This is a genomic window from Streptococcus sp. HMSC062D07 (assembly GCF_001814215.1).
In the GTDB taxonomy this organism is placed as follows: domain Bacteria; phylum Bacillota; class Bacilli; order Lactobacillales; family Streptococcaceae; genus Streptococcus; species Streptococcus infantis_I.
In genome coordinates, this window is the sequence record NZ_KV815334.1 from 297585 (window position 1) to 350653 (window position 53069).

62 protein-coding genes and 4 pseudogenes are annotated in these 53069 nt (G+C 33.8%); 50 read left to right on the forward strand and 16 right to left on the reverse strand.

Annotated elements, in window-relative coordinates; all coding sequences use genetic code 11:
• Positions 1-25 precede the first annotated feature (25 nt).
• From HMPREF2957_RS08260 to HMPREF2957_RS08275, 4 genes are all read left to right on the forward strand, one after another.
• Complete coding sequence (locus HMPREF2957_RS08260) at positions 26-2023, forward strand: ABC transporter permease (RefSeq protein ID WP_070678904.1); 1998 nt, start codon at positions 26-28, stop codon at positions 2021-2023.
• Between the two features lie 205 nt (positions 2024-2228).
• Positions 2229-4202 carry an ABC transporter permease gene (locus HMPREF2957_RS08265; protein ID WP_070678906.1) on the forward strand — a complete coding sequence of 658 codons (1974 nt, stop codon included), beginning with the start codon at positions 2229-2231 and terminating at the stop codon, positions 4200-4202.
• The gene (locus HMPREF2957_RS08270) at positions 4199-4822 is read left to right on the forward strand and encodes an ATP-binding cassette domain-containing protein (RefSeq protein ID WP_070678908.1); all 624 of its coding nucleotides are present in this window, start codon (positions 4199-4201) and stop codon (positions 4820-4822) included. Before HMPREF2957_RS08265 ends, HMPREF2957_RS08270 begins: the two co-directional genes overlap by 4 nt.
• Entirely contained in the window at positions 4819-5319 is a 501-nt protein-coding gene (locus HMPREF2957_RS08275) for a hypothetical protein (protein ID WP_070678910.1), read from the forward strand. Before HMPREF2957_RS08270 ends, HMPREF2957_RS08275 begins: the two co-directional genes overlap by 4 nt.
• A gap of 591 nt (positions 5320-5910) precedes the next feature.
• On the opposite strand, the gene HMPREF2957_RS08280 is transcribed toward HMPREF2957_RS08275, so the two are convergent.
• Positions 5911-6606: a VIT1/CCC1 transporter family protein gene (locus HMPREF2957_RS08280; RefSeq protein ID WP_016465853.1), complete on the reverse strand. Its 696-nt coding sequence runs from the start codon at positions 6604-6606 to the stop codon at positions 5911-5913.
• 191 nt (positions 6607-6797) lie between these two features.
• On the opposite strand from HMPREF2957_RS08280, the gene HMPREF2957_RS08285 reads away from it, so the two are divergent.
• Together HMPREF2957_RS08285 and radC are read left to right on the forward strand one after the other, a co-directional pair.
• Positions 6798-8078: an O-acetylhomoserine aminocarboxypropyltransferase/cysteine synthase family protein gene (locus HMPREF2957_RS08285; RefSeq protein ID WP_025170182.1), complete on the forward strand. Its 1281-nt coding sequence runs from the start codon at positions 6798-6800 to the stop codon at positions 8076-8078.
• A gap of 63 nt (positions 8079-8141) precedes the next feature.
• A complete protein-coding gene (radC, locus tag HMPREF2957_RS08290) occupies positions 8142-8822 on the forward strand; it encodes a RadC family protein (RefSeq protein ID WP_070678912.1) in 681 nt (226 codons plus the stop codon).
• A 2-nt stretch (positions 8823-8824) separates the two neighbouring features.
• Here the strand turns inward: radC and HMPREF2957_RS08295 are convergent, their stop codons facing one another.
• The 8 genes from HMPREF2957_RS08295 to HMPREF2957_RS08330 all read right to left on the reverse strand — a co-directional run bounded on the left by HMPREF2957_RS08295 (position 8825) and on the right by HMPREF2957_RS08330 (position 14145).
• Positions 8825-9337 (reverse strand): hypothetical protein, encoded by a 513-nt coding sequence (locus HMPREF2957_RS08295; protein WP_070678914.1) that lies wholly within the window; start codon positions 9335-9337, stop codon positions 8825-8827.
• Positions 9338-9361: 24 nt separating this feature from the next.
• Positions 9362-10051 (reverse strand): gamma-glutamyl-gamma-aminobutyrate hydrolase family protein, encoded by a 690-nt coding sequence (locus tag HMPREF2957_RS08300; protein WP_070678916.1) that lies wholly within the window; start codon positions 10049-10051, stop codon positions 9362-9364.
• 15 nt (positions 10052-10066) lie between these two features.
• Positions 10067-10708 carry a redox-sensing transcriptional repressor Rex gene (locus tag HMPREF2957_RS08305; protein ID WP_070678918.1) on the reverse strand — a complete coding sequence of 214 codons (642 nt, stop codon included), beginning with the start codon at positions 10706-10708 and terminating at the stop codon, positions 10067-10069.
• Between the two features lie 82 nt (positions 10709-10790).
• Positions 10791-11006 carry a DUF4649 family protein gene (locus HMPREF2957_RS08310; RefSeq protein ID WP_004252933.1) on the reverse strand — a complete coding sequence of 72 codons (216 nt, stop codon included), beginning with the start codon at positions 11004-11006 and terminating at the stop codon, positions 10791-10793.
• Positions 11007-11015: 9 nt separating this feature from the next.
• Positions 11016-11363, reverse strand: a complete 348-nt coding sequence (locus HMPREF2957_RS08315; RefSeq protein ID WP_004252935.1) for a DUF1831 domain-containing protein — start codon at positions 11361-11363, stop codon at positions 11016-11018.
• A 5-nt stretch (positions 11364-11368) separates the two neighbouring features.
• The gene (locus HMPREF2957_RS08320; protein ID WP_070678920.1) at positions 11369-12487 is read right to left on the reverse strand and encodes a cysteine desulfurase family protein; all 1119 of its coding nucleotides are present in this window, start codon (positions 12485-12487) and stop codon (positions 11369-11371) included.
• A gap of 15 nt (positions 12488-12502) precedes the next feature.
• The gene (locus tag HMPREF2957_RS08325) at positions 12503-13453 is read right to left on the reverse strand and encodes a ribose-phosphate diphosphokinase (RefSeq protein WP_006148522.1); all 951 of its coding nucleotides are present in this window, start codon (positions 13451-13453) and stop codon (positions 12503-12505) included.
• 122 nt (positions 13454-13575) lie between these two features.
• A complete protein-coding gene (locus HMPREF2957_RS08330) occupies positions 13576-14145 on the reverse strand; it encodes a CYTH domain-containing protein (RefSeq protein ID WP_070678922.1) in 570 nt (189 codons plus the stop codon).
• 133 nt (positions 14146-14278) lie between these two features.
• Here HMPREF2957_RS08330 and HMPREF2957_RS08335 point away from each other — a divergent pair, with 133 nt between their 5' ends.
• The 8 genes from HMPREF2957_RS08335 (at position 14279) to HMPREF2957_RS08370 (ending at position 21836) form a co-directional block, all read left to right on the forward strand.
• Complete coding sequence (locus HMPREF2957_RS08335; RefSeq protein ID WP_004252944.1) at positions 14279-14950, forward strand: GTP diphosphokinase; 672 nt, start codon at positions 14279-14281, stop codon at positions 14948-14950.
• Complete coding sequence (locus HMPREF2957_RS08340) at positions 14934-15752, forward strand: NAD kinase (protein ID WP_004252947.1); 819 nt, start codon at positions 14934-14936, stop codon at positions 15750-15752. The genes HMPREF2957_RS08335 and HMPREF2957_RS08340 overlap by 17 nt, the downstream gene beginning before the upstream one ends.
• Entirely contained in the window at positions 15749-16648 is a 900-nt protein-coding gene (locus HMPREF2957_RS08345) for an RluA family pseudouridine synthase (protein WP_049496227.1), read from the forward strand. The genes HMPREF2957_RS08340 and HMPREF2957_RS08345 overlap by 4 nt, the downstream gene beginning before the upstream one ends.
• 15 nt (positions 16649-16663) lie before the next feature.
• Entirely contained in the window at positions 16664-17638 is a 975-nt protein-coding gene (pta, locus tag HMPREF2957_RS08350; RefSeq protein ID WP_070678924.1) for a phosphate acetyltransferase, read from the forward strand.
• A 148-nt stretch (positions 17639-17786) separates the two neighbouring features.
• Positions 17787-18638, forward strand: a complete 852-nt coding sequence (gene ylqF / locus HMPREF2957_RS08355; protein WP_036754008.1) for a ribosome biogenesis GTPase YlqF — start codon at positions 17787-17789, stop codon at positions 18636-18638.
• Positions 18625-19404, forward strand: a complete 780-nt coding sequence (locus tag HMPREF2957_RS08360; RefSeq protein WP_070678926.1) for a ribonuclease HII — start codon at positions 18625-18627, stop codon at positions 19402-19404. The genes ylqF and HMPREF2957_RS08360 overlap by 14 nt, the downstream gene beginning before the upstream one ends.
• A gap of 15 nt (positions 19405-19419) precedes the next feature.
• Positions 19420-20970, forward strand: coding sequence for a ClC family H(+)/Cl(-) exchange transporter (locus HMPREF2957_RS08365; RefSeq protein WP_070678928.1), 1551 nt, complete (start codon positions 19420-19422; stop codon positions 20968-20970).
• Positions 20971-21092: 122 nt separating this feature from the next.
• Positions 21093-21836, forward strand: a complete 744-nt coding sequence (locus tag HMPREF2957_RS08370) for a CPBP family intramembrane glutamic endopeptidase (protein WP_070678929.1) — start codon at positions 21093-21095, stop codon at positions 21834-21836.
• 559 nt (positions 21837-22395) lie between these two features.
• Here HMPREF2957_RS08370 and HMPREF2957_RS08970 read toward each other — a convergent pair.
• Both HMPREF2957_RS08970 and HMPREF2957_RS08380 read right to left on the reverse strand, forming a co-directional pair.
• Positions 22396-22663: pseudogene (locus tag HMPREF2957_RS08970) on the reverse strand (transposase); the annotation flags it as partial.
• Positions 22664-23168: 505 nt separating this feature from the next.
• Positions 23169-24191 (reverse strand): hypothetical protein, encoded by a 1023-nt coding sequence (locus HMPREF2957_RS08380; protein WP_004252970.1) that lies wholly within the window; start codon positions 24189-24191, stop codon positions 23169-23171.
• Between the two features lie 852 nt (positions 24192-25043).
• On the opposite strand from HMPREF2957_RS08380, the gene HMPREF2957_RS08385 reads away from it, so the two are divergent.
• From HMPREF2957_RS08385 to HMPREF2957_RS08425, 11 genes and pseudogenes are all read left to right on the forward strand, one after another.
• Positions 25044-26066: a hypothetical protein gene (locus HMPREF2957_RS08385; RefSeq protein WP_036757376.1), complete on the forward strand. Its 1023-nt coding sequence runs from the start codon at positions 25044-25046 to the stop codon at positions 26064-26066.
• Positions 26053-27543: an LA2681 family HEPN domain-containing protein gene (locus HMPREF2957_RS08390; protein WP_009664121.1), complete on the forward strand. Its 1491-nt coding sequence runs from the start codon at positions 26053-26055 to the stop codon at positions 27541-27543. Before HMPREF2957_RS08385 ends, HMPREF2957_RS08390 begins: the two co-directional genes overlap by 14 nt.
• A gap of 541 nt (positions 27544-28084) precedes the next feature.
• Complete coding sequence (locus tag HMPREF2957_RS08395; protein ID WP_070678933.1) at positions 28085-28684, forward strand: hypothetical protein; 600 nt, start codon at positions 28085-28087, stop codon at positions 28682-28684.
• A gap of 239 nt (positions 28685-28923) precedes the next feature.
• Positions 28924-29052 carry a hypothetical protein gene (locus HMPREF2957_RS09435; protein WP_261674151.1) on the forward strand — a complete coding sequence of 43 codons (129 nt, stop codon included), beginning with the start codon at positions 28924-28926 and terminating at the stop codon, positions 29050-29052.
• 17 nt (positions 29053-29069) lie between these two features.
• Positions 29070-29837, forward strand: coding sequence for a hypothetical protein (locus tag HMPREF2957_RS08400; protein ID WP_070678935.1), 768 nt, complete (start codon positions 29070-29072; stop codon positions 29835-29837).
• An 18-nt stretch (positions 29838-29855) separates the two neighbouring features.
• Positions 29856-29978: pseudogene (locus tag HMPREF2957_RS08980) on the forward strand (RHS repeat-associated core domain-containing protein); the annotation flags it as partial.
• Between the two features lie 108 nt (positions 29979-30086).
• Complete coding sequence (locus HMPREF2957_RS08405; protein WP_049512706.1) at positions 30087-30290, forward strand: hypothetical protein; 204 nt, start codon at positions 30087-30089, stop codon at positions 30288-30290.
• Positions 30287-30619, forward strand: coding sequence for a hypothetical protein (locus tag HMPREF2957_RS08410; protein WP_049512709.1), 333 nt, complete (start codon positions 30287-30289; stop codon positions 30617-30619). The genes HMPREF2957_RS08405 and HMPREF2957_RS08410 overlap by 4 nt, the downstream gene beginning before the upstream one ends.
• Positions 30620-30650: 31 nt before the next feature.
• The gene (locus HMPREF2957_RS08985) at positions 30651-30914 is read left to right on the forward strand and encodes an RHS repeat-associated core domain-containing protein (RefSeq protein ID WP_261674158.1); all 264 of its coding nucleotides are present in this window, start codon (positions 30651-30653) and stop codon (positions 30912-30914) included.
• A gap of 328 nt (positions 30915-31242) precedes the next feature.
• Positions 31243-31818: a hypothetical protein gene (locus tag HMPREF2957_RS08420; protein WP_049512711.1), complete on the forward strand. Its 576-nt coding sequence runs from the start codon at positions 31243-31245 to the stop codon at positions 31816-31818.
• Positions 31819-32211: 393 nt separating this feature from the next.
• Positions 32212-32841 (forward strand): Imm43 family immunity protein, encoded by a 630-nt coding sequence (locus HMPREF2957_RS08425; protein ID WP_070678940.1) that lies wholly within the window; start codon positions 32212-32214, stop codon positions 32839-32841.
• 199 nt (positions 32842-33040) lie between these two features.
• On the opposite strand, the gene HMPREF2957_RS09290 is transcribed toward HMPREF2957_RS08425, so the two are convergent.
• Positions 33041-33235, reverse strand: coding sequence for a hypothetical protein (locus HMPREF2957_RS09290; protein ID WP_049512624.1), 195 nt, complete (start codon positions 33233-33235; stop codon positions 33041-33043).
• A gap of 130 nt (positions 33236-33365) precedes the next feature.
• Here HMPREF2957_RS09290 and HMPREF2957_RS08435 point away from each other — a divergent pair, with 130 nt between their 5' ends.
• The 24 genes and pseudogenes from HMPREF2957_RS08435 (at position 33366) to HMPREF2957_RS08535 (ending at position 46620) form a co-directional block, all read left to right on the forward strand.
• Positions 33366-33698: a hypothetical protein gene (locus tag HMPREF2957_RS08435; RefSeq protein ID WP_049512626.1), complete on the forward strand. Its 333-nt coding sequence runs from the start codon at positions 33366-33368 to the stop codon at positions 33696-33698.
• Between the two features lie 372 nt (positions 33699-34070).
• Positions 34071-34526 (forward strand): hypothetical protein, encoded by a 456-nt coding sequence (locus tag HMPREF2957_RS08440; RefSeq protein WP_049512627.1) that lies wholly within the window; start codon positions 34071-34073, stop codon positions 34524-34526.
• 141 nt (positions 34527-34667) lie between these two features.
• Positions 34668-35063 carry an SMI1/KNR4 family protein gene (locus HMPREF2957_RS08445; RefSeq protein ID WP_049512628.1) on the forward strand — a complete coding sequence of 132 codons (396 nt, stop codon included), beginning with the start codon at positions 34668-34670 and terminating at the stop codon, positions 35061-35063.
• An 81-nt stretch (positions 35064-35144) separates the two neighbouring features.
• Positions 35145-35477: pseudogene (locus tag HMPREF2957_RS09440) on the forward strand (hypothetical protein); the annotation flags it as partial.
• 71 nt (positions 35478-35548) lie between these two features.
• Positions 35549-35926, forward strand: a complete 378-nt coding sequence (locus tag HMPREF2957_RS08455) for an SEL1-like repeat protein (protein WP_070678945.1) — start codon at positions 35549-35551, stop codon at positions 35924-35926.
• A gap of 97 nt (positions 35927-36023) precedes the next feature.
• The gene (locus tag HMPREF2957_RS08460) at positions 36024-36608 is read left to right on the forward strand and encodes a hypothetical protein (protein WP_070678947.1); all 585 of its coding nucleotides are present in this window, start codon (positions 36024-36026) and stop codon (positions 36606-36608) included.
• Between the two features lie 25 nt (positions 36609-36633).
• Positions 36634-37038, forward strand: a complete 405-nt coding sequence (locus HMPREF2957_RS08465) for an NTF2 fold immunity protein (RefSeq protein WP_070678949.1) — start codon at positions 36634-36636, stop codon at positions 37036-37038.
• A gap of 145 nt (positions 37039-37183) precedes the next feature.
• Positions 37184-37765, forward strand: coding sequence for an Imm26 family immunity protein (locus tag HMPREF2957_RS08470; RefSeq protein ID WP_070678951.1), 582 nt, complete (start codon positions 37184-37186; stop codon positions 37763-37765).
• Positions 37766-38062: 297 nt separating this feature from the next.
• Positions 38063-38527, forward strand: a complete 465-nt coding sequence (locus HMPREF2957_RS08475; protein ID WP_261674152.1) for a hypothetical protein — start codon at positions 38063-38065, stop codon at positions 38525-38527.
• A 63-nt stretch (positions 38528-38590) separates the two neighbouring features.
• Entirely contained in the window at positions 38591-39127 is a 537-nt protein-coding gene (locus HMPREF2957_RS09445; protein WP_261674153.1) for an SEL1-like repeat protein, read from the forward strand.
• Positions 39124-39261, forward strand: a complete 138-nt coding sequence (locus HMPREF2957_RS09295; RefSeq protein ID WP_186822915.1) for a hypothetical protein — start codon at positions 39124-39126, stop codon at positions 39259-39261. Before HMPREF2957_RS09445 ends, HMPREF2957_RS09295 begins: the two co-directional genes overlap by 4 nt.
• A complete protein-coding gene (locus HMPREF2957_RS09325) occupies positions 39258-39956 on the forward strand; it encodes a hypothetical protein (protein ID WP_222563412.1) in 699 nt (232 codons plus the stop codon). The genes HMPREF2957_RS09295 and HMPREF2957_RS09325 overlap by 4 nt, the downstream gene beginning before the upstream one ends.
• A 207-nt stretch (positions 39957-40163) precedes the next feature.
• Positions 40164-40724 carry a DUF4303 domain-containing protein gene (locus tag HMPREF2957_RS08490; RefSeq protein ID WP_070678954.1) on the forward strand — a complete coding sequence of 187 codons (561 nt, stop codon included), beginning with the start codon at positions 40164-40166 and terminating at the stop codon, positions 40722-40724.
• A gap of 32 nt (positions 40725-40756) precedes the next feature.
• The gene (locus HMPREF2957_RS09015; protein ID WP_074324743.1) at positions 40757-40954 is read left to right on the forward strand and encodes an RHS domain-containing protein; all 198 of its coding nucleotides are present in this window, start codon (positions 40757-40759) and stop codon (positions 40952-40954) included.
• A gap of 150 nt (positions 40955-41104) precedes the next feature.
• A complete protein-coding gene (locus HMPREF2957_RS08495; protein ID WP_070678955.1) occupies positions 41105-41533 on the forward strand; it encodes an SMI1/KNR4 family protein in 429 nt (142 codons plus the stop codon).
• Between the two features lie 86 nt (positions 41534-41619).
• Positions 41620-41733, forward strand: coding sequence for an RHS repeat-associated core domain-containing protein (locus HMPREF2957_RS09300; RefSeq protein WP_222563414.1), 114 nt, complete (start codon positions 41620-41622; stop codon positions 41731-41733).
• A 21-nt stretch (positions 41734-41754) separates the two neighbouring features.
• Entirely contained in the window at positions 41755-42135 is a 381-nt protein-coding gene (locus tag HMPREF2957_RS09255; RefSeq protein ID WP_186822916.1) for a hypothetical protein, read from the forward strand.
• A 5-nt stretch (positions 42136-42140) separates the two neighbouring features.
• Positions 42141-42386 carry a hypothetical protein gene (locus HMPREF2957_RS08505; protein ID WP_004694811.1) on the forward strand — a complete coding sequence of 82 codons (246 nt, stop codon included), beginning with the start codon at positions 42141-42143 and terminating at the stop codon, positions 42384-42386.
• Between the two features lie 123 nt (positions 42387-42509).
• Positions 42510-42970, forward strand: a pseudogene (locus HMPREF2957_RS09525) (glycohydrolase toxin TNT-related protein).
• Positions 42971-42974: 4 nt separating this feature from the next.
• The gene (locus tag HMPREF2957_RS08515) at positions 42975-43214 is read left to right on the forward strand and encodes a hypothetical protein (protein WP_049512646.1); all 240 of its coding nucleotides are present in this window, start codon (positions 42975-42977) and stop codon (positions 43212-43214) included.
• 94 nt (positions 43215-43308) lie between these two features.
• Positions 43309-43722 (forward strand): hypothetical protein, encoded by a 414-nt coding sequence (locus tag HMPREF2957_RS08520; RefSeq protein WP_070678957.1) that lies wholly within the window; start codon positions 43309-43311, stop codon positions 43720-43722.
• 46 nt (positions 43723-43768) lie between these two features.
• Positions 43769-44197: a hypothetical protein gene (locus tag HMPREF2957_RS08525; RefSeq protein WP_049512650.1), complete on the forward strand. Its 429-nt coding sequence runs from the start codon at positions 43769-43771 to the stop codon at positions 44195-44197.
• A gap of 358 nt (positions 44198-44555) precedes the next feature.
• Positions 44556-45008 (forward strand): hypothetical protein, encoded by a 453-nt coding sequence (locus HMPREF2957_RS08530; protein ID WP_070678959.1) that lies wholly within the window; start codon positions 44556-44558, stop codon positions 45006-45008.
• 841 nt (positions 45009-45849) lie between these two features.
• Positions 45850-46620 carry a hypothetical protein gene (locus HMPREF2957_RS08535; RefSeq protein ID WP_261674154.1) on the forward strand — a complete coding sequence of 257 codons (771 nt, stop codon included), beginning with the start codon at positions 45850-45852 and terminating at the stop codon, positions 46618-46620.
• A gap of 432 nt (positions 46621-47052) precedes the next feature.
• Here HMPREF2957_RS08535 and HMPREF2957_RS08540 read toward each other — a convergent pair whose 3' ends face one another.
• From HMPREF2957_RS08540 to HMPREF2957_RS08555, 4 genes are all read right to left on the reverse strand, one after another.
• Entirely contained in the window at positions 47053-48270 is a 1218-nt protein-coding gene (locus tag HMPREF2957_RS08540) for a site-specific integrase (RefSeq protein ID WP_070678963.1), read from the reverse strand.
• A gap of 67 nt (positions 48271-48337) precedes the next feature.
• Entirely contained in the window at positions 48338-48598 is a 261-nt protein-coding gene (locus HMPREF2957_RS08545; protein WP_070678964.1) for a helix-turn-helix domain-containing protein, read from the reverse strand.
• A gap of 144 nt (positions 48599-48742) precedes the next feature.
• Positions 48743-50092, reverse strand: coding sequence for a hypothetical protein (locus HMPREF2957_RS08550; RefSeq protein WP_070678966.1), 1350 nt, complete (start codon positions 50090-50092; stop codon positions 48743-48745).
• A gap of 545 nt (positions 50093-50637) precedes the next feature.
• Positions 50638-51648, reverse strand: coding sequence for a site-specific integrase (locus tag HMPREF2957_RS08555; protein ID WP_070678968.1), 1011 nt, complete (start codon positions 51646-51648; stop codon positions 50638-50640).
• 1134 nt (positions 51649-52782) lie between these two features.
• Between HMPREF2957_RS08555 and HMPREF2957_RS09450 the strand changes: the two genes are divergently transcribed.
• Positions 52783-53007, forward strand: a complete 225-nt coding sequence (locus HMPREF2957_RS09450; protein ID WP_261674155.1) for a hypothetical protein — start codon at positions 52783-52785, stop codon at positions 53005-53007.
• The last annotated feature ends 62 nt before the right edge of the window (positions 53008-53069 follow it).

The following is a 53069-nucleotide window of genomic DNA, read 5'->3' on the forward strand; positions in this document are numbered from 1 at the left end:
GTTATGGCAAGTGAGGTGAACTAGTATGTTTCGATTAACCAATAAGTTGGCCATATCCAACTTAATTAAAAACCGCAAACTCTATTATCCGTTTGCTTTGGCTGTCATTTTGGCAGTCACTATCAGCTATCTCTTTTACTCTCTAACCTTCAATCCCAAGATTGCGGAAATCCGTGGAGGATCCACCATTCAAGCTACTCTAGGATTTGGAATGTTTGTCGTCACCCTTGCGTCAGCCATTATCGTCCTTTATGCCAATAGTTTTGTTATGAAAAACCGCTCCAAGGAGTTGGGGATTTATGGTATGTTGGGCTTGGAAAAGCGTCATCTGATCAGTATGACCTTTAAAGAGTTGGTGCTATTTGGAATTCTAACTGTTGGAGCAGGTATCGGTATTGGAGCCTTGTTTGACAAGTTGATTTTCGCCTTCTTACTTAAACTGATGAAATTGAAGGTTGAGTTGGTCGCTACCTTCCAGATGAAAGTTGTCATTACAGTACTTGTTGTCTTTGGTTTGATTTTCCTAGGCCTCATGTTTCTGAATGCCCTTCGAATCGCCCGTATGGATGCTCTGCAACTATCTCGTGAAAAAGTAAAAGGGGAGAAGAAGGGACGTTTCTTAGTCCTTCAAACTTTACTAGGGCTAATTGCACTAGGTAGTGGCTACTATCTAGCACAAAGCGTAAAAGATCCAGTTTCAGCGACTGTTACTTTCTTTATAGCCGTCCTGTTGGTAATTGTTGCGACCTACCTCTTATTCAATGCGGGTATTACAGTTTTCTTACACTTACTCAAGAAAAACAAGCGTTATTACTACCAACCAAATAACCTCATCTCTGTTTCTAACCTTATCTTCCGTATGAAGAAAAACGCTGTCGGTTTAGCAACCATTACCATCCTTTCCACCATGGTTTTGGTTACTATGTCAGCAGCAACCAGTATCTACAACGGTTCTGAAAATATAAAAAATATCATGTATCCTCATGATTTCGATGTTAAGGCTAAGGGAAATAATATTGAAGTTGAGAATTTAGACCAACTATTGACTCAATATGCCAGTGAAAAGAACTTGACGATTAGCAATAAAGACGTTCTTAGCTATGCTAGCTTTGGCCTTTCTAGTCAAGATGGAACTAAATTAACCATCATGACTAAAGAACAAATCACGGAATTACCTAAGACAGTTTTTCTAGTATTTGATCAAAAAGACTATGAAAAAATGACTGGACAAAAGCTAAATCTTACTGGTAATGAAGTAGGTCTTTGGGCTAAAAATAACCAACTAAAAGGTCAGAAATCATTTAGTCTTAACAGTCAGGAGTATAGTATCAAGCAAGAAATCCAGCAAGATTTTTTAGCTAACCATGTTTCCAATCTCTATATCCTTTTAGTTTCAGATTTTAACTACCTAGTTGTACCAGATCTTCAAAGCTTTTTGGATCAGTACCAAGATTCTGCTGTCTACCCTCAGTTTTATGGTGGTATGGATGTCACCGCAAGTCTAGAGGAACAGTTAAAACTAGCTGATGATTTTGATGCGTATGTAAATAATTTTAGCCATAATCTCAAGAATGAAGATGCTATGGTTTACGGTGGTAATGGTTCAAGTGATGCAATTGCCCAAATGAATGTTCTCTATGGAGGTGTCCTCTTTATTGGTATTTTCCTCTCTATCATCTTTATGATAGGTACTGTACTGGTTATCTACTATAAACAAATCTCAGAAGGTTATGAAGACCGTGAACGCTTTGTCATCCTGCAAAAGGTTGGTTTGGATCAAAAACAAATCAAGCAAACCATTAACAAGCAGGTTTTGACTGTCTTCTTCCTCCCTGTAATCTTTGCCTTCCTACACCTTGCTTTTGCCTATCACATGTTGAGTTTGATTCTCAAGGCTATTGGTGGTGTGGATACAGCTATGATGTTAAGTGTAACACTTTCCATTTGTAGTATCTTTGCCCTCATCTACGTACTTATCTTTATGATTACTTCAAGAAGTTATCGCAAGATTGTTCAAATATAATAAGAAGTGTTTGTCAAGGAATCATAGTATTAACCCCAACGAATATTTTGGGAACGTTAAAGTTCACGATAAAAAAGATTATAGATAGACATTTCAAGAAAAAATCTTGAAACGATGTTCGCTTAAATGCATATTGGGATTATTATGGATTCTAAAAATAATTTATGAAAACAAGAGTCCCAATGAAAAGATATGGTAAGTGCTTATGAAATTAAAATTATGTATCATTGGATTCTTCTTTTGTTTGATTGCTGCAATTGGTCTGGTCACTATTAGCGATACCGAAACGCCCATACCTTTACCAATTGATGGTGCTTTTTCTATTCAAGGGAAAAGCAATCTTTCTAATAACGAAATTTACGAAATGATTCGTGACCTATCAAAAACGGAAAAAGTTACCATTTACAAGCCGATTGTTCAGAGTTCGGGTCAGTTGAAGTATGTAAATTTCGATGATGCAAACAATGAACAGTTAAAGTCAGTACCGATAATAGGGATGTATTACACCCTTGGGGAAATGGATGTAGACAGTTTGAAACCACTTACGATGACAGGACTACAAACAGTCTATATGGCTTATCCTTGGTATATAGGAGGAATCTTACAATTTACTGGAACTTTAAGAATACTGTTAATGGGTTCCATTTACTTAACTTTATTAGTTGTTTTATTTGTTGTTAGGACGAGGCAGATCAAAGAAGGAGTGATACGACGTTCTTTGGGCTTGCCTGTATACGACCTTAGAAGAGAGTATGGCATTTCTCTTATTTTTGAACTGATTATGATGGCTTTATTGATGATTTCTTACAGTTCTTTTTTGGGAAATGGTTTCTTAACCTATAGTTCTAAGTTATTTTTCTCTCTGCTTATAACGAATTTTATACTATTTCAAATCATTGATCTCATCACCTTTGTTTTATTTTGGTTGACGATTCAGATTGAAAAGCCCATTGAAATTATCAAAAACAAGGCGAAAAACAAGCTTATTTTTGTCGTATGGCTTGCCATTATTTCGATTATTATCGTTGTATCAGGAATTTTTTTACAAGAAACAAAGAGTAGCCAATCCAGTATTAACATACAGATACAGAATTTAGTACCATGGGACACAGTAAAAGACTGGAGAAGGATTGAGTTCCTTGGAATTGAAAATAACTCTGCTAAAAATGGAGAAGTAAGTGATTCGGATGGTCAGTATCTACAGATAGCTGCTTCCTTAAAAAACTTAGATTATTTATATATAGAACGATCCTCGGCCTATGTTCCAGATACATCTCATGCTTTAGAAGACTTTTCTAAACAATTAGAAAATGACGGAATAACGAATCCAGAAATAAATAAAGAGTTGATTTATATCAATCAAGCAGGTGCTAACCTACAAAATAAAGTGAATGGAACAAACTATCATCTTTTAGATATTAAGATAGCAACCATCTATATTCCTGAAAAATGGAAAGAAAACCAGAAATCCATTGAGAATACAGTTGTAGCAGAACAATTTATTGGAACAAACTATACAAAAGAAGAGCTTGCAGTACAAATAATTCCTGATGGTAATAAAATTTTTTATTTCAATGAGGATGCTGATATCGATCATAAAAATAAAGATATTTTACCAATGGCAAGTCTAGCAGATAGTAAAGATAACATTGTTGTTGTGTTAGATACAGACAAAATGATCGAAAACAACAAGTTTACTTTGGCTAGTAATATAACTAATAAGTCTCTTTTTAGTCCTGAGGCGGTAAAGAAAATAAATGAGATGGCTACCCAGTTGAATGTTTCAATGAATCCAGTAGATGTTTATCAAATTGTGAAATTAAAGATCCTGTCCTTAGAGCACCAAATTCTACTTTCACAAATCTTGCAGAAGATAATTTACAGTATTGTCTTTATACTCATTTATCAATATGTCCAACTTTATATTGCCCTAAAACAGAATGAATATGTGAAAAAAATCATTTTGGGTCTGTCAAAAACATATATAGCAATTTCAAGTCTCAAGTATTTTATGATTATTATTACAATGGTTATCCTATTTACATTTCTTATGACAGGTCAAATAGAGTTGCTGTATATTGGTCTTGCTTCTATACTAGTTTTGATGTTGTCAATCATAATGAGTTTTAGAAAATTATCTGAAAGCTACACTAAAATTTTAAAAGGAGATGAAACATGACAATTGACCTTTTGAACGTTTCAAAAAGTTTTGGATCAAAAAAGATTTTTACAGACTTAAATTTAAAATTTGAATCTGGAAAAAGCTATGCATTGATTGGAGGTTCTGGCTCTGGTAAGAGTACTCTTCTTAATATTATAGGAAGATTAGAAAAAATTGATAGTGGGAACGTTTTAGTTGATAAACAGGATATTTGGAAGATAAAAGAAAGAACCTTCTTTAAAAATACTGTTGGATATGTATTTCAGAATTATTCTTTAATCGAAAACAAAACAGTATATGATAATCTGAAACTTATCACTAAAGACAAAAAAATAATAACTGATGTACTTGAAAAAGTAGGACTGTCAAGCGACTATTTACATCAAAAAATATATGAATTGTCTGGAGGGCAGGCTCAACGTGTAGCTATTGCTAGAATGTTAATGAAACCACGTAAAATTATCTTAGCAGATGAACCCACAGGAGCTTTAGATGGTGAGATTGGAAAAGAAATTATTCGTTTATTATTAAATGAAAGAGATGAAGACAAATATGTTATTATAGCGACGCATGATCCAGCTGTCTATAATAAAGTTGATGTGATCATTGATATGAAAGATATAGGGGATAATGTATGAAAAAGATAATTTATATTGCTTTGATCTTTGTAGCTGGGTTACTTGCCTTCTTCTTTTTTAGAAAACAAATGATCTCAAAAGAGAATACCAATAAACCAACGTTGGAGTTAACAGTTTTTACGGTTTCTTCTAGTGATACAGAAAAATGGAATAAAGTGAAACAAGTAGAAACGGAAGAAGCTACATACATCATAACTGTGAAAGAAGTAGCGTCTTCAGAAGAAGTATTTTCAAACATCATTGCAAATGGTGCTGCTTCTGGGTTCGGAGTTCGTGAAGAAGAAGTGAAGCAATTTAATAATAATTTAGGAGACACTATTGAGGACTCTAAGCATAATAAACTCATTGGAATAGAATTTTTTACTTTTTCTAATGCTGACGAGGGATTTGTAGTAGCAAATTTTGACTACGGTAATGAAGAGTTGAATTCTCAGAAAAAAGATATAAAAGTGGTATATAAAAAAATATATGAATCTTTTAAAGAAAAAAGTAAGTGATTGCGATTTATTTGCCTGTTTTGATAGAAAAAAAGTCAATTTATAATCCTAGTATTTTATCTTAATACTCGCGCTTTTTAGTTGATAAAACTTACAAATAGTCCTGAAGAAAACAATGACATTCAGTTTACTTATATGTATCATGTGCATACAAAGTTAGGTCCATCGCATCATCAATTTATGTTTATCAATAATTGAGCAGTTGTTGCATCATTTAATATTTCAGAGGTTCAGTACCAGTATTTTATGAAAGAATCACTTTCTCATGTCATGGTTTATAATTAATACTCTTCGAAAATCAAATTCAAACTGCTTTAGCGTCGCCTTGATGTACTCAAGTACAGCATGTGGCTAGTTTCCTAGTTTGCTATTTGATTTTCATTGAGTATTAGAGGCAAATAAGCCATTTAAACAGAGTTAGGATTCACCTTCACGACTATAAATCTAGCAAAATTGGCCAGTAGTTTAGACTCTAAAAGGTCTACTATTCAAAAACCACACAGTATTTCTTTCGGCTTGATGCTATTCAAGCTTGAAATCACTGTGTGGTTTTATTTTTAATCTAGTTTTTGCTCAGCATCAATTTTTACCTTAAATACTAAACAACTGACCCAATAGATAGGTCACTCCCATGGTTAAAAGACCGATACAAAGGTTACGAATCATAGCTGTTTTAGTTGGGGCTTTCCCAAGTTTGGCACTGGTATAACCTGTAATCAATAGAGAAATCGCAACGATAAAAACAGTAGCAGGGATTCGATAGTCACTTGGAAAGATGGTAATGGAAAGCATTGGTGGTAGACTTCCAAGAACAAAAGCGATGAAGCTAGATGCTGCAGCATGCCAAGGATTGGTAAACTCTTCATACTCAATTCCGTATTTTTCTTCAACTAAAGCTTTAAGTGGATTTTTAAGAAAAGCTTTATTGACTAAAAGTTGAGCAGAAGTTTCACACTCACCATTTTGAAGATAAGCAGCATAAAGAGATTTCTTTGCAGCCTCGATATCCTTATCCAAAAGTAATTGCTCACGAGCTACTGCGGCTTCTTCGGTGTCTTTTTGAGTAGATACTGAAACATATTCACCTCCAGCCATAGAGAAGGCACCCGCTAAGATGGCAGCCAAACCTGAAAGAAAGATTATCCAAATATTACTGGTTGCACTGGCAACGCCGATAACAACTCCAGCGATAGAGATGATTCCATCATTTGCTCCCAGTACACCAGCACGTAAAATGTTTAAACGACCAGCGAAGTTTGAATCAATTTCATGTGTAATTTCTGACATAGTCTTCTCCTTTTTATCCATTATAAAGTATAGGAGAAGTAAAAACAAACTTTTTAAACTTTCTGAAAAAAGTTCTACAATTTTAATAATAGCCATAGCTATTACTTATGCCAATATATAACAAAGTTGTATTTGTAACTGACTGCCATAGATGATACAATTAAACTAATGAAATCTTTGGAGGTCTGATGATGACTCGTGAATTTAAATTTGAAACCCTACAATTGCATGCAGGACAAGTGGTAGATGCTACTACCAAGTCTCGTGCTGTACCAATTTACCAAACAACATCTTTTGTATTTGAAGATACACAGGAGGGTGCAGATCTTTTTGCCCTTCAAAAAGCTGGAAATATCTATACTCGTATTACCAATCCAACAACTTCAGCATTTGAAGAGCGTATTGCAGCACTAGAAGGCGGAGTAGGTGCACTTGCCACAGCTTCTGGGATGGCAGCTCTTACTTATACTATCCTCGGACTTGCTCATGCTGGTGATCATGTGGTTGCAGCTTCAACTATCTACGGTGGGACCTTTAACCTTTTGAAAGAAACCCTTCCTCGTTACGGAATCACCACAACTTTTGTTGATATTGATAATCTAGAAGAAGTAGAGGCAGCGATTAAAGATAATACAAAACTTGTTTTGATTGAAACTTTGGGTAATCCAGTTATCAACATTCCTGATATTGAAAAAATAGCTGAAATTGCTCATAAACATCAGATTCCTTTGGTTTCAGACAATACCTTTGCAACGCCTTATCTTATCAATGTCTTTTCACACGGTGTAGATATCTCGGTTCACTCGGCGACTAAATTTATCGGTGGACACGGTACAACTATTGGCGGTGTCATTGTTGATAGCGGTAAGTTTGACTGGGCTGCTTCAGGGAAATTCCCTCAATTAGTCGATGAAGATCCAAGCTACCACAATATCAGCTATACTCGTGATGTTGGTGCTGCAGCCTTTATCGTTGCTGCTCGCGTGCAATTGCTTCGCGATATGGGAGCTGCCCTTTCACCATTTAACTCATTCTTGCTCCTACAAGGTCTTGAGACACTATCTCTCCGTGTTGAACGTCATGTTCAAAATGCTGAGAAAATCGTTGATTTCCTTGTGAACCATCCAAAAGTTGAAAAAGTCAATTATCCAAAATTAGCTGATAGCCCTTACCATGCCTTGGCGGAGAAATATTTACCAAAAGGTGTTGGTTCAATCTTTACCTTCCACGTTAAAGGCGGAGAAGCAGAAGCTCGTAAGGTGATTGATAGCTTAGAAATCTTTTCAAACCTTGCAAACGTAGCAGATGCCAAATCATTGGTCGTTCATCCAGCAACTACAACTCATTCTCAATTGTCTGACTCTGACTTAGAAGCAGCAGGAGTAACTAAAAATCAAATCCGTCTATCAATTGGACTAGAAAATGTCGATGATTTGATTGAAGATTTACGACTAGCACTTGAAAAAATCTAAAAATAACTAGTTTTTATGAAATTAAGCATCCTTCTCACGAATAATAAAGTGAGGAGGATTTTTATGTATAGTATTTCATTTCAAGAAGATTCGCTTTTACCAAGAGAGAGACTAGTTAGAGAAGGAGTAGAAGCACTCAGCAACCAAGAATTACTGGCAATATTACTAAGGACAGGCATAAAACAGGCCAATGTTTTTGAAATAGCACAGAAGATCTTAAATCAGCTGACATGTTTAACTGACCTAAAAAAAATGAGTCTACAGGAATTGCAGACTCTATCGGGTATTGGACGTGTTAAGGCTATCGAACTACAAGCCGTTATTGAATTAGGCTACCGTATCCATAAAAGGGAAACAGTGGAAATGGAGAGTATTCTCAGTAGTCGAAAGTTAGCTAAAAAGATGCAGTCTGAGCTTGGAGATAAAAAACAAGAGCACCTAGTGGCGCTCTATCTGAATACTCAAAATCAAATTATTCACCAACAGACTATTTTTATCGGGTCTGCCACGAGAAGCATTGCTGAACCGAGAGAAATTCTCCACTACGCTTTGAAGCATATGGCAACATCTGTGATTCTTGTTCATAATCATCCATCAGGAGCAGTAGTTCCTAGCCCCAATGATGACCATGTTACGAAGCTTGTTAAAGAAGCCTGTGAATTAATGGGATTGGTGTTATTGGACCATTTAATTGTCTCTCATTCTGATTATTTTAGTTACCGCGAGAAGACGGACCTAATATAAGATTATTTTTTGAAGTTTAGAGGCCCCTGCTCAAACGCTTGTAAAGCATAGGACTCAACTTCGTTCATATCAATTTTAGGAAGAGGATCAATTGTAGGGACTAGCAACTTTTCTTGCACGATAAAGTCAATAATAGCATTGAAGTCTTCAATTTTATAATACTTTTTTGAGTGGATTAAGATATCTCTGTAAAAGACAAGCGAAGAACGAAATCTGCCTTTAAATTTAGCATCTGCCTTTTTACAAAATGGTTTTGCCTTTTTAGACATTTCTTTCAGTTCTTTTTGTTTGTCTTTTAGTGAGAGTTTGTCGAGATACTCTTTATTCTTAGAAAATGATTGGTAACTTTCTGCCGTTAAAAGACTATATAGATTAGAAAGTTGAAAATAAACTTCTATTTTCTTTTCCTTATAGGTTGAGAAATGGTCAATTTCCTTGCTCTTAACAGATGAGAAAACATTAACTTCTAAATCTCTCAAAAGCTCGTGAGTAGAAGGTAGATTAAGTTCATTCATAATTAATTAGCTAATTTATCAAAATTATAATTCATTGATGACATAGTCGAAAAGTGTTTTATCTTTGGGGCGATTTTCAAAGAGAAATTCAGGATGCCATTGAACACCAAGATAAGGGAAACCGTCCGTAGTTGTAACAGCTTCGATAATACCATCTTTAGGATCATGTGCTACAACCTTAAGATTAGGAGCTAAATCTTTGATGCTCTGATGGTGGAAAGAATTGATATGAGAGATTTCTCCATAGATTTCTCTTAGAATAGTATCTGGTTCGGTGACAAGCCGCTGAGTGGTGTATTCAGCGGAAGTATCTTGCCAATGATCTTCGATATCTTGATAAAGAGACCCGCCCATGGCTACGTTAAAAAGTTGAGTACCACGACAGACAGAAAAAATTGGTTTCTTTTGCTTGATTGCTTCTTTAATGAGGGCTAACTCAAAAATATCACGTTGAAGGTGGTAATCGTCGCTATCAATAGCTTTTGGCTCACCATAGTATTTAGGGTCAACATTTTGTCCACCAGTTAAAATAAGTTTATCAATTAAACTAATGTAGTAACCGGCCATTTCTTCATCACCAATTGGTAGGATAATGGGGATACCTCCAGCTTCCTTAACTCCTTCAACAAAGCCTTGGGCAGCATAACTCATCATAAGCTCATCGTCTGGATGGGCTTTTTCGTTTCCTGTAATCCCAATAACTGGTTTTTTCATAAATCAATTCGCTTTCTAATCCTCTTTTCGCATGAAATAGAGGAGGGTTTGAAGTTCGCTAGTAAGATCGACATACTGAACAACTACGTCTTTAGGAAGATGTAGGTGAACAGGAGAAAAACTGAGGATACCTTTGATACCAGCATCAACCAAAAGTTCCGCAACTTCTTGAGATTTAACACTAGGAACAGTAAGAATAGCAGTTTTAACATCACTATCCTTAACTTTATCCTTTATTTGAGAGATTCCATAGATTGGGACACCGTCGGGTGTCTTGGTACCAACCTCAGGATGATCATCTAGGTCAAAAGCCATGATGATTTTCATTTTATTACGCTCATGAAAGCGGTAGTGGAGGAGGGCATGTCCCATATTTCCAATACCCACAAGCATAACATTGGTAATAGAATTATCATTTAAAAGATCAGCGAAAAAGTTCATGAGCTTTTTGACATCATAGCCAAATCCACGACGTCCAAGTTCACCAAAGTAAGAGAAGTCACGACGAACAGTGGCAGAATCAATTCCAATCGCTTCTGCAATTTGTTTGGAATTAGCTCTTTCAATTTTCTCGGCATTAAATCTTTTAAAAATACGGTAATAGAGAGAAAGTCTCTTTGCTGTTGCTTTAGGAATAGCAGACTGTTTTTCTTTCACAAAATCACAACCTTTCTATCTACTATTTTATAGAAAGCTTGTGAAAATTGCAACAATAACGAAAAAAAACTAAGAAAAAATCTTAGTTTATCTTAGTTTCGTGGTAAGTTCTTAAAAAGCGGTAGAGGTTACCAAGAAGTCCTTGATAGATTTCAACTCCATCATGTGTTAATGAAGTAATATGAGTAGTATCAGGGAGAGTTACACAACCTGATAGAGAGAGCATAAGAGCTTCATAGTCTTCGTATTCTTGCACACGCTCTACTTGATAGGAGTCCTTGTAAGTTAATCGAAACATAATGACCTTCTATCTTTCGCTTTTTGTAAATACGCCACGTTCAACCAGGCTATCCATCAAAAAGTAGAATTTCTCTTGGTGGATATGAGTTTCTTCTGATTTGAAGATATCAACTAAACGTAGACCAAATTTATCAGTGATATTGATTTTTACACCAGTTAAGTCTTTGTTGATGATAATCTTAAGTTGGAATCCTTCTCCGCTATTTGGAACTTTTTCAAGTAGTCGCGTTAATTCATAGTTACCAACTTTAGTTTCAAAAAAAGTATTATCTTTAAGCGTAAATTTTTTAACAGTTGGACTAAGTGTGTATTCGTAACGACAATTTTTAAGTTTAATCGTTTGTTCAAATGCCATTAAGTTTATCCTCCGATGATATTTTTAAGAGTTTTAGCAAGAGTTATCATTTCTTGTTCTGTATTTAAAGGTGAAATGCTGACGCGTACAGACTCGTTTAAGCGAGGGGATTCTTCTCCGTAGAAGGCTTGAAGAACATGACTGACCTGAACAACACCAGCTGTACAAGCAGAACCTGTTGAAATAGAAATACCTTCAAGGTCTAAACGAAGTAGTAGTAGATCGTTGCGTTGTCCCGGAAATCCGATATTTAGGACATAAGGGAGTTGCTCTTTACCTTGATTGAGATAATAGGTTGAGCCAGCCATCTCAGTTAGAAAAACTTTCTTTAGTTTTTGAACTTTATTAAAGTTAGCCTCTAGATGATCTATATCGTCCTTAAGAGCTGCAACCATACCTATAATTGCGGGAAGGTTTTCTGTCCCTGCTCTTTTTTTCTGTTCTTGATCTCCACCATGTAGATAAGGATCAAAATCTGTAGAAGCAGCGTATAGGAAACCGATACCCTTTGGACCGTGAAATTTATGAGCAGAAGCACTGAGGAAATCTATTCCTAGTTCTTCAGGAAGAATCTCTAGCTTCCCGACAGCTTGAACAGCATCTACATGATAAGCAGCTGAATGGACTTTTAAAATCTGACCAATTTCAGCGATTGGTAAAAGAGTACCTGTTTCATTGTTAACATACATAGTTGAAACGAGAATAGTATCTTCACGCAGTGCATTTTTGACTTGATCTGCAGTGATTTCATGATTGTCGTCGGGTTTTAAAATAGTCACTTCAAACCCAAAATTTTCCACCAGATATTCAATTGGTTCAAGCACAGCGTGATGCTCGATAGCAGTAGTAATAATGTGTTTTCCGCGATTTTGATGACGAAGACAGTAGCCGATAATAGCTGTATTATTACTTTCTGTACCACCAGAAGTGAAGAAAATGTGTTGGGGCTTTGTACCTAGTATACCTGCTAACTCTTGACGGGCTTCACGTAATAATTTTCCTGCTTGACGCCCATGACCATGAATACTAGAAGGATTGCCATAAGTCTCTTGCATGACTTGAGTCATTGCTGAGATAGCTGCAGATGACATGGGTGTCGTAGCAGCATTATCTAAATAAATCAAAAACTCACCTAATTTCTATTTAAATTTAAATAGTGGACTAACTGGTTTTCTTTCATGAATACGAACCATGGCATCACCAATTAGTTCGCTTGCTGTAATATATTGTACATTCTTAGGTTTTTTACTTTCTGTCAATACAGAATCTGTCACCAAGACTTCCTTGATATTAGCTGCATCCAACAACTCTGCAGCACCGTTGACGAACAATCCATGGCTGGATACCGCGTAGATTTCAGTAGCACCATCGCGTTCCAAAATTTTGGCAGCTTCAGAGAAAGTACGGCCTGTATTAAGAATGTCATCGATTAAGATTGCTTTCTTACCTTCAACCTCTCCGATAATGTAACCTTGGCTACGTTCAGAATCATCTTGAGCATAGTCAATAATAGCAATCGGAGCATCAAGGTATTCAGCAAGGCTACGAGCACGTTTTACACCTGAGTTTTTAGGGCTGACAACAACCACATCTGGACCAGTTAAACCTTTATCAATGTAGTGTTTTGCAAATAGCGGAATTGTATAGAGGTTATCTACAGGAATATCAAAGAAACCTTGTACCTGAACAGCATGAAGGTCCAGTGTCAAAACACGGCTAACTCCAGCTTTTACCAACATATTTGCAACAAGTTTAGCTGTAAGAGGTTCACGCGAAGAAGCGATACGGTCTTGACGAGCATAACCAAAGTATGGAAGCACAACGTTAATGGTATTTGCACTAGCACGAACACAGGCGTCAACCATGATTAATAGTTCCATCAAGTGGTTATTTACAGGGTAGCTGGTTGATTGGATGATATAAACATCATATCCACGAACACTTTCTTCGATATTAACCTGGATTTCACCATCGGAGAATTGACGTGATGACAACTTTCCAAGTGGAACACCTGCAGCATCTGCAATTTTTTGAGCTATTTCATGATTGGATGAAAGAGAAAAAAGCTTCATATTTTTTGTATCTGACATTGATAAACCGTCCTCTATAAACTAAGTAAATCGGTGAAAAAACATTTTTAAAGGAAAGTGTTTTCTTTCACAGATTCTATTATTTTTTATCCCTTCTATTTTATCAAAAAAAGAAGATTATTTCAGTATTTTTTCATATTTTCTATAAATCGTACTAATTTTGAAGGAGCCTTCTTATATTGGATTTCATTTGCTCGTAAAAACTCTTGAAAATCAAGGTTTCCTTGGACGCCGTTTTCTACTTCCAGTTCAAGTTCATAATCAACAATATCGAAGTAGTGGCTTTGATCAAGAGCCATGAGCCCAATAGCTGTTTCTTTTTCGTAACGAACAGTAGTTAGGCAACCTAAAACTACCCAACCATTTGGTGAGAGTCCTCGATTTTTTAGTTCGTCCATAATCATGCCCTGAGGGAGTTTACATTCTTCGAGACAATCGTTAGCTTCCTCAAGAGTAAGGGATTGGTTGTATTCCATATTTCCGACTTCTTGAGGAATCTTAATAGTCAATTCAGCGCTTGTATCGAAAGTACGAATGCGCATAGCAATTTTATGATGTCGAAGATAAAAATCAGGCGTATCTAAGTAGTAATTTTTTTGTGTAACAGGAGTGACTTCTGAAAATTGAGCTAGCAATCGATTATATTCTTCTTCACTGAGAAGTGTTTTCATTTCTATTTCTAAATGTTTCATTTTTATAACCTTTTCTTTATATTTGAAAGCGATTTATGGTATAATAAACATTGTATTTATTGTATAAGATTTTCATGAGAAAATCAAAAACTAGATAAATTAAACTGCATAGAGAATTGGACGTAAGAGTTATATGATTACAGAATGGGAAGAATTTTTAGATCCTTACATTCAAGCTGTCGGAGAATTAAAAATAAAACTCCGAGGAATCCGAAAACAATACAGAAAACAAAACCGACATTCTCCAATCGAGTTTGTCACGGGTCGGGTTAAACCGATTGAAAGTATCAAAGAAAAAATGGCACGCCGGGGTATTGGCTATGACACACTTGAACAGGATTTGCAAGATATTGCAGGTTTACGTGTCATGGTTCAATTTGTAGACGACGTAAACGAGGTTGTTTCTATCCTTCGTAAAAGACAGGATATGAGAGTTGTTCAAGAACGTGATTACATTACTCATCGAAAGGCTTCGGGTTATCGTTCTTATCATGTGATTATTGAGTATATGGTTGATACGATTTACGGTGCAAAAACCATTCTAGTTGAGATTCAAATTCGTACCTTGGCTATGAACTTTTGGGCTACAATCGAACATTCACTCAACTATAAATATCAAGGAGATTTCCCAGAGGAAATCAAAGAAAGACTTGAGATTACAGCCAGAATTTCACATCAGCTAGACGAAGAAATGAGTAAAATACGTGCTGATATCCAGGAAGCACAAGCGCTCTTTGATCCTTTGCACAGAAAGTTAAATGACGGGGTAGGAAACAGTGACGATACCGATGAAGAATACAGGTAAACGAATTGACCTTATTGCCAACCGTAAGCCTCAGAGTCAGAAAGTTCTATTCGAATTAAAAGAACGATTAAAAAAGAATAATTTTATCCTGAATGATAAAAATCCAGATATCGTCGTCTCTATTGGTGGAGATGGGATGTTGTTGTCTGCTTTTCATAAGTATGAAAACCAACTGGATAAGGTTCGTTTTGTTGGGGTTCATACAGGACATTTAGGTTTTTATACGGATTATCGTGATTTTGAGTTGGACCAATTGGTTACAAATTTACAGTTGGATAATGGTGCTCAAGTGTCTTATCCACTCTTAAGTGTCAAAATATTTCTCGAAAATGGTGAAGTCAAGTCTTTCCGAGCACTAAATGAAGCTAGCATTCGTCGAGCGGATCGAACTATGGTTGCTGATGTCATTATTAACCATGTTCCCTTCGAACGCTTTCGTGGTGACGGCCTGACAGTTTCAACTCCGACTGGAAGTACTGCTTATAATAAATCACTTGGTGGAGCAGTACTGCACCCGACCATAGAGGCACTACAATTGGCTGAAATTGCTAGTTTGAACAACAGAATCTACCGCACACTAGGTTCATCAATTATTGTTCCTAAAAAAGACAAGATTGAATTGATACCAACACGAAATGACTATCACACAATCTCAATCGATAATAGTATTTATTCTTTCCGAAATATTGAGAAAATAGAGTATCAGATTGATCACCACAAAATTCATTTTGTAGCCACACCAAGCCACACCAGTTTTTGGAATCGTGTTAAAGATGCCTTTATTGGTGAGGTGGACGAATGAGGTTTCAGTTTATTGCTGACGAACACGTCAAGGTCAAAACCTTTCTGAAAAAACATGAAGTTTCAAAAGGGTTACTTGCCAAGATTAAGTTTCGAGGTGGTGATATTCGAGTAAACGGGCATCCGCAGAATGCAACCTATCTCCTAGATATCGGAGATGAAGTCGTCATTGATATTCCTCCAGAGGAAGGATTCGAGACACTTGAAGCAATTGATTATCCTCTAGATATTCTATTTGAAGATGATCATTTCTTGATTATCAATAAACCCTTTGGTGTTGCATCCATCCCTAGTGTCAATCATTCCAATACCATTGCCAACTTTATCAAAGGTTACTATGTAAAACAAAACTATGAGAATCAACAGGTTCATATTGTGACTCGGCTTGATAGAGATACCTCTGGATTAATGCTTTTTGCTAAACACGGCTATGCGCATGCCAGATTAGATAAACAGTTGCAAAAAAAGGCTATTGAAAAGCGTTATTATGCCTTAGTCAAGGGAGATGGTCATCTGGAACCTCAGGGAGAAATCATAGCTCCGATAGCCCGAGATGAAGATTCTATCATCACTCGACGAGTAGCAAAGGGTGGAAAATATGCCCATACGTCCTATCAAATCGTGGCATCTTATGGGAATATTCACTTAGTTGATATTCGTCTCCACACCGGAAGAACCCACCAGATTCGGGTACATTTCTCGCATATTGAATTTCCATTACTTGGAGATGATCTTTATGGGGGAAGCTTAGAACACGGCATCCAACGCCAGGCTCTACATTGCCATTACTTGTCGTTTTATCATCCTTTCTTAGAAGAGCAGTTAGAGCTAGAATGCCCACTGCCGGATGATTTCGACACACTTATTACACAGTTATCAAATAATAATTTATCTTAAAAGGAGTCAAAACTCATGGAAGTTTTTGAAAGTTTGAAAGCCAACCTAGTTGGTAAAAATGCTCGCATCGTTCTACCTGAAGGTGAAGAACCACGTATCCTACAAGCAACGAAGCGCTTGGTAAAGGAAACAGAAGTTATCCCTGTACTCCTAGGAAACCCTGACAAGATTAAAATCTATCTCGAAATCGAAGGAATTACAGAAGGTTACGAAGTCATCAATCCAGAACATTACCCACAATTCGAAGATATGGTAGCTTCACTTGTTGAACGTCGTAAAGGAAAAATGACAGAAGAAGAAGCGAGAGAAGTACTCATCAATGATGTTAACTACTTTGGTGTGATGTTAGTTTATATGGGCTTGGTTGATGGTATGGTTTCAGGAGCTATTCACTCTACAGCTTCAACAGTTCGTCCAGCTCTTCAAATCATTAAAACTCGTCCGAATGTGAGCCGTACATCAGGTGCCTTCCTTATGGTTCGTGGTACTGAACGTTACTTGTTTGGTGACTGTGCTATCAACATCAACCCAGATGCTGACGCTCTAGCTGAAATTGCTATTAACTCTGCTATCACTGCTAAAATGTTTGGTATTGAACCTAAGATTGCTATGCTTAGCTATTCAACTAAAGGCTCAGGTTTTGGCGAAAGTGTTGACAAGGTAGTTGAAGCAACAAAAATCGCACACGACTTGCGTCCTGACCTTGAAATCGATGGTGAGTTGCAATTTGACGCTGCCTTTGTTCCAGAAACTGCAGCTCTTAAAGCACCAGGAAGTAATGTAGCTGGACAAGCTAATGTCTTTATCTTCCCAGGTATTGAAGCTGGTAACATTGGTTACAAGATGGCAGAACGTCTAGGTGGATTTGCTGCAGTTGGACCAGTTTTGCAAGGTCTTAACAAACCAGTAAATGACCTTTCACGTGGATGTAACTCTGACGATGTTTACAAACTAACTCTAATTACAGCAGCACAAGCTGTTCATCAATAAGAATGGTATCCCTCTTTTCCTCTTGGTAAAGGGGGATTTCCCTTTTATTAAGATATCATTCATCTGCAAAAATAGTCAAAATATGGTAAAATAGTCAGTAATCATCTATGTTTTATAGAATAAGTTTGTATGAAGAAAAGGAAATAAAATGGCAACTATTCAATGGTTTCCTGGACACATGTCTAAGGCACGTCGTCAGGTCCAGGAAAATTTAAAATTTGTTGACTTTGTAACAGTTTTAGTAGATGCACGTTTGCCCTTGTCTAGTCAAAATCCGATGCTGACTAAAATCATCGGGGACAAACCAAGGCTATTAATTTTAAACAAGGCAGACCTTGCGGACCCAGTATTAACAAAAGAATGGCGTCAGCACTTTGAATCACAAGGCATTCAAACGCTTGCTATCAACTCTAAGGAACAAATAACAGTAAAAGTCGTAACGGATGCTGCTAAGAAACTCATGGCAGATAAGATTGCTCGTCAAAAAGAACGTGGTATTCAAATTGAAACCTTGCGTACCATGATAATCGGGATTCCAAACGCTGGTAAATCGACTCTGATGAACCGTTTAGCGGGTAAGAAAATTGCTGTAGTTGGAAACAAGCCTGGTGTGACAAAAGGCCAACAATGGCTTAAAACCAATAAAGATTTGGAAATCTTGGATACTCCAGGGATTCTTTGGCCAAAATTTGAAGATGAGACTGTTGCACTCAAACTTGCGCTTACGGGAGCAATTAAGGATCAGTTACTTCCAATGGATGAGGTAACGATTTTCGGTCTCAATTACTTTAAAACCCATTATCCTGAAAAGCTTCAAGAACGTTTTAAACAAATGAATCTGGACGATGAGGCTCCAGAGATTATCATGGATATGACGCGTATCCTTGGTTTCCGTGATGATTACGACCGTTTTTACAATCTCTTTGTTAAAGAAGTTCGTGATGGAAAACTTGGTAACTATACCTTAGATACATTGGATGATCTCAATGGCAACGATTAAAGAAATAAAAGAAGAATTAGCAAGGATAACTGATCTTGAAAGTCCCTTTTTTAAGGAATTTGAAAAAGATTCTCGTTCAGGTGTACAAAAGGAAATTGAAAAGCGTAAAAAGGCCATCCAAGCAGAAATTGATGAAAATCTCCGCTTAGAAGCTATGCTTCGATATGAAAAAGATCTATATAGTAAAGGGATATCTCTAATTGCAGGCGTAGATGAGGTTGGACGTGGTCCGCTAGCTGGTCCAGTGGTGGCTGCTGCAGTGATTTTACCTCAAAATTGTAAAATTAAAGGTTTAAATGACAGCAAAAAAATTCCTAAGAAAAAACACGAGGAGATTTTTCAGGCTGTCAAAGAGAATGCCCTTGCAATCGGTATTGGGATTATGGACAATCATGTCATTGACCAATTCAATATCTATGAAGCGACGAAACTAGCCATGAAAGAAGCTATTTATCAGCTTGAGCCTCAACCAGAGCACCTCTTGATTGATGCTATGAAGTTGGACTTGCCGATTTGTCAGACATCAATCATCAAAGGGGATTCCAACTCCTTATCTATTGCAGCAGCATCGATTATAGCTAAAGTTACCAGAGATAAGATTATGGCTAACTATGACCAAGAATTTCCTGCCTATGATTTTGCTCAAAATGCTGGCTATGGAACTGCTAAGCATCTAGAAGGAATTGAAAAGCACGGTGTCACACCTATTCATCGCACCAGTTTTGAACCGATTAAAACGATCGTTTCAGAAACTAGTAAAAGATAATTAAAGGAGAGAATTATGGAGGAACAATCGGAAATACTTAGTTCCAAGAAAGAATTTGCCTTCGCGTCCAGTACGATCTTAGCTCAAGTAGGGCGAGGTATTATTGTCGGTTTAGTCGTAGGAATTATTGTAGGATCATTTCGATTTTTGATCGAAAAAGGCTTTCATATCGTTCAAGGATTTTATCAAGACCAAGAGAATCTGATACGGAATCTATTGATCATTTTATTGTTTTATATCCTCATTTGCTTACTTAGTGCCAAATTAACACGTTCAGAAAAAGATATTAAAGGTTCTGGTATTCCTCAAGTTGAAGCAGAGTTAAAAGGTCTCATGTCTCTCAACTGGTGGAGTGTCCTCTGGAAGAAATACATTCTAGGTATCTTGGCCATAGCGAGCGGGCTTATGCTCGGTCGTGAAGGTCCCAGTATTCAGCTAGGTGCCGCTGGAGGAAAAGGAATTGCTAAATGGCTCAAGTCTAGCCCTGTTGAGGAGCGTTCTTTGATTGCTAGCGGAGCTGCTGCTGGACTTGCTGCAGCCTTTAATGCACCGATTGCGGGGTTATTATTTGTAGTAGAAGAAGTCTATCATCATTTTTCACGATTCTTCTGGGTTTCTACCTTGGCTGCAAGTCTAGTAGCAAACTTTGTTTCCCTTCTCATCTTTGGCTTAACACCTGTGCTTGATATGCCTGATAATATTCCTCTCATGAGTCTTAGTCAATATTGGATTTATCTGGTTATGGGGATTTTTCTTGGAGTTTCTGGATATCTATATGAGAAAGCCGTTCTAAATGTCGGGAAAGTATATGATTGGATTGGTCAAAAGATTCATCTGGATAAGGCCTATTATCCTATTCTAGCCTTTCTTCTTATCATTCCAGTGGGAATCTTCCTACCACAGATACTTGGTGGGGGAAATCAGGTTGTCTTATCCTTAACAGAACAAGATTTTAGCTTCCAAATTCTCTTCCTTTACTTCATCATTCGCTTTATCTGGAGCATGATTAGTTACGGAAGTGGACTTCCTGGTGGAATTTTCCTACCAATTTTAGCTTTAGGATCTTTACTTGGTGCTCTGGTCGGTGTTATTTGTGTCAATCTTGGCCTCGTTAGCCAGCAGCAATTTCCTATATTTGTAATTCTGGGGATGAGTGGGTATTTTGGTGCTATCTCAAAAGCACCTTTGACAGCTATGATTCTTGTGACTGAGATGGTCGGAGATATCCGAAATCTAATGCCTTTAGGGATGGTTACCCTAGTTGCTTATATTGTTATGGATCTGCTCAAAGGGGCGCCCGTCTATGAAGCTATGCTAGAAAAAATGTTACCTGAAACAGCAACTGATGATGGAGAAATTACCCTAATTGAAATTCCAGTATCAGACAAAATAGCTGGTAAGCAAGTACATGAACTCAATTTACCACACAACGTACTCATCACAACCCAAGTACATAATGGGAAAAGTAAGACAGTTAATGGATCTACAAGGATGTATCTAGGTGATATGATTCATCTCGTGATTCCAAAAAGTGAAATTGGAAAAGTGAAAGATTTATTACTATAAAAACATAATTTAAGTTATGTATATTTAGAAACAAAAAGAATAGAGGATATATTTATTACATAATTTAATTTATGCTTACAATGTAACTCTTAGACTGTTTTTTATAACCAAAGGGAGATGCTATGAGTAGAAATAAAGCTCTTTCAGTTTATTTACTTGGGACTTTTAGTCAATTATTATTAGTTTGTTTAGTTGTATTTTTCTGCAATCATTATGGGTTTCATTCTGTTCTAGTAAATATTTTCGGAGTAATGATTGGTGGAATCTCTACAGCCTTATGGGGTAGCATTGCTGCTATTTGCTATTATGAGATTGATTTAAAGAAAATAATAAAAGATTTTTTTAACATTCAGACCAGTTACAAACATTATTTATTAGCATTTTTTCTTATTATTCTTGATTTCTCTTTTCTATTTTTTTGGGGGAAAATCGTACAATTTATCTGGTATCTTCCTTTTCTGATGTTTTTCAAGTTTATTGTATTTGGCGGTTTGGAGGAAATTGGTTGGAGATATGTATTTCAGCCACTTTTACAAGAAAAGTTCCACTATTTTCAAGCGACAATTTTAACATTTATCATATGGTCAATTTGGCATTTATTGTTCTTTTATATAGATGGTTCTCTAGCCATCCTTCAAATAGTACCTTTCTTATTTGGGTTGCTGACAAATTCGTTTATTCTTTCAGCTCTTTATTTTAAAACAAAAAATCTCTGGATTTGTGTGATGACACATTCAATGATTAATGTATTTTCTCAATTGACTACGAGTGACGACCATTACGGAATGTATCTAATCAGAATTATTGTTATTGTTGCATCGTGTTATCTAGTAATGTCTAGCAAAGTTAAGTATAAAACTTATTAAATAGTATTTAGAATAATTTTGAACATTTAATAGAGAGTTAAAAATCCAAATCACTTTGTTGATTTGGATTTTATTGATTTTAGAGAAAATTATAAGTTTATGTAAAAGTTATTTAAACATTGATAGAAAAACTAAAAGTTAATGTACATTTGAACAATTTCTAGTTTTCACTTAAATAAAGTACATAATTAAGAATAATTAGCTCTAGAAAAATTTTTTAAAACTAAAAGTTTATGTACAATTGACTTAACAAGTGCTAAACCATTGATACAACTGAATTTGAAGCATAAAGTACATTCTTTAAAGAGTGTACTTTATTTTGTACATTATTCTGGGGTGATATTTTGTATGTTTTCTAGTTCATAACATCATCTGATTTAAGGAATTGATTTGTACATTTTTACTCTAATAGGTGCAGAAGAAGTAGTGGTTCAATTGTACATTTTTTGCTACTCATTTAAGGTCTTATTGATAGTAAGATATAGATTTTTTACTCGTGGTGCTAGTTAATCTCAAAGTATCTCAGATTATAAGTCAGTACAATTTGCTCCATTCTCAACTACAATCCTGTTAAGCCTCTAGTTAGTGTTTGTTCGACATCAAAAAAAGCACAAAGTTCTGAAAATCGAGTTTCAATAGTCCGTCTCATAGCCATTAGTTTCCAATGATTATGTTGTTTAGCTCTTGCCATATTTTTGACATAAAGGCATCCAAAGATGGTAACCTTTCTGTTTCAACTGTTCTCTGAGTTCATAGCTAAGATAAGCTAAATCAGCTAAAACATAGGGTTGAGAACAATTTTCTAGTAAGTCATCAACTGCCTTGACCGTCGATTAAACCGACTTCTTTCAAGGAGACACCCACAAGGATTCTTGTTTAGAAGCACCGAATCAATCAAGAAGGATCACCCAGAGGTTCCAGCATTTGAAGAATATGACGAGCTACTTGAAGCAATCAAAAAATCCCTATAAAGGGATTTTTTTATACCTATAATACCTTGTGCAAAATAGTCGTATATATCAAAATCAGAGTCACGTTACCTACTATTAGGCCGAAAGTCGCAAGTATTGTCTTTGATGTACCCGGCCTAAAATCTGCACTAATCAAATAAGGCCAAAAACATGCCATTGGAAAAATGGCTATTAGTATACATACATAGATGGGAAAGCTTGTCCAAAGAAAGCGTGTTGTCTCTAACCAGCGTCCCCATGAAGGTATCATTATTTTGCTTATAGTGAAAAGTATGCATATAAGATGGACAACAAGAAGATAAATGGCATACTTTGTCTTGTTTAGCGTTTTTTTCTTTTTCATTTTATCTAAGTATCCTTGCTAATTTTCCAATCGCTCAGCTGCAATCTTGGAACTAAAATTAAAATTAACTATATCATTATTCGAATCAAGGTCTAAATTCATAAAATAATGATTCCAAAAGAATTCATTGTTACCTGCTCCCCACTGCACGCCATAATGACCCAAATATTCATCTCTTGGCTCGTTTGGAGTCAGCCATATTTTTTTCCCAAATACTTTCGTGAACTCGTTTTCGTCAAGCTTCTTTAGCAAATCTATACCATCTATATTATATGAAATTCCATGTTTTTTGGCAACAGCTGTGCACTCAGAATCGAAGCAAACCTGCGTAACTACACAGTCCTTCAGCTCCGTACTCTTCCTCTTATCTCCGTAAACACCTATACATCCGAGAACTACATTCTTCTTTACAAGAAGATAGGTGGATCGCGTAACTGCTGAGTCATAGGACTTAAAGCCGTTTGGTACGCTAACCCCAGCTCCTTGGTATTTAGTATAGCTTCCCGTTGTCAAAAGCTCGTTATAATTAGGATAATCATGTCTACCATTTGACACATAAATTTCAAACTCCTTGTCTATCAAATCCGAAATCTTAGTCTCTGTAAGATGAATTTCAGTTCCGTCAATTTTAAGTGGAGGTGCGTTATCAGGTAGACCTATAATTATATATACAAACATCAAAAACACGAATACCATAAGCACTGCAACGATACCTATCCAAGATTTCCCGGTCCTCCTTCGTGCATTGAAAAGCGACATTATAGAAGGCGTGATTATAGCAGCACCAATTGGCGCCGCCCCATGACGGAACATGCTCATGACCTTAAAGGCAATTACAGCGCTAATTAGTATTAAAATTATGTGCACTGCATACTCTCCTGCGCTTAGCTTACTCGTCCTAGTCTGATTATTTGCTGGGGCATCGTACACTGGAACACCGTTCTCAAAGGTGTTCTTCATTCTAAAACGCAGCCAAAACAATATTCCAATAAACACAAATGCCAAGAACACTAGCATTCCGATAAAAACTAATTTTTCCATCTGTAACCTTTTCTCTGACCTAATTATCGTCCATCAAAATTCATATCTAGTCTACCACATTTTGAAATTGTTTTACAATATTTACATAATTGTGCACGAATCTAAAATGTATACAAGCTTTTCAGAGTATTTATTCTTTACACCTCTTTTTCGCTATGTTAAACTTGTAGTAAGTTTAATACTTGTTTTATTCTAAATGTGCGCATCATTTTAACGCAAAAAACAAATTTAATTTCGTTGTTTCTGTAGTTAACTTTTTTATCGAAGTAATTCAGGAGTCCTATATTCAATATGAAGTTAGGAGACCTTATGGGAAATCCAAAATAGAAAGTAAAAGTCTGATTTAAATTAAGTAAGAGATTAGCTAACTAGTTTAAGTCAAATATAACACGGCCATGATGCATGAGTCGTGTTTTTGTATGAATGTACAATTGAAAAACTTTTAGTTTTCACTTAAATAAAGTACATAATTGAGTATAATTGGCTTAAAAAAATTTTTGGTTATAAAAATTTTTTGGTTAAAAACTAAAAGTTTATGTACAATTGACCAAACAAGACCTAAACCATTGATACAACTAAATTAGAAGCATAAAGTACATTCTTTAAAAAGTGTACTTTATTTTTATTTTGTACATTATTTTGGAATGGTATTTTGTATGTTTGCTAGTGCATAATATCAGCTAATCGAAGAAATTGATTTGTACATTTTTTTACTCTAGTAACGGTAGAAGAAGTGGTGGTTCAATTGTACATTTTATTTAAAATATTTATAGTTATAAGATTAGTATTTGAAGCATAAATAAAGTAGATACAGTGGTATAATAGTGTCAAAAGACTTTCAGGAGAAATGACATGAGATCGCACACAGTTATTCTAGGTGCTGGTGCTACTATTGCAGCAATTCCAGATGGTGATAAAAACGGCAAAAGTTCTTCAGTTATGAATGGATTGCTAAAAAAACTAAATTTAGAAGAAATTCTTGCTGGTGTTGAATTACAGACAAAGAGCGAAAATTTAGAAGATATCTATTCAGAATTATTTGAGAGAGAAGAGTGCTCCGAAATAGTTAAAAAACTAGAAGAAAGACTCTATGATTATTTTGCTTCGTTGGAGTTACCTGATGAACCAACAATTTATGATCTTTTAATATTAAGTTTAACTAATAAAGATTGCATAGCTACGTTTAATTGGGACCCTTTACTTATACAAGCTTATGTTCGCTGTTCAAAAATTACTCTGAACCTGCCACAAATTCTTTGTTTACATGGGAATGTAGCTGTCGGTTTTTGTGAAGAACATACTGAGTTTGGAACAGTAGATTACTATTGCCCAACATGTTATAAAAAATTAAATCCAACAAAATTATTGTATCCCGTAAAAAACAAAGACTATTCTTCCGATGGATACATAAATTGGTGTTGGAAAGCATTAGATTACTTTGTCGATCATTCATATATGTTAACTATTTTTGGATACAGTGCTCCTAAGAGCGATGTAGATGCTGTTAATTTAATGAAAAAAGCATGGGGAAATATTGAAGACCGACCACTTGAAGAAGTTTCCGTAATAGATATTATAGACGAAGAGACTATGCTAAATACATGGAAAGACTTTATTCATAGCCATCATTATAGGTATTCAAATTCATTTTTTGATTCTTACTTAGCAAAATTTCCAAGAAGAACTTGTGAAACCGTATTTGCAACATTTTCATTAAATGTTCCTTCTGATGGTAGTAGAGGATTTAAAGAGAATTTTAATTGGGACATGATAAAAGAGTTTTTATCTGATATGTTAGTTGAAGAACAGGAAAATAAAGGAAAATCAAATTTAAAATCGAGATATTTAGTTTGGGGTGAAGATGTTAACAAATAATCCAATTAATCATAGTGTACTTAAATTGTCAATGGATTTCGATAATGCTTTTAAACATAAAAATATAGAGGAAATCTATAGACTAATAGAATTTGGAAAAAATATGGAAAACACTATTGATGATATTTCCAAAATTCAATTATTTTATTCTATTGGGACAGCATACGCTGATATATTTGAACTAAGTGATAACTTAGTTTTCAACATAGATACCGATTTTACAGTTCAACAAATTTATTACTTAAGAAAAGCTATAGAAATTTCAAATAACGTTGATATAAATTCTGAGAACAGTAGGTTTGTTTTCCCATTATTATGTTCACTTTACACTAATTACGCAAATTTATTAGATGCTTGTGGTAGAAAGCAGTTAGCTATTAAGATGTATTGTAAATGTATACAAATCAATCCAAGATTCACAATGGCTAGTGGTAACTTGGCTATTTGTCTAGATCATTATCGTAATTTTTTGAATGATAACGAACACCTCCACTTTATTAAAAAAATTAAAAATTTAATAGAAACAAGCATAACTGTTTCAGATCCAAACAGAGTTGATTATGCAGAAAAGCGATTTATTGAACTTTACGAACAATATCTTAATTATAAAGACTTAGATGAATGCTCTTGTAAAACCATCGATTATAATCCTAATTCACAAAAGTATCGCGAATGGTGTTGGAATAACGGGCTGTATCTTAATCCACTTAATGACTTACAAGCTGACGATATAAATAGATATGATGATAATCTTTTACTACCAAGTTTATTATTTCAATCGGATAAAGATTTAAACAAATATATTTCTATGTTTAATCAAATTAAGCAAGAATATGTTTATGCGCGTTATCTCTGTTTTAATAGCATTGAAATTGATTCGGTTCATTATGCTGATGAGAATGTTTATCTTATTGATTGTCTAGACTATGTACAATACTCTATCCGAGTTGAAGGATTAAAAGCATCTTTTAAAACACTATATTCATTATTAGATAAAGTAGCTATGTTTATAAATGAATATTATTCTTTAAAAATTAAAACTCGACAAGTAAATTTCCATTCAATTTGGAGATCAAATAGTGATTTAAATAAAATGTTGGATAAGAATATTGGTCTGTCATCTATATTTTGGATAGAGAAAGATTTTGATAATGGTGATAATTCTTTAACAGCTAATCCAAACTCAAAGCGATTGAAAATTATTAGAAATTATTTAGAGCACAGATTTACTAATATAACATTGAATATTTTTAATGGAAGTGAAGATAATGAAGATAATAATGAAACCAGACTGTATCTAACTGAATTTGAACTTCAAGAGTTTGCATTAGATTTATTAAATCTTGTAAGAGAAGTTATTTTTTCACTCAAAAATGCCATTCAAATAAGTGAAAATGAAAAACAATCTACTATAAGCAGTGAAGTTGCTTTAATTCCGATAAATTATGAAGAAGTAGATTCGGAAGATAAATTATAGCATTGAACATACAATTTATAGTCGTTATAAAAAGCAATAGCCTAAATTCATTTAACTAATCGACTTAACTAGATCTAAACCATTGATAAAACTGAATTAGAAGGATAAAGTACACTCATTAAGCAGTGTACTTTATTTTTGTTTTGTACATTATTTGTTGATTGCTTAATCAATACTACATCTCTATCAGGCAATTCAGACTTCATTTAGTCCTCTAAAACCCACGTTGAGGCGGTATCACTGCTTGTAAAAGATTAGAAACCTTTGAACGAAAGGGAGAATGAAAAGAGTGAAGGTAGCTTCTCTAATCGAATAGAGGGTAAGAATCAGAGTAATAGTTCAAGTATGGCTTCTGGATACTATAGTCTGACATGCTATCAATCTATTTCAGAAACTGGACAAATTGTAGTAACTTTCCTTGAAGGAACTGAAGTAGATTTATAAGAGACTGTGACCGGGAAGTTCCAGTCATTTTTTGGGTTTTAATGATATAATGAGATTATAAACGTGGATATTGTTTTAATTTTCTGGAGGAAGTGTAATGTTGAATTTAGTAAAAGGTCACCAAGTTAGCTTGGTAGAAAACCTGTTTGAATCATTTACAAAGTTAACTGAACATCATTTGATGGCGAATGTACACGCAGAAAAAATATTAGAGATTTTTCAACACTTTATTGTGATTCATGACGAGCCCTTGTTTTTTATTTTGGAATTGCCTGTCAGTATTGATAGAGAAAAAGTGATAGCAAAGAATATTATTAAGGAATCCCATAAGGATGTTTATTATATTGATGGTTGTTCAAGAGAGGAATGTCTAGCACTGTTGATTAGATACGGTGATTTGCTTGTTAATGATGGACTAAGTAAGTTTGGATTTGGTGGGCATAAAAGTCATGATGAGATCATGCTTGATAGCTATAATGTTGTGACAATTTATAGTAAAGAACTATCGAAATTTAATGACTTTTTTGAAGCTCATAATATTCAATTTGTAGAAGAACTAGTGACAGCTTGGAAAACTTTTTCTAAGACCTCACCAGGAATCTCTGAAATCTATGAAAGTAATGGAAAAACTGTTTATGATTTGCCTGAAGAATTAGCTGAATGGGGAATATATTTAGCTGAAACTCGAACAGAATAGGCATAACTATAGATTAGAAAGAGAATACTTCAATTCCTCTAATACCCAAAAATTAACTTTAGTAGAAAAGCTAGACGTAAGCACACGTTGATGTGTGAGTATTGCTCGTGAATGATAAAAGATAGGGTATAATTCATTACACTGTTTTTGGATAAATATTGTTAGACTGTAACTTTTATGTTGCAGTTTTTCAATTTATACATGGTATAATTAAAATAATAAAATAAAGAGGATTTTTTATGAGTAAAGAACTAGTATTTCAAAGTGTAGAATCACTACAACAAGTTGTAAACGTAATTAATGAGGCCGCGGCAGATTCAGAAGAGTTAATTAAGAAAAGTATTCCTGCAAATATTGCCATATCTTAAAATGTAGAAAGTAAGACATGAAAAAAAATAATCTAATTTTATTAATTAAAAATCAAATGTCAGATAAACAAAAAAATGAAAATGCTTTACATTTAAATACACTTTTACTAAGCTCGATAGAAAATCCTAGTATAGATAATGATTGTTTCATAGAATTATTTAGCTATTATTCCAACATATCCCAAGGAGAAGTAAGTGAACTATTTAATTTACTGCAATCTTTAACCAAAAATGAAATCAATATAATTCATGATTTTTTAGAATATATTTCCAAGTTTATCAAAGACTTAGGACTATGTTGTGAATTTGAAAACTTTCTAACGGAAGTAAAATATATACAAGAAAGAAATTATCTAGAGGAAAAAATTGGGCCTACTTTTCCAGTTTTCAAAGTTGATAAAAATAACATCATAAGTTTTGATGATAGTGACAACTCTTATATATTTTCTATAACGCAACTATCTACTAAAACTTGGATTGAGATAACATACGATGATTTTCTCTCAATACTTGAATCACTAGAGTGGCAAGCCTATACTAATAAGGCTTTATTATATTTTACTCCTTGCTGTTTAAAATATATTTTTTCTAATTTATCTAAATTTTATTTATATGGTTACGTTGTTGACTTTTTATATATTGCCCTAAGAAATGAAAGTACGATATTTAACACTACTCAAATCAACTTAATTATGGATTTTTTAAAATTAATCCAAAATTTTAACCAGGAAATTAGTGTCGAAACACAAAAAAAAATAACAAGTACTATTCAACTTTATTTATAACATCCCGACCGTGAAACGGGGCTGCAGTGTAACTTCTATAGGTACTACGAGCCTGAGACGGGGCGGTTTGTGAATCAGGATCCGATTGGGGTGTTTGGTGGAGAGAATCTGTATCAGTTTGCATCGAATATCACGGAGTAGATTGATCCTCTTGGGCTTAAAAAGAAAGCCTCTTCTCTAAACCCTAAATTTGTATCTACTAAATCAACAGGTAGAATTAATCCTCGGAATGCTCTTGAAAGAAAAATTATGGTTCAAGTCAAAAAGCGATCTGAAAAAGGAAATGTGATAATTAGGGCGGACCAAATTGGCGATCGATGTTATACAGGGAAAAGTTGGAATAAAACAGAAGAAAAAATAGATGGGGTTACTATTCACTATATGGCAAAATTTGATAAAGCTGGAAAAATGACATATGTTACTGATTATAAATTTAAAAAGAGGTTTTTATGAATAAATTCATTTACAAAAATGCTTCTGATATTACCAGTCACTGGGAATTATGCAATCAAAATAAATATCCTTTTATTACAGTTAATAATATTGATAGGAATTTTAATGAAATATTTTTTGATATAACTAATATAAGCAATAAATTAGAAGAAGTTTCTAACTCCATAAGAGAAATATCCTCTTGTTATAATAAATTTTTTTTAATCCCTGACTATATAACAGAACGATATGAATCACAATATTATTACTTTGAATTTCCTGTTATAAATACTCACTCTGAACTTATTGCAAATCAGCTTTTTGATTATTTACTTGACAACATAAGCTAGAGCCTATTCTTGTAGCATATCACAAGGCCGTCTGAAAGAAGAAACCAAGGTAACGGATAGCGCATACCAGCCTTTCCGCCTACAAAACCAGTATGCCGACCGTGAGACGGGGCTGCATTACAATCTGATGCGTTATTACGAGCCAGAGGCCGGACGGTTTGTGAATCAGGACCCGATTGGGTTGTTAGGTGGAGAGAATCTGTATCAGTTTGCTCCGAATGCGCAGGAATGGCTTGATGTTTGGGGAATGTGCCCGACCAACAAAAAAAACCAAATAAACCTAAACCGCTGTTAAAGAATTTATTCAAACGTTGGAAAAGAGGCGAGCGTATTGATTAACCATTACCTAACGGTGATATGCCATCTTGGGATGTTATTAGGTCAAGATACTGGAAAAATAGGTATTTAGCCTCGAAAAGTACAGGAGAATTTTCTCCTGCAAATATGAGTAGAATAAAAAGAGGATGTGCTCCTTTAAATGCAAATGGAAATCCCATGGAGTTGCATCATCATGTGCCACAACGCTTATGTCGTGCAGATAGGCATAGTCCTTTTAATTTGAGAAAAGTAACTATAGAACGACATGCAGCGCTTGACCCTTATAGGAATCTAGGAGATTAGCTATGAAAGCAATAGAAATTTTAAAGAATTTTGTGGAAGAAAAATTATCAACTGAAGAATTGGAAATGGCGTTGTCTTCCAATCAAGAATTAATTTCCCTGTTGGAAAGTACTAAAGCCAAACCTTATATGAATAGTAATTCCACTTATGAATATTTAATTAGTCAGGATTTGACATCTCTTGATTCAAAGTTGAATTTGATGGATATTTTCAGGGAAATTTTAGATTACAAGCATATCCCGTACTCTTCGAATTCAACGACAGAAAAAAAATTCGATTTAATTTTGGAGGCTATTCCTAACTGGATACCTGCTGATATGGGTTATTTAAATTTCTTGTATGATAAGTACAAACCTAAGACAGCGACCACTTTAAAAAAGATTATTAAGGAACATTTCATTTGTATGGATAAATATCCCAAATGGTTACAGGAGCCTGATTGGCCTATCGTCGACAATATTCCTGCAATGTTTCTAGGGCAGTTAGATATAACAAAGTTGAAGCATGATACTACTTATCTATACATTTTTTGGGATAAAAAATTAGACAGATACATAGAAATAATACAGTCTCTATAAATGGGAAAACCGTAGCAGGCTGTAGCCTGCATGAAACTTCTAGCAAGCCTTAGCTTGTACAAAACCTCCAGTCCTGACGTAGGGGGTATGCACGCACGCGGTTTTTCAATTTTCAGACGACCTCTACCAAATTGCCACCCCCGACAGCGGCGAACGGCTGCTGTTTGCCAAAGTCGATTCTGGCAAACAGCGATTTAACCGCCATTTATGGACGTGAAGGCAAAAAACTAGCGGTTTCGCCTACCGCAACCATATCATGGTCGATTACAGGCACAAGCGCGACGGCGTGTACGAAATTTACAAGAAAGGTTAAAAAAACGTTTGAGTAATTCCATATCTGTTGGAGGATATTCATCTACTAACTCACCAAAACGATTAGATTAGGAGGATTTTATGAAAAAATTACTAGTATGGGGATATGCCCTACAAAGCATGGATAAAGCGGGAAAAATGGGGTTACCACGTGTAGGCAGTGGTGTTCTAGGTATATCAGAGAAGTTTAACCCTAAAAAAACGCATCCTGATTTTGACTTTCCATGGAGTTGGTTCGTAAAGGGACAAGAAATTCCTCCAATGCCTGAAAAGGTTTATGTCTGCTTAAAGAAAGCAAGAGGTGTTACTTTTGATTTTCTTCCATATAATGATTTCTTAATCATGTCAGCGCGTTTTTTGGAATTTATTAAAAAATACGGGTTTGATCATGATTTTGGAATGAGTAAAGCAATTATTGTCAATACAAAAGGAGAGTTATTGACGAACGAAGTCTATTATTTAGTAAGAATAGTTGATTGGGAAATTCAGGATGAAATTGTTTACCCAGATTTAGCATTAGATGAAGATAATTTTTCACTGGAGGCATTTACTAATTCAGATAAGGATATTTTATTGTCTACCAATTATAATTATTCAGGAGCATTCATGGTGTCAGAAAATTTAAAAGAAAAAATATTGGAAAACTTTTCTTTGCCTTTTCTTTATTCTTTGGAAGACTGGAAGGAATTAAATAATTCAGACTTTTTTTAGGATTAATATAAATCAAAAAAGTGTTGGATGAACTTTTTTCCATCCCAACATCTACTCACTCTCTCGTGGGAGAGGGCAAAACGACTGCCTCAACCAACTGACCGCCCACATCGACGGACTCGGTGCCAAAACCGCCTACGAACTCGCAGTGGACGGACTACCGCTCAAACGCACCCACTTCGTCTGGGACGGAACGCGATTACTTCAGGAGTATACCTACAAAGGCAGCTACACCTATATCTACACCGACCAAGACAGCTACGAACCGCTGGATCAAGTCTTTCACAACAACCAAGACGAAGCACACTACCTTAGCTATTTCCACAACGACCAAATCGACATACCGAGGGAGATGACCGACATTCATGGCAATCTGGTTTGGCTTGAGCTGCATTTTGATCCGGATCTATTGAATAGAATTACAAGAGTCATGGGGGCAATGTCTGAAGGTGTCAGAAAGGAGCTAGAAAGATGGGAATTTTGCGTAGAGTAATTACTTCTTTAAAAAGATAGGAGTTGAATCAATGGAGCCTAAAGAATTAACATCTGAAATTTTACTGGAAAGTGTTTTAGAATGTACAAATTTTGTAGTAAATGAGATACCAAATTTATACAGTGCAGTAATGGAAAGATTAAAAAAAGACGATGAATTATTTTTCATGAATTTTGTTGAAGATGAGAATGAGCAGAATGATTATTATGGATATGTTTATAATAAAACGAATAGAAAAATATACGAATATGCGTTCCATGATGACAAATTAGTGAAAAATAGGAAGTTGTCTCTTATTGAAAAGAAAATTGGAGAGTTAACAACGAAAGATATTCTTGAATTATCTATAATAAATTTACTGTAATCTCTAAATATAGCTATGTTTGCTCTTGTACTTTTATGTAAGTGAGCAGAAGCAAGTCCTAGTTTGTATGAAACTCCTATTCCTGACGTAGATTTGTGTGTAGAACAGGTACGTGGTTTCTGTTGTTCAGACGACCTTTGCTAAGTTGCGTTTAACCGCCGCTACGCTTACATCATAGAGGATATAACCAAACAATTATGGAAATAGTAGATAATATTGATAAAAATTCTAAATGTGATAGAGAAAGGCTAGAAAAATTCAATTATTACAATCCAAAATTCATAAGGCACTTAAGTCAGGAAGTATGTCTTTATATAAACTGACAACAAAACAAGATTGGATTAATTATTTAACATAATAAGGAGTAGCATTATGAATATAATGTTAGAATTTATAAAAAATAATCTATTAGAAGTATCAGGTAATTTTCAAAACAGCCGATGGAAAATTATTCAAGATATTTCAGTAGCACAAAGATATGCAAATCAGCAGTATGATTTAGAGACTGTTTGGGCGGATTCGCGTGAATCGAACTCACTAATTTTAAAGCTATCTACAGATGAAGATGACAATTTTTGGGATGAATATGCTGTTCCTGCAATTGAAAAAAAATTAAATTCCTTGAACTTAGAGGAGGGATTAAAAGATAGTTTATTTAGTGATATAGATGCCGATTTATTTAATTGTTATTTAAATAACAAATATAAGAAAAATCATCCTTTTTGGAATATGATAGAAGATGCTTATTTTAAAGGATTTTGGCCTTGTGGATGGGAAGGTAAATATCCTGAGGGGAAGCTTGTCGTTTTTAAATTAAACTATGCTTAAATAAAAAACATCCTTCAGCAAGAAGACCTGGAGGTTATATAACCTATGACGTGGATTCCCATGGCAGATTGAGCCCCAAGCAAATTAAACAAGCACTAAGTCAAAGTTACAAGTATTTCAAAGAACAAGGAGCACTTTAAAATGAATAAACATGAATTAGAAGCCTTATATACTCTAAATGATCCTGCTACTAGCCAAGCTATAAAAATGTTACCTCCAGAGTGGCATAGTTTATATCCTTCATATCTTCAATTTTTAGAACTAAGCAATGGATTATTTGGAGATGAGATAACCCTTTTGGAGGCCGAGGATATCCAACAAAGGAATATTGACTATGAAGTAAAAGAATATTTGCCGAATTTTCTTATGATTGGAGATAATGGTGGAGGGGTTGCCATTCTGATGGATAATAAAAATCAAAATATTTTTGCTGTCGGCATGGGAGTAATGAGTGAAGACTCCTTAGAAAAAATATCATCTTCTTTAGAAGACTTTCTATTAGTAAAAAAAGGATTGTTTAATTATTTAGAAAACTAGTTCTAGCTCGCGCACCCCAAAAACACAGGTTGGGTACAACCAAGTAATCCGTATCCAGTATGAAACTTCTTCAGGTATTACGAGCCTGATGCGGATCTGTTTGTGAATCAGGATCCTATTGGGTTGTTGGGTGGGGAGAATTTGTATTGGTTTGCACCTAATACAACGAAATGGAATGATCCATTAGGACTAATGAACAAATGTGATAATTGTTCAAAAACTGGAGTAGACATAAACCTTGTGCAAAGGAAACCAGTAACATTAGTTGCTTGTCAAACAGGAAAAGGGGACAATTCATTTGCTCAAAAATTGGCTAATGAATTAAAAGCACCTAAACGTGGTGCAACAGAAAATGTTAGTGCAGTTACAGGAGAGGTTTTAAATGGAGGTAAATATATTACATTTAAGCCATAAAATCCTTAAATTTATTTTTTTAAAGTATTTTTCTAACGTCTTATAATAACTCATACAGTAAGGATAGAGACATGAAATCTAATGCCAACATTTCAATAAATGACAGTATGTATATTTCTAAAACTGATCTGGAAAAGTTAAAAATTGATGCTTCCTCTGGCAATAGTCAAGCAGCATCAAAATTAGCTAATTATTTTGCTTTTTATGAATTTAACAATGATAAATTTATATTTTGGTTAATTCGATCAGCCGAATTAGGTAATACTCAAGCACAATATGATTTGGCCTATATATTCTTTGATCATTACCAAGACAGTAAAGACAAAAACAAATTAAACGAAGCGGAAAAATGGGCTCTACTTGCTCAAAAAAATGGGATGTCTATTACTAACCTACTCACTGATATACATCGAGAGATTGATATTGCTCAAGGAGGATTAAGAAACTAAAGCTCTAAGAAAACAATTAAGAAAAGAAACCAAGAAATTTCTTAGAAAATTGAAAAAAGCAGGTAAGAAATGCCCTTAAATTTTTAGGAGAATTTAAATGAAAAAAAATGGATACGTTAATTTTAACTTTTTAGATAGTAAACCCAATATAAATAGTATATTAGTTGGACTAGATTTAGACTACTCAAATAAAGTGATAGCGCCAGATGGTCATGAGTTAGCATTGGTTGCTTTTATACCAATTGAAAATCTACTAACTATTGCACCTCAATTTAAAACAGATTTTCAGAATATGGAATATAAAGATAAAGCAATTTACGTTTTTTCTTATTATGATAAAGAAGATTATTTTCTTGACTACATTACTGAAATTGACGATGCTATTCAAGGATACACGAAAGTTATCATCGGAGATAAACATCAGTTCAAGTTTAACATAGATAATTTTTATCCAATTAATCCTATTGAGAATTCAGATGAAATGAGTTTTTTAGGAGGACAACCTGAATATTTACAACAAGAGAGTGATGATTTTCTAGAAAAATATATTTTCATAGGTCAAATCTTAGGAATGGATCTACCTGAAAAAGTAAATGAAATTTTTTATCTAACTGAGAACATAGGATATATTTTTATAGATCGAGATCTATCTGGTGGATTATTCTTCGTACAGACGACTTAAACAAAACTAAAAAGGATTGAAAATTATGAATAAAAGTATTACAACAGTATTAAATAGTTTTCTGATGGAAATGTATAAATGGGAAGACAATGCTAATAAGCATATTGATGCAGGCACAGATATTCCTGATGAGATATTGAAACAAACACTAAAGGAAATATACGATAAATACCTAACAGATAAACCAAGAAAAATGGGAAAGTTAGAATGTATGACTGTTAACTACCCTCCAACATTCAATCCAAATAACGAGAGAATCATAGAAATTGAAGAAAAAGGTAACTCTATAACTGTAAAAAGTGATGTGCTTTACGCTGGAATGGAAGTACAAAGACTTTATAAATTCAAAAAACAGACAGGTCTCTGGAAATTAGATAATGTAAAAGAATTTGATAGTTATGATGGGAAATGGCATTCTATACATATCTAAATTAAAGTAATTAACAAATTGCAGCCATCATGAATCCTCCAATCCTGACGTAGAGCATGTGCAGTACGCGCGCACACGGGTTCTGCTTTTCAGATAGCCTCTACGATGCCAAAAGACAGAAAGCAATAGTTAAAGGAAAAGTATTATGAAAATATTTAATTGGGAAAAAAACAAGACTTTATATAGATATCTTAAGAATGGTGATTTATTTTGTTTTAAAATAGCCGATAAATTATTCGGTTACGGTAGAATAATCGCTAAAAATAAACTTGGTGCCACTGTAGGAATTTTTGATTTGTTTACTTCAAGCCCAGTTGAGTCATTTGATTATAAAAATGCTGGAAATTACCCAATCCTATTCAAAACCGTTTTAGACTGTCATACCTTATTTGAATCAAAGCTAGAGTCAGACTGGCGGATAATTGCTCAAGATCCCAATTACCAAGATCCAACCCCAAGTGAAATTACTTCCATTAATCCCGCTATGGGATTGGCTCACAATGCAGACTTTTCCATCAAGCAAGAAATAGATGAAGAGGACGCTAGGCAAAAAATACTCAAGAGCATTGAGTTGCTTGAAACACCTAATAGCCATTATCATATTTTAAGTTTTCTTATTCGTCGTAAACCAGAAATTTTTAATTTACCTATTGAATCATTTTCAGAATTTGGAGATTTTATTTCGGATGAGTTTCAAAAAATTCACCACCGGAATTTAAAAGCGTGAAAAGCAAGCCGTAGTCTGCACAAAACCTTCATTCCCAACGTAGCAAGCCGTAGCCAATATGAAACCTCCAATCCCGACGTAAAGTGTGTGCGGTACGCACGAACCCTTGGCACAGGTCCACAACCGGACCAACGAAGAAGGCGAAAGCGGCCAACAAACCCACTACTTCCACTGCGAGCAAATCGGCATTCCGCGCGAGAGGACCGACATCTATGGTAATCTCCTGAGGTACGGCGAATACACCGCCTGGAAAAATCACTATTAATGTAAAAGTTATCTAAGATAATGGAGGTAAATATGCCCTTCCTAAAAATTCCCTATAGAGATTATCCTAAAGAAGGATTGTTCAAAAAACTTTATCGAGAAAACATCTATAAAATAGAGGAATTTAAAGATGAATTTAAGTATTACGAATATACCCCAATAGAGAAAATTATTATTGATGAACATAATTTAGTACCATTCATCTTTTTTTCACCCGAAGGAATAAATTATTTAATGCCTAAAATTATTGATAGCATCAGCAATGGCATTGGAAATGATGATATTCCAGTAAATATAGAAGAATTTATTATAAATATACCTACCGCAGAAAACATCACTCATGCTTTAAATCTCTTAAAAAAAGATGAGCTTATAATTCTTAAAAAGTATTTAGAAAAAATACTATTTGGGGGCTTATCAAATTTGATACAGCAAATAGGTGAACATTATTTATTCAGAAGTATTGAATATCTCGAAAAGTTAATAAATAATTCCTAAATCTACTTATTATTTTGTTAATCGGAATACATAAGCCAAGGTTTCTAGAAAAGTAGGCGTAGGTTGGTTAAAGATCTAACAATCTTGCAAGGTCGTCTGAAATACATTTTCAGGCAACCTGAAACAGAAGGAACAAACCCTCTTGGACAACAACTTGCTAATGAATTAAATACTACAGTTAAAGCACCAAATGAATTTCTTTGGTTATCAAGTAACGGGAAATCAACACCTTTAATATCATGTAAACAACATCCAGAAAGAAATAAGAAAATGACTAACTTCATATCAACGGGTAGTACTTATTGGATTTCAGATGAAGAAATTCATATTCTCGAAGAAAACGCCACTAATGGAGATAAAAACTCGGCATTCAAATTATATCAGTATCATATGTTTGTATCTTTAGATCAGGATTTAGAATTTAAATGGCTAGAGATCGCGGCAGAAAATGGACATCTAATTGCCCAATCCAATTTAGCTGATTTATTTTTTACACAAGGAAATAAAGAAAACGCCATATTTTGGGCTAAAAAGGCACATAGAAATGGTGCCAAACTACCAGAAGTAGCCTCGCAGTCAAACCAAAATGAAACCACATGAATAATATTGCTCAATTTAAAGTGAAACCAGGAACAACTATTATTGAAGAAAAAGCTACATCTCAAGGTTTGGGGTTGCCTGGTGGACAAACACAAAAATATATTAATGACTTAGAAAGGTTAATAAGACAATGAATCAGGAGCAATTTATAAAAAAGATTAATATGGTTTTAGTCGAAATTGATAAAATGATTAATAATTGTGATGAATATAGTTATACAAATAAACAGCAGTTGATTTCTATAAAAAATGAACTATATGACATGATTAACTATCTAAAATCAGAAAGTATTTTTCAACAAAAAAAAGGAAAAGAATTTTTATTGTCTCGGATAGTAATTGATTCTTGGCCATTTAATAATGAGGTTGGTAAACTCCTTGTAGAATTAGAAGAAGATTTCAATTCTTTGACAAGAAAAAATATAAAAATGTCTAAGTTAAAAATTTTGAATGAAACTCCTTTAGATTTTCAAGAAAATTTTTTGTTTGACAAATGGGAAGTCAGTTACCTTGATTTGATGGAAGTTAATCAAGGTTCTCCCTTAGTTGGAAGTTTGTCCATTAACGGTCAAGTTATTATTCAAGAACAGGGTTTTGGAGGGCCTTTGTTGTATTTCAATAGAAAAATATATATTCCAGTTTTCATTAGACGATTTTTGGTTGTTGGATTTAGGCTTGCAATATTAAATTTAGATGATTTATCAATTGAGTATATTGGTGGTATCGAAGACTTGGTTTATCTGAAAGAGATAAAAGGTAATAGAATTTATTTCTATACAGATATATATAAAAGCACAGAAAAGAATTTAACTTTATATGAACAAATATAACTCAAGGCTATGCTGTAAACAGCATAACCAAAGGACTTCCATATTAATTAAAAAAATAGTAAATTAAGTATAACAAAGCTCAAACAGATAGATACATGAGTAAGCAATTAACTAGAATTGGTGGTAAGGTTTTTGGAAAATACGGATCACGTAGTAAATGTGAATAGAAACTGATTGATAACAAAAATTTATAAAAGGAAAATTAAAATGAGTATTTTAAGTAATTATATAATTCAAGATTTAATCCAGAATGTATCTAAAGGAGTTACAGAGACATTTAAATTTGTATCAGAAAGATATAATTCTAATGAAGTTTTTGCTTATACATTATATATTGATGACTATTGTTCATATCTGGGGTGGGCTGCTAACACTATTTCTCATTACAAAGAATTAAAGAAGAATCTGCCAGTTGAAGAACATTCTTTTGTAAAATGGTATTATTCAGAATTTGAAATAGGCACAGGTGAAGTCCCCGAAGAAATTGATAAAATATTTAACCAAAATATTCAAGAAATTTTAGATAATATTCAAAAATTATTAGATGAAGATTTTGAAGTTGTTCAAGCAAATGTATATGATGCTATTATCGAAGGATTTAAATTAGCATTAACTGAGATGGATAAAAATAAGATAAAAAATATAATATTTTATGTTTCTCTTGCAGATAGTGATAATGCTGAAATTATGGAAAATTATTCTGCTGAGCAATTGAATTCATATGAAAAGTTCATTACGTTCAAAAACAGATTTCAAAGCAAGCCATAGCCTGCATGAAACCTCCAATCTCGATGTAAAGTGTGCGCGGTACGCACAGGTACACAACCGGATCAACGAAGAAGACGAAAGACGAAAGACGCCAACAAACCCACTACTTTCACTGCGACCAAATCGGCATCCTAAGAGAGATAACCGATAAGGACGGCAACCTCTTGTGGTTAGGCGAATACACCGCATGGAAAAATCACTATAAATGTAAAAGTTATCTAACATATTAGTAATCAAAAAGGTAAAGGTGTGAGAAATGACAGTGTCAGACATGATTTTTGAAATTGCCGTAGAGAATATTGGAAATATAGATTCAGAAAAGAGTTAAGACGTAGAGACCTAAAAGCAGGTAAGTCTTATTAGTTTGATAAGGAGTATTTATGTTATACAAATCTGTTTTAGAGCAGTTAATTGCTTTCTTTCAAAAAAATCCAGTCGCTCAAGGAAAGCCAACAACTGATGATGAGGTCCTCAATGTAGAGAAATCACTTAATGTTAAGTTAGATGAGGATTTTAAAGAATTTACAATGAGATTTGGTGGGTGTGTCGTTAGGGATGCTCAAATATATGGAATACATAATTCCGAATTTCTTGGGGAAGATACAATTATTGATTTAAACAAAGAATTTTCCGATTATCTTAAAGATGGAAAAAGTAATTTAATAATTGGCACTGATGGCTGGGGAAATCCTATTTATATTTCCCCATCTAAAACGGTAATGATTTACAATCAAGACACTGATGAATTGCTAACTCTAGCAGCTAATTTTTCAGATTATTTAGAGAAAATTCTTAAAAAACAAATTTAGTAAACTATTTAAACTCAAACCATTTCAGACGTTCTCGATACCTCTTTGAAGTAGTCTGAAAACCAGTATGCCGACCTCGAGACGGGCTGCATTACAACTTCTTCAGGTATTATAAGCCTGATGCGGGGCGGTTTGTAAACCAGGAGCCTATTGGATTGATGGGTGGAGAGAATCTTTATTGGTTTGCGCCTAATGGGTAAGATTGGCTAGATCCTCTAGGTTTGAATAAATGCTGTAAAAATAGCAAAGTTAAAACAGAACCAAACACAGCATTTTTTTGGTCAGGTAGAACAGATGGTATTGGTGGAGAACATATTGCTGCCGATATTGCCAAATCTAATGGAGGAACAACATCAGAAATGTTAATTGAAGCTAGAAAAATTATCATGCCTACGTGGGGTCAAAATAACCAAGCAAGCATTAAAGCATGGGAAGATATTTCATCAGAGTATGCAACATGCGCTTCTGGTACTGTAACAGGCGTTATTGGCAAAGATATGCGACCAGGAAATATATGGGAAAATAGAGAATTACCCGCTTTGAAGAACAATCCTAATATAGATCCTAAAACAAAGATTTCAACTGTTATATTTCAAAGGTAATTACTATGGATGATTTCGTAATTGAAAAAATTTCAAGAGGTATGTTAATTGTTTCTTTAAATGGACATGAAATTTCATTTGAAGGAGAAATGTTCTTTCCAAATAATGAGTTTCACTTTTCCCTATATGCGAAAACAGCAAAATTTACTAAGACCAACCAAATTTTAAGCAAGGAAGAGTTAGATAATATTTTAGAACATTTAAAAAAAGAATTTATTTTAAAAAATAGAGTATTAGACATAATTTTCTAAATTTAATTATCAACTGTAAAGTAGCCCAAGCAAGCCGTAGACCACATGAAACTTCCAATCCCGACGTAAGGTGTGCGGTATGCACACACACGGGTTCTACCTTTCAGACGAAGCGTAGCCTACATGGGTAGCAAGCGTAGCCTGCATGCCGTAGGGTGTGTGAATCAGAATCCGATTGGGTTGATAGGTGGGGCGAATCTGTATGCGTTTGCGCCTAATACAAATAAGTGGCTTGATGTCCTAGGTTTAAATAAAAATCTGCCCACACCATATTGGCCTCCCAATAGAGGCGCTTTAGGTGAAGTGAGGAGCATTACACTTCCAGTTGGCACCCTTGTTGATAGGTATGGTTATCAAGGAGGAACTTTTGTGTCTCCAGTAGGAACACCATACCCTATGAGAGCCTTCCTCCTAGTTCTAATCAAAAGCCTTATACCATATATAGGGTGCTGAAACCAATTAATAATGTAGCTGCATGTAAAGTTATGCCGTGGTTCGGAGAGATTGAATTAGGGACACAGTATGAATTGCCAAAATCTGTTAAAGCATATATAGAAGCTGGGCATCTAAAAGAGGTAAAATAGGAAAATGTTAAAAATTAATGAATTGAATTCATATCTTCAAAGTAAAGGAGTACCAGAAGATAGTTACTCAATCAATGAAGTAAATGATGAATCATTATGTATTATTGAAGAAAATAAAAAATGGCATATATTCTATTCTGAAAGAGGATTGAGAACCGAAGAATATTGTTACCAAGATGAACATTTGGCAATTCTATATTATATAAATCGGTTATCAAAAATGTTAAAATTTTCTTTTGAATGAAAAAAAGTAAACCGTCAACAAATCCGTTACTTCCACTGCGACCAAATCGGCATCCCAAGAGAGATGGCCGATAAGAACTGCAATCTGGTTTAGTTTGGGGATTATTACGGTTGGGTTGGAAAGTGGAGACAATTTATATGGTTTTGGACTGAATACGAAGGCGTGGGTGAACCCATTAGGCCTTGCTTCAAAAACAACTACAAAAATGCAACCATATAGATTTTCGGATGTTAGCGTAAAAGGAACTCATGTTGATATTTTTGTAGGAAATAAAAAAGTAACAGAAGCCCTTTTAACCTTAGATGATAAACGAGGATTAGTATGGAAACGTTTTGGTGATATGAAAAGTACTACTTCCAAAGAATTGAAAGCTGCTGATAAATTAATTTCTGAACTGAAAGACAACTCACAAATTATGTCATTAGCAAAAGATCATCTTAAAAAGACTCTGACTGATTTTGAAGGTGATTTAAATGACCCAAAAAGTACACTAGAAGTAAGGATATAGCTAAAAGAGAAATTGAAAAATTTAGGAAAATGTTAATGAGGTAATTATGGATATCACATCATTCTTAAAAACAGGTAGATTTAAAGATTTGTCTGTAGGTATGTCATATAGTAATTTTCAAAAGTTGAAACAATTCAAACATTCATCTAAATGGTTATACGATGACGATAATATAGAAAGTGCTTTTTCTATTTTTTGGAAGGGATTAGAAATTGGTTTTAGGGATGAAGTTATTTATTTACTATCAATAGATCCTTATTTTAAAGGTGTAACTATTGCTAAAAAATATAAAATTAATAGGAAATTAACTATTGAAAAGTTTGTAAAATATTTGTTTTTGGCCGATATTAAATGGGAATTTGTATCAAGGGAAGAGTGGGAACATGAGTGTGAGATAAAAACAGAAGGAGGAGTTTCTATTATTTTCACATTTGAATTAGATGGTGTAAGTATCTCTAAATTTTCAGTCTCATAAAAATAAACGTGATTAGGCCGAGCCTTCCCCGTAAGGTCCCCTTTTTTCAAATACAGAAAAAGCTAAAATCTACATCTTTCAACTATTTAGACGTTTTATATTGCTTATTAATTTATGCAAAACTAACAACAAGCGTAGGTCTGGTCTAGCAAGTCGCAGCCTACACAAAACCTTCAGTTCTGACGTAGGATATGTACGGTACGCACGTGGTTTCGCCTGTCTAAATCATATCAACGAATACGGAGAAAACAGCCAACAAACCCACTACTTCCACTACGACCGAAATCTGATTATGGTCATAATTGACATAGAAAATTTACATTTATTATCGTTTAACTTTATTGAGGAGGTGTATGCTATGAATTTAGATGCAGTTAACCCAGAATTAGAATCAAAAATTAATGATTTAGTTTGCGAAACTTATAATAAATCTTTTTTGGAACAAGAAAAATTACTAAAAGAAGCATTTGAGCTAATACCCAAGCCAGTAACTCAATGGGCGCATCCAACTACAATGGTTGCGATTGCCTTATTCGACTTATATTATAAAAATCAGAAATATGAACAGGCTGAAGAATGGCTGATTATTGCTTTAAGTGTTGCTGATTTAGGAACAACTAATGCAGGAACATACCTATTAGGCGGTCTTTTTTATTATGATATTGAAAAATATGATGATGCTTATAAATATTTCGATATTGCTTATAATGATGCCGGGTATTATCCATTTAGCATAGAAGACAAAAAATATTGGCAATTTTATAAGCAACGTAAAGAAGAATTAAATCCTAAGAAAAAAACCAAAAAGTAAGATTCGATATTTTCAGATGACCTCACTATCTTCTTTGAGGTCGTCTGAAATGTTTGTTCTTTAACTATACGGGCTGGGGTCGTCTGAAAGAAGAAACAAGAGTAACGGATAGCGCACACCAGCCGTGCTGCCTGTAAAACCAATACTTCGATGACGAGATGGGGCTACCAAAGACAACATCTTATTCCATGGTCGCTTAGAAATCATCTAATGTTTGCACAAAGTGGTAGAAGCATACATGGTGCAACAAATATGATGTATCTGCCTGTGACAACGGGAATGGACCCTTATCCCAAATTGGGGTTACATCGTGGATGAACTACAGAGCATAAACTTTATAATGAAATGGTTGAGCAATGATTAGAAAGATTGGCTACCATTGTTAAAAATAAAAAATGGAGTAAAAAGAAAATCTCAGAAAAAATATTAAACTTGATAAAGAATTAAACAAGATATTTCATAGTGAATGGTTGAAGTCTATATTATTAGATTCTATATTTACTACCACGGGAATTTCATTTGACATATCAGCAGAGTTAAAAAGTACAATTCTTAACTGATCGGTACTTATGATTTAGATTATATATTTTTAGGAATAGAGTATGAGAATAAGGTGTCTATGGAAGAATATCTTATTTTTTATAAGGAACTGATTACCGAGAAGTTTCGAGTTTTAAAATCCTTTGGAAATATTGCTTGGAAAACAAAGGTTTGGTTATCTGAATTGCCATAGTATGTGATACATTTAAATGGTGACCGCTTTATGGGATCGAGAGACTGAAAATAATTGAGGGTTAAGTTGTATAGTTATTTTGTTTCAAATTATGATAGAAATTTTTTATTGAAAATTAATGAGAATGAATTTCAAGATTTTAAGGAATACAATATCTCTTTTAAAAAATATACTAATATTTTTGATTGTTATCGAAATTATAAGAAGTCAGAAGAATTGATAAAAGAATACATTGAGAATATTGACGATAATGACACTCAAAAATTAAATGATATATATCGAGATTGCAAGTATCTATTTATGCAAAATATTATGTTTGGAAGGATATTTATTGACAATATTAAATCGTATTGTAATCAGGAAAACCGCTTTGATTTAAAGAAAGAAGTTTTAAATTTTGAAAAATTAGATGAAATAAAAATGTTAAAATTATTGAGGGATTATGGTCAACATTTCTCCTTACCTTTTAGTAATTTGAGAACTAGCTATAGTCCTAGTCAAGAGAAAACTACAGGTATTGAACCGCTCATTTCAGTTTCAAAATTAAGGAAAAATGTGACTAGTAATACACAGAATAAAATGTATCTTAAGAGCCTAAATGAGGGAGAAATTTCAATAGTAGATTATTTTAAAAACTGGTCTAAATCAATAGATGAACTATTGTTGAAAGTGAAAACTGATTTTTTACTCCTCACTGATTTAAATATTAAACAGTTTGTTTTATCTAAAATTCTCTGTTTTATCGATATGGAGGATTATATACCAGTCGGATTAGCTAAAGCAGAGGAAGTTAAAAATCATATAGGAATCTATCAGCAAATAGAGTTTATTTCATTTGATGAATTAGTACTTTTGCATTTGTTCGGAATAAATAATTAAAAAAGCAGGATTGGTAGTCCTGCGTTTTGTATTCCACAAAAACTAGAAAAGATTATACTATTTCTAGTATTTTTAGGGATGAGAATATTATAGAAAGGAGTTTCATCATTTCATTTTTGTGAAAATTAAATAAGGTTAACTTTTGATATTCTGGTTCGATTTTTGCTTATTTTTTATGAAAGTTTACCTTATTTTAATCAAACTGATTGAAATTAGTTGAAATTTTATTTTTTGAAAACTTATGAAAACGTTGATTTTAAAGAACTTTGAAATTAGATGAAATAAGTGGTGGCCCAACCAGGTCTTAAGAAAGCTCGTAAAGCATCACAATTCTCAAAACGTTAATCAATACGATTATATCAACGTTTCGAAACACTTCATGGTTCACACCATGGAGTGTTTTTTTGATGATTTTTAGCAAAATTCACACCATTACTTTTTAAGATTACGAAAGGCAATTTCTCCAACAGTCATTGGGATTACGTTTGAAGTGTTCACATAAGTCTTAGTTGTAATCGTATCACTATGAGTGAGTGCTTCAGAAATAGCTTCCATAGAGGTTCCAGCCTGTTTAGCGAGTGTAGCTCCTGTATGTCGTAATTTATGAGGGGTTGCATGTGCGAGTTCTGGATGACGACGCTTAACAGATTTCATCTTGTTGTTAAGATAATCAGCATGGAGACAACTGTTTACATTTCCCTTTGTATCAATATACGTAAAAACATACTGTTCAGGAGTTTGCATGATGTTAAATGAAGCCAGTTCAGATTTTTGTTGCTTCTTCCAAGAATTTAACAAGTCGGTAAGTTCTTGTGGAATCGAAAAAATCGTCTTTTTATTCCCTTTAGTTGACTTTCGATTTTTATATCGATCTAAGGCTTGAACCAATTTAATTTGTTGATTTTTGAAATCAATATGTTTCCATTGCAAAGCGTAGCTCTCTGACTTTCTATCTCCTAAAAAGAAGGTAGTATAGAACAATACATAGTCTTTGAATAGAATTTTTTCAGCCTCTAGATCTTTTTCAAAAGCTGTAAACCATGCTTGGAGTTCTTCTTGAGATAGATATAAATCTTCATCTTTTTTAGATTCTTGTAGCTTGATTTTCTTAGTAGCTTTGATACGGCTTATAGTTTTTGATAGGCGATTAGTTTCGATGTACTCTAATTCTTCTGCCCAGTCAAAGATAGAGTTAACGTAGCTCCTGATAACTTTGAAATTTGCATATTCTTCAGCCTTTTGAGTCAATAGATTTAGTACAACTTGCTTATTTTGATTAAGAAAGTCTATTGAATAATTCCCAAGTAAAGGTAAGATGTGTTTTCTAAAAGCAATTTCTGTTCCATCTATAGTTACTTGAGAAGGTGGTTTAGCAGTAGAAGTAGTCTGGCCTGCTTTGTAGAATTCCCACCAAACGTTTTTATAGAAGTCGGAAAAGAGTATAGAACCGCTATTCTCTAATGAAGCAGATCCGCCACTAAGAATTTTATCAATCTTATTTTGAAGTTCTCGTTCGTATCTTTTTGCTTCATTCCTTGATTTGAACCGTTTTTCAATCACTTTCTTATCAATACCTAGCGAAGATTTAACCTCCTCACGAATATAAACACGTAAGCGATAGGTTCCGTTTTTAGTTGTTGTAATAGACATAGTATTCTCCTTTTGAATTGAGCTAGAAAATACCATGGTTACATTATAACAAATGACCATAGAATTTCTATTGCTTTTGTAACCAGCGATTGATTTCTGTTTTGCTAAAGCGAACAGTTTTTCCCACTTTAATGCAAGGCAATCCACGCTTAATCCAGTTGTCTAAAGTATTGTTGGAAATATTCAAATATTCACAAGTTTGCTTTTTATTTAAAAATTGATTGGAATTTTCATTAATATCCAAAAATTTTTCCAGTTCTTTCTTAACAGTATCTGATAGTAGTAATTGAAATTGCCGAATCACTTCGTCTGGAATAAATAAATTCATGAATAGTACCGTTTATTTCTTTCTATTAGATTTAAATTTTATTAGTTTGGATTTTGTTTTTTAAGTCTTCAAGGGTTGAAGACTTAAAAAACAGGAAAACGTTGCTGTATTAATACTTTTTCATTTTTTTAATCAGAATTTATATTAAAAATGTAGATTTATTTTCCAAAGTTTATTAAAAAAAGAATCCAGGAATGAACCTATATCTTTATCCTTGCTTTGAATAATTTCATTAAAAAATGTATCTTTTTTTTCATTTGTAAAACTAGGGATTTTAAAAGAAAGGAGTTCATTATTTTGATTATCCTTGCAGCAACCAAAATCAAGGATAGTAACAAGAGATAGAGTATTTAGCATAAAGCGAAAGAGATATAGTACTTGCCATGTAATCATAATAGAAAGATAATAACTCTCTTTCTTTATATCATTCTTTCTACTTCTTTTAATCAGATTTCTTTTAGTTCTTGCACAGTTTTTTGGCTTTATAAATTTAGATACATCAATAAATAAGAAAATAGATTCATCCAATGTTATTGGATATAAATAATTCATAGCATGATTTAGCTGAGTGTCAAAAAAAATTTTCATATATTCATCTTTACCTTTTTCTTCATACACTTCTTTTAACTTATTTTCAGTATCTCTTACTGAAGTTTGAACCAATATCTTAAAGTTGGACAATCCTTTCTCAATTACACTATATACAAATGAATAGAGCTGATCATTGTGTAGTTTATCTAAGTCAGTAGTCTGGAATTCACTTTTAATTTTTTTTTCATTCAGTGTCATTTCGTATCTATAGATGCGATATTTACGAGATGCGTTTAATTCAATCTGTTTATTATGTTCAGCTTTTGCTGTTTTATCGTAAAGAACATGCAACAAGTTTTCATTTTTTTTACTTGAAAGAATATGATGATCTTTAGAAGTTGAACATTTTGTATAAACTTTTTTATTTACTTGAGATGTATTAGATAAGCTCCTCAATAATAAATTTCTTGTTTGAAAATGAATAATCGCATCAGTAGCAAATGTAAATGCGATTTCCATTTCGTGAACCCTAATAATAGTTGGGATAATCCAAATACCAGTTTGCTGTTTGATTCCTGTTATAACGTTTATTAGTTTCTTTCGTATTGCTGAAATAGAGAGAGTTTCAAAATTTAGACCTCCATGATTCAGCTGGAGTAAGCAATAATTAACAGTATCTCCGCTTTCTTTTTTATAAATTTTTCCAATTTCAAGTTTTCCGAATTCCCTTGATTCGATAATTAAATCTTCTATCTGATTTGAATTGTGAGTAAATTTTTTAACTTCATGAGGATTCTTTTTTTTGAATTCTATCAGTTTTTCAATGTCAACAATTAGATTTTCACCTAAGTTAAAAACCATGCGATCAAACCCCCAGAAGGAATTCATAAAACTAAAACAAGATTGAATTTCTTTCTCATTTAAATGTTTCTGTTCAGTAGAAACTTTAGGCTGCCCTTTCATGATATAACGTTTCCTTTCTACTATTATTTTTGATAGGAATTATGCTAGGAAGTATTAGAGATTGAAAAAAAACAGTTAAATTATTTTAACCGCATTTGTAATTCAATTTACACATTCATTTTTTCGCGTATTAGAAGTATGCCACAAATCTTTCAGAAAACGCCCATTTTTTGAAAAAACAAATTAAAAAATGAAAAAAAATTTTAAAAATAAAAAAAACACTCAATTAAGAGTGCTTCAAAAACGCGTCGTAACAAGGTTTTGAAGAAAAAAAGTAGGTTCTTACCTACTTTAATTTTTTTAATTTAGAACAAGAATGTTAAGAAAGAAATCAATACTTTCAGTACGATATTTTATTGATGTGACAAGGTTTTGAAGGAAAAAGTAAGTTTTTATCTACTTTATTTATTTTTTAAAAAAATTTTTTTATTCTTCATTTAAATTTAGGATGTTGAGAAAAAGATCAATACTTTCAGTACGATTTTTATTTAGTTGAATTTTTTAATTTTAATGAGAGATATATCATAATGTTTGGAAAAAGTTATTTAGTTTGCTTGTGCGATTAACTTATATGCATAGGATTTTTGAAACTCTTCTGGTCGATTGTGTCCGAGAGCACGTGATACAATTAAACAAGCCTTTCGATCAAGGACAACGCCTTTTAATTCCCCTCTTAGATAAACTTTTTCCCTTTTATCCTTGATGTCTTTGGGATCTCGCGCGACAAGAAGATAAAGACGTTTTGCGTATTCAGCACGATATTTATGAGGTTTCAAAGCAGATGGAACTTGAAATACACGCTTTTTACCAGCTAGTTTAAATTCTTCAACAAGCCTCTCTAATTCTTCTTTGTCTCGTGTAATAATCGGAACCCAACGATCTCGTGCTCCTTTTGATTTATGCTTTTTACCAATGATTTTAAGATAGTATCGACCATCTTCACGTTGATGTAGAGAATCACCTGTAATAGCTTTTAATTCATTTTTACGTAACCCAGTGGCAGATACGATTGAGAACCAGCGATTATTTGTTTCTTCAGACATCCTGTCGTCATTAGACTTCAAACGATTATTCTTTTTGTCGGCTCGATATCGAATATCCGTTGCAATAAAAGCGGTAGAAGGTACTCCTAAAACTTTGGCTAATGCTGCTTTGTAGGTTGACTGAGTTGGAGCAGAAAGTCCTAATTTCTTACAATGTTCTAAGTATTGATTTACTAAGTCAATCCATCCCTCAATATTGTTAGATTTTTCAAGAGCTTCTAAATCTTCGGCAGTAGTTATTGAGGCAACAAAGGAAGCAAATCTGCTCCAGGAACCAGCGTAGTTATGAAGAGTTCGGTCGGTATGGATTAAATGAATGTCCTCTCCCGTTTTTTTGGATTCATTTCGCTTGATACCCTTTCCTATTTTAAAGCGCGTGACTAGATTAGTTAGTCCTTTTGATTGGACGAATTGTTTACGGCCTTCGAAAGTAGTTAGAGAATCCATCTGTTGTTTCTTAGCTTTCTCTTTAGCTTTTCGTCGTTCAGAACGACTACGTTTCTTCTTTGCCATAGTTCTTTCCTTTCTATTGTAGATAATGTGCTTATAAAGAAGATCTTAAGAAAATTCTTAAGGTCTTTTTAATTCAAGTTGAAGTAGTGCAGTGACTTAAGCTTATATTCACTGATGTAGTATCTTCCCTTTGCTTAGGGCGCTTCTTAATTGATGGCCAAGAAGATAACCAAGTCATTGTACAACATGACAAGTTGACTCAATTTAAATAAGATGTAGAGTTCCATCTTACAGATAAAAATCTGTTGTTTTTTCTTGTTAGTCTTTTTTCAGGTTTAAATGCTCTGAATTTAGCGACTGAGCTAAGCTAGTTTTTGTATTTGATTTTTAGACTTTTGTTATTTACTTTAGTTTTTATACTTTGATTTTTTACTTTGTTATGATCAAAAAATTTTTTTAAACTGCTGTTGACATTACTTTTATTATCTATACATTTATTTTTTATTGGTAAATGAAATACAAAAATTGGTTCCTGTTATTTACTTTCGTTTTTTACTTTTATTCTTTACTTTGTTACGATCAAAAAATTTTTTTAAACTGCTATTGACATCTTTTTTATTATCTATACATTTATTTTTTTTTAGTTAATGAAATACAAAACTGGTTCTTTCCTAACCCAGCTTAAACCTACTGTTTCCACGATAGCTACCTCCTTTCAAACATAAAAAACGTAGCTATATTAGTTACGTCTCTACTCAATCAATTATCTTGATATTATTAGTATGCCATAAATTTTAAAATAAAAAAATCAGGATAAGTTTTTTTACGTTATTCACTTTTACCTAGTACTGTGTGTTTAGCGTGACTTACACATACGTTCCTGTCAACGCTAAACACACAGAAAAATCAGAATCGTAAAAAAACTGATGGATGAGAGAAAGAGGAAAAACTACAAAAAATTTAATAAGAGAAACAACTTATGTATCGTTTTTCCTTAATTATTTTTTTTTATTTTGAAATTTATGGCATACTATAATTATGATAATACTCAAGGAGGGAACAACTATGTTTCTAAAATATTATTCACTCATTAACTTTATTCTCTATAAAAATCGCAGAGAATTCGAAAACTCATTTGATTGCTACCCCAAAAAGACAGTGTATGAGTTCTATATTAGGGAGTCTACAGGAGGAATGAAAATTAGACAAAAAGAACATAATGCAATTCATGTTAGCCTAGCTTCTAATAAAGGAAGTTATATTACAATTTACTTAAGGAATTTTACGCCAGAGGATTTGGTGGCTGTGATGAATTCATTAATCAAGCAGAAGAAAGAACTTGGATATGAGCGGTTGATTTGCTTGTTATCAGAGCTCAAAAATGATGAACGCTTAAGTTTATTGATGAAGTTATCCTAAAATGAAATAAACACACTGGGACCAAACAAACTGCACCCCAAAAGTTAGACAGAAAAAATCTA

Coding starts and splice junctions, on each gene's coding strand:
- HMPREF2957_RS09450 (WP_261674155.1), top strand. CDS start 52,783: ATGAAAATTAGACAAAAAGAACATAATGCAATTCATGTTAGCCTAGCT.
- pta (WP_070678924.1), top strand. CDS start 16,664: ATGGAAGTTTTTGAAAGTTTGAAAGCCAACCTAGTTGGTAAAAATGCT.
- HMPREF2957_RS08505 (WP_004694811.1), top strand. CDS start 42,141: ATGGATGATTTCGTAATTGAAAAAATTTCAAGAGGTATGTTAATTGTT.
- HMPREF2957_RS08345 (WP_049496227.1), top strand. CDS start 15,749: ATGAGGTTTCAGTTTATTGCTGACGAACACGTCAAGGTCAAAACCTTT.
- HMPREF2957_RS08530 (WP_070678959.1), top strand. CDS start 44,556: ATGAATTTAGATGCAGTTAACCCAGAATTAGAATCAAAAATTAATGAT.
- HMPREF2957_RS08310 (WP_004252933.1), bottom strand. CDS start 11,006: ATGTTTCGATTAACTTACAAGGACTCCTATCAAGTAGAGCGTGTGCAA.
- HMPREF2957_RS08365 (WP_070678928.1), top strand. CDS start 19,420: ATGGAGGAACAATCGGAAATACTTAGTTCCAAGAAAGAATTTGCCTTC.
- HMPREF2957_RS08540 (WP_070678963.1), bottom strand. CDS start 48,270: ATGTCTATTACAACAACTAAAAACGGAACCTATCGCTTACGTGTTTAT.
- HMPREF2957_RS08405 (WP_049512706.1), top strand. CDS start 30,087: ATGGTTCAAGTCAAAAAGCGATCTGAAAAAGGAAATGTGATAATTAGG.
- HMPREF2957_RS09435 (WP_261674151.1), top strand. CDS start 28,924: ATGAGTAAAGAACTAGTATTTCAAAGTGTAGAATCACTACAACAAGTT.
- HMPREF2957_RS08370 (WP_070678929.1), top strand. CDS start 21,093: ATGAGTAGAAATAAAGCTCTTTCAGTTTATTTACTTGGGACTTTTAGT.
- HMPREF2957_RS08400 (WP_070678935.1), top strand. CDS start 29,070: ATGAAAAAAAATAATCTAATTTTATTAATTAAAAATCAAATGTCAGAT.
- HMPREF2957_RS08525 (WP_049512650.1), top strand. CDS start 43,769: ATGGATATCACATCATTCTTAAAAACAGGTAGATTTAAAGATTTGTCT.
- HMPREF2957_RS08460 (WP_070678947.1), top strand. CDS start 36,024: ATGAAAAAAAATGGATACGTTAATTTTAACTTTTTAGATAGTAAACCC.
- HMPREF2957_RS08395 (WP_070678933.1), top strand. CDS start 28,085: ATGTTGAATTTAGTAAAAGGTCACCAAGTTAGCTTGGTAGAAAACCTG.
- HMPREF2957_RS08385 (WP_036757376.1), top strand. CDS start 25,044: ATGAGATCGCACACAGTTATTCTAGGTGCTGGTGCTACTATTGCAGCA.
- HMPREF2957_RS08515 (WP_049512646.1), top strand. CDS start 42,975: ATGTTAAAAATTAATGAATTGAATTCATATCTTCAAAGTAAAGGAGTA.
- HMPREF2957_RS08390 (WP_009664121.1), top strand. CDS start 26,053: ATGTTAACAAATAATCCAATTAATCATAGTGTACTTAAATTGTCAATG.
- HMPREF2957_RS08490 (WP_070678954.1), top strand. CDS start 40,164: ATGAGTATTTTAAGTAATTATATAATTCAAGATTTAATCCAGAATGTA.
- HMPREF2957_RS08455 (WP_070678945.1), top strand. CDS start 35,549: ATGAAATCTAATGCCAACATTTCAATAAATGACAGTATGTATATTTCT.
- HMPREF2957_RS08425 (WP_070678940.1), top strand. CDS start 32,212: ATGAAAAAATTACTAGTATGGGGATATGCCCTACAAAGCATGGATAAA.
- HMPREF2957_RS08550 (WP_070678966.1), bottom strand. CDS start 50,092: ATGAAAGGGCAGCCTAAAGTTTCTACTGAACAGAAACATTTAAATGAG.
- HMPREF2957_RS08435 (WP_049512626.1), top strand. CDS start 33,366: ATGGAGCCTAAAGAATTAACATCTGAAATTTTACTGGAAAGTGTTTTA.
- HMPREF2957_RS09295 (WP_186822915.1), top strand. CDS start 39,124: ATGAATAATATTGCTCAATTTAAAGTGAAACCAGGAACAACTATTATT.
- HMPREF2957_RS08265 (WP_070678906.1), top strand. CDS start 2,229: ATGAAATTAAAATTATGTATCATTGGATTCTTCTTTTGTTTGATTGCT.
- HMPREF2957_RS08420 (WP_049512711.1), top strand. CDS start 31,243: ATGAAAGCAATAGAAATTTTAAAGAATTTTGTGGAAGAAAAATTATCA.
- HMPREF2957_RS08475 (WP_261674152.1), top strand. CDS start 38,063: ATGCCCTTCCTAAAAATTCCCTATAGAGATTATCCTAAAGAAGGATTG.
- HMPREF2957_RS08280 (WP_016465853.1), bottom strand. CDS start 6,606: ATGTCAGAAATTACACATGAAATTGATTCAAACTTCGCTGGTCGTTTA.
- HMPREF2957_RS08360 (WP_070678926.1), top strand. CDS start 18,625: ATGGCAACGATTAAAGAAATAAAAGAAGAATTAGCAAGGATAACTGAT.
- HMPREF2957_RS08440 (WP_049512627.1), top strand. CDS start 34,071: ATGAATATAATGTTAGAATTTATAAAAAATAATCTATTAGAAGTATCA.
- HMPREF2957_RS08295 (WP_070678914.1), bottom strand. CDS start 9,337: ATGAATGAACTTAATCTACCTTCTACTCACGAGCTTTTGAGAGATTTA.
- HMPREF2957_RS08325 (WP_006148522.1), bottom strand. CDS start 13,453: ATGTCAGATACAAAAAATATGAAGCTTTTTTCTCTTTCATCCAATCAT.
- ylqF (WP_036754008.1), top strand. CDS start 17,787: ATGGCAACTATTCAATGGTTTCCTGGACACATGTCTAAGGCACGTCGT.
- HMPREF2957_RS08445 (WP_049512628.1), top strand. CDS start 34,668: ATGAATAAACATGAATTAGAAGCCTTATATACTCTAAATGATCCTGCT.
- HMPREF2957_RS08335 (WP_004252944.1), top strand. CDS start 14,279: ATGATTACAGAATGGGAAGAATTTTTAGATCCTTACATTCAAGCTGTC.
- HMPREF2957_RS08470 (WP_070678951.1), top strand. CDS start 37,184: ATGAAAATATTTAATTGGGAAAAAAACAAGACTTTATATAGATATCTT.
- HMPREF2957_RS08270 (WP_070678908.1), top strand. CDS start 4,199: ATGACAATTGACCTTTTGAACGTTTCAAAAAGTTTTGGATCAAAAAAG.
- HMPREF2957_RS09290 (WP_049512624.1), bottom strand. CDS start 33,235: ATGCAGCTCAAGCCAAACCAGATTGCCATGAATGTCGGTCATCTCCCT.
- HMPREF2957_RS08315 (WP_004252935.1), bottom strand. CDS start 11,363: ATGGCATTTGAACAAACGATTAAACTTAAAAATTGTCGTTACGAATAC.
- HMPREF2957_RS09325 (WP_222563412.1), top strand. CDS start 39,258: ATGAATCAGGAGCAATTTATAAAAAAGATTAATATGGTTTTAGTCGAA.
- HMPREF2957_RS08545 (WP_070678964.1), bottom strand. CDS start 48,598: ATGAATTTATTTATTCCAGACGAAGTGATTCGGCAATTTCAATTACTA.
- HMPREF2957_RS08555 (WP_070678968.1), bottom strand. CDS start 51,648: ATGGCAAAGAAGAAACGTAGTCGTTCTGAACGACGAAAAGCTAAAGAG.
- HMPREF2957_RS08465 (WP_070678949.1), top strand. CDS start 36,634: ATGAATAAAAGTATTACAACAGTATTAAATAGTTTTCTGATGGAAATG.
- HMPREF2957_RS08410 (WP_049512709.1), top strand. CDS start 30,287: ATGAATAAATTCATTTACAAAAATGCTTCTGATATTACCAGTCACTGG.
- HMPREF2957_RS08380 (WP_004252970.1), bottom strand. CDS start 24,191: ATGGAAAAATTAGTTTTTATCGGAATGCTAGTGTTCTTGGCATTTGTG.
- HMPREF2957_RS08330 (WP_070678922.1), bottom strand. CDS start 14,145: ATGAAACATTTAGAAATAGAAATGAAAACACTTCTCAGTGAAGAAGAA.
- HMPREF2957_RS08260 (WP_070678904.1), top strand. CDS start 26: ATGTTTCGATTAACCAATAAGTTGGCCATATCCAACTTAATTAAAAAC.
- HMPREF2957_RS08285 (WP_025170182.1), top strand. CDS start 6,798: ATGACTCGTGAATTTAAATTTGAAACCCTACAATTGCATGCAGGACAA.
- radC (WP_070678912.1), top strand. CDS start 8,142: ATGTATAGTATTTCATTTCAAGAAGATTCGCTTTTACCAAGAGAGAGA.
- HMPREF2957_RS08495 (WP_070678955.1), top strand. CDS start 41,105: ATGTTATACAAATCTGTTTTAGAGCAGTTAATTGCTTTCTTTCAAAAA.
- HMPREF2957_RS08275 (WP_070678910.1), top strand. CDS start 4,819: ATGAAAAAGATAATTTATATTGCTTTGATCTTTGTAGCTGGGTTACTT.
- HMPREF2957_RS08340 (WP_004252947.1), top strand. CDS start 14,934: ATGAAGAATACAGGTAAACGAATTGACCTTATTGCCAACCGTAAGCCT.
- HMPREF2957_RS08300 (WP_070678916.1), bottom strand. CDS start 10,051: ATGAAAAAACCAGTTATTGGGATTACAGGAAACGAAAAAGCCCATCCA.